Source organism: Streptococcus oralis (assembly GCF_001075875.1).
Lineage (GTDB): Bacteria > Bacillota > Bacilli > Lactobacillales > Streptococcaceae > Streptococcus > Streptococcus oralis_I.
Map to the genome: position 1 here is coordinate 1 of NZ_JUOS01000173.1, position 57,671 is coordinate 57,671.

Sequence of the window (57,671 nt, forward strand, 5' to 3'; positions counted from 1 at the left end):
TAAGTGGTACTATCTGGCTTCATCTGGTAATATGCTTAGCAATACACGCACACCAGATGGATATTATGTAGATGCCAGTGGTGTTTGGAAATAATCATGAAACAGAGAAAATCTATTCGGGAGGTAGATTTTCTTTTTTTCATTTTCACAATTATGAAAATCTGGAAAAAGGACATTATTTTTGGTAAGATAAGGGTATGGATTTTGAAAAAATTGAACAAGCATATACCTATTTACTAGAAAATGTCCAAATCATTCAAAATGATTTGACAACAAATTTTTACGATGCCTTAATTGAGCAAAATGGAATCTATCTGGATGGTCAGACAAATCTGGAAGATGTCAAGAAAAACAATCAAGCTTTAAAACGATTGGCTCTTCGAAAAGAAGAGTGGTTACGAACCTACCAATTCTTATTAATGAAGGCAGCGCAAACGGAACCTCTTCAGGCCAACCACCAGTTTACACCAGATGCGATTGGTCACTTGATGATTTTTTTGATGGAGCAATTGTGGCCTGCTAAAGATCTAAGTCTACTAGAATTGGGCTCTGGGATGGGAATTCTGGGTGCTAGCTTTTTAACGTCCATGAACAAAAAGGTAGATTACCTAGGGATTGAGCTTGATGATCTCTTGATTGATCTGGCTGCAAGCATGGCGGAAGTTATGGATCTTCAAATGGGCTTTGTCCAAGGAGATGCAGTACGTCCACAAGTATTAAAAGAAAGTGATATTATCGTGAGCGACCTCCCGATTGGCTACTACCCAGACGATCAGATTGCCTCACGTTACCAAGTGGCAGCAAAGGATGAACATACTTATGCTCATCATCTATTAATGGAGCAATCTCTCAAGTATCTTAAGACGGGAGGCTATGCTATTTTCCTTGCTCCAACAGATCTTTTGATGAGTCCTCAGAGTGACCTCTTGAAATCCTGGCTGACTGATCAGGCTCAACTAGTAGCTATCGTAGCTTTACCAGAGGATCTCTTCGCTCAAGGAGCCCAGTCTAAGACCATTTTTGTTGTACAAAAGAAAGTGATAGAAGGCTTTGAGCCCTTCGTTTATCCACTTGCTAGTCTTCGTGATCCTGAAATTTTGTTGGAATTTAAGGAAAATTTTCAAAATTGGTGTCAAGAACATGAAATCTAGTATAAATTTTGATATAATAGTTGAAAACGCTTAAAAAAGGGGAAACATTATGACAAAAACCATTGCAATTAACGCTGGAAGCTCTAGCTTGAAATGGCAACTTTACCAAATGCCAGAAGAAAAAGTGCTTGCAAAAGGGTTGATTGAGCGAATTGGATTGAAAGATTCTATTTCTACAGTTAAGTTCGATGGTCGCTCAGAACAACAAGTCCTTGACATTGACAACCATACTTTGGCAGTTAAGATTTTGCTTGATGACTTGATTCGTTTTGATATTATTAAATCTTATGATGAAATTACTGGTGTTGGACACCGTGTCGTTGCAGGTGGAGAGTACTTCAAAGAGTCTACAGTCGTGGAAGGTGATGTAATTGAAAAAGTTGAAGAGTTAGGTCTTCTTGCTCCATTGCACAATCCTGCGAATGCTGCGGGTATTCGTGCCTTCAAAGAATTATTGCCAGATATTACGAGTGTCGTTGTTTTTGATACTTCCTTCCATACAACAATGCCAGAGAAAGCTTATCGCTATCCTCTACCAACAAAATATTACACAGAAAACAAGGTTCGTAAGTACGGAGCCCATGGAACTAGCCATCAGTACGTTGCTCAAGAAGCAGCAAAACTCTTGGGCCGTCCACTTGAAGAGTTGAAGTTAATCACTTGTCACATCGGTAATGGTGCCTCTATTACAGCTGTTAAGGGTGGGAAATCTGCTGATACCTCAATGGGATTCACTCCACTTGGTGGTGTAATGATGGGAACTCGTACAGGGGATATTGACCCAGCCATCATTCCTTATTTAATGCAATATACAGAGGACTTTAACAAGCCTGAGGACATCAGTCGTATCCTCAATCGTGAGTCAGGGTTGATGGGTGTTTCAGGTAAGTCTAGTGATATGCGTGATGTAATTGCTGCTATGGATGCAGGAGATCACGATGCTACTTTGGCTTATGAAATGTATGTTGACCGTATCCAAAAACATATTGGTCAATACCTTGCAGTCCTAAATGGAGCAGATGCTATTATTTTCACAGCAGGTATCGGTGAAAATTCTACTAATGTACGTGAAGATGTTATTTCAGGGATTTCTTGGTTCGGTTGTGATGTAGATCCAGAGAAAAATGTCTTTGGTGCAACCGGAGATATTTCGACAGATGCAGCAAGTGTACGTGTACTGGTAATTCCAACGGATGAAGAATTGGTCATTGCGCGTGACGTTGAACGTTTGAAAAAATAACAGATCAAAAATCGACCTTCAATAATAAAGGTCGATTTTTTTGATCTAGGAAAACTACCATTTAGTCAGTGAAACTTCGCCACTATTGAGCCAAATCTTTTCACCGTTTGCTAATTCTATCTGCAGTTGACCTTGGTCAGAGATGTCACAGGCTTTTCCTGTGATTATTTCCTGATCCTTCTTGAAGGAAATTTCTTTTCCTAAAACGATTGAGCGTTTTTTATAGAGATAGAGGAGTTCATCGGCTTCTGTTTCATAGAAACATTTCCAGATTTCAGCAATTAATTCATTGCGAGTAATGGGAGTATGTTGAGAAAATAAGCTTCCAGCTTTAGTTTGTAGATTCTTTGGAAATTCAGCGATAGAAAAGTTGATCCCGACCCCAATGATAACATCTGTAACGAGTCCAGTTTCGACAGAGGTAATGGCTTCTGTTAGAATACCAGCAATTTTTTTCTGGTTCAGATAAATGTCATTGACCCACTTGATATCCACGTCGATTAAACTAAGGTTTTTGATAGCCTTGTAGATAGCTCCAGCTGTTAGAAGTGTATAGGCTGGAAGATTCTGATAAGGGAGATTGGGTTGTAGGTGAAGGGACATGTAAATCCCCCCCTTATCTGGAGAATAATAAGGACGTTGAAAACGGCCACGTCCCATAGTTTGGCTAGTGGAAAGGTAGAGCCTATCCCCTTTGGCACCAGCTTCCATAGCCTCTTTAGCATCAGTTTGGGTAGATTTTGTTGAGGGTTTAAACTGGACAGTAATGGGACTATTCGCTTCGATTTCCTCAGGCAAGATAAGGTCTCCGTCCAGAAGTTTATACCCACGGTTTTTGATACTGTCAATCTCCAGTCCCTCTTGCTGGAGACGTTGGATAGCTTTCCATACGGAAGTTCGAGATAGATTTAATCTCTCAGCTATTTTTTCTCCGCTTAGATAATCAGTCTCAGTAACTAGTATTTTATAGACTTCTTGGTAGGATTTCATGCTAGACCCTTTCTGGAATAATTAGATTTATTGTACCATATTTTTAAAAAAGGGATAGCGATTTTCAAGTAATCTTAGCTAACTATAAAATTTTACCCAGTTTTAGTTAGGAGTATAGAGGTAAAGAGGTTTTCAAATCGCTTGAAAAATGGTAAAATGTTTTAATAGCTTATTTATCTGAATGTAATATTCAGAAGGAAAGGATCTGTTGTGAAATCAATAGGTGTCATTGAAAAGTTAAAAAGTTTATCGAAACAAGAAGGACTTCTTTTAGGAGTTATTCTGAGTATTTTTCTCCCTTTTTATCTTTTTGTTATTATTTTTATCTCTTACTTACTTTGGTTAGTATATACTGGGGAGATGAAGGGGATCTTGAAACGTTTGTCTCAACACCCTGTTTTGCTCTTTTTTATTGCCTATAGCACTGCAATTTCTCTTCTAGCACAAAATGTGATGGGAGTAGTTGCCTCAGTTGCAATGTTTCTGTTTGAAATCTTCTTTTACTATTATCAAGCTCAATTGACTCCTAAATTTTTCAGGTTGACGATTGAAGGGATTTTAGCCTCAAGTGTCTTGGCAGCAGTCTTTGCAGCCTTGGAACATTTCCAAATTGTAAAGAAATTTGATTATACCTTTCTCTCACCACGAATGCAGGTTTGGCATCAAAATCGAGCAGAAGTTGCCTTCTTTAATCCCAATTACTATGGAATTATCTGTTGTTTCTGTATCATGATTGGTTTTTATCTGATTAGCACAACTAAGTTAAGATGGTTACGAATCTTTTCTATGATTGCCATCTTTGCTAATTTATTTGGTTTAAACTTTACACAGAATCGTACAGCTTTTCCAGCCATTATTTTTGGAGCGATTATTTATCTCTTCACAACCATTAAGAACTGGCGTGCTTTCTGGCTTAGTATTGGAGTTTTTGGGGTTGGTTTAGCCTTTCTATTTTCAAGTGATTTGGGTGTTCGAATGGGAACCTTAGATTCATCTATGGAAGAGCGTGTTTCTATCTGGAATGCTGGAATGGCCTTGTTTAAGCAAAATCCATTCTGGGGTGAAGGACCACTAACCTACATGCACTCTTTCCCTCGTATTGGAGCACCTTATCATGAACATGCTCATAGTATTTATATAGATACGATTTTGAGTTATGGAGTTGTTGGTACAGTTCTCTTGGGGATTGCTTCTGCCACTCCGGTACGAATGTTGATTGATATGAGTCAAGTACCTAGTAAGCGTCCTATCCTTGGACTTTACCTCTCTTTCTTGACAGTAGTAGCTGTGCACGGAATTTTTGATTTGGCTCTCTTTTGGCTTCAATCATCCTTTATTTTCCTTTTAGTGATGTGTAGTTTACCACTAAAACATAGTATGATTGATGAATTAGTTGATTAAGAAAAAGATAGTAGAAACTAACATTTTCTACTATCTTTTTTTCATTCAATTATTGAATAGCTTGAACCAAGTCTTCAGCTTGTTGTTTTAGTGAAGTAGCAACACTGTCTTCAAGGACTAATTTGCCATCTACCCAAGCAGAATCATTGACACGAGCTGCAGTGAATTCACCTACAACTTGTGTACGGATGAATGGCAAGAGGTCTTTGTAGATTGCAAAGAGTTGTTCATGACCTGCATTGGCTACAGATGATACTGTTACAATCTTATCTTGAAGAGCAGATGCTCCGCGTGTATCAGACAAGTCAATTGCGCGTGAAAGCCAGTCAAGCAAGTTTTTCACTGTTCCAGGAATTGAGAAGTTGTAAACTGGAGAGAAAATCCAGATAGCATCAGCAGCTAGAACAGCTTCACGAGCTGCTGCTACAGCTGGAAGAGTTGGAACTTCAAGTTCTTGATTAAAAAGTGGGATTGCTGAGTAGTCAAGGTAGCTAACCTCAGCTTTACCTGCAAGAGCTTTTTCAGCTTCTAGAGCCATTTGGTGGTTGAAAGAACCTTCACGAAGTGAACCAACGATAAATAATACTTTTTTAGACATAGGGAGTCTCCTTTAGATTTTAATCAGAGTTATCTCTGTTGTTATAAACAATGTTACAACAAAACAAAATCATTTGCAAGAAATCTGCTCAGAAAATAAAAATCGATGATAGTCAAGATTATTTTGAGGAGTAGAGATTATGAAAAGTCTGTGAAATCAATGATTCAAGCTTCATATACTCCTGTCATAAGAAAAGTTCCGAGCTAAATACTCCTCCTTTATTCACTTGTAATTCACTTGGATAGATGGTAAAATAGACGAGTGAAAATGAGACAGAAAAAAGAAAAAAATTCCTTATTATTTCAGTACAGCATTGGCTTGACCCTGTTGGCTCTAGTTGTGACTTCTTCCTTTCTCTATTTGGTGTGGCTTAGCATGAAGCCTTATCAGACAGCAAAGGTAGAAGGGGAAAAACTGGCTAAGCAGTATGCGAATCTAGAAACGGTCAGCCAGGTTGATATCTTTAATGGCTTAGAAAGCTATTATAGTGTTCTTGGTCAAGATAAGAATCAGAAACCAGTTGCTGTTTTAATAGAGAAAAGTAATAACAATATTTACGTATATCAACTAGAAAATGGTACTTCACAAGAAAAAGCAGAAGCAGTTGTTAGAGAAAAAGGAGCAACTGAAATTGATACGGTTACCTTTGGACGGTATGCTGAAAAGCCTGTTTGGGAAATCAAGTCTGGAGGAGACTACTATCTAGTGGATTTTGAAACTGGTGCCCTAATCGAAAAGGAGAAACTATGAAATTATCTAAACGTGTCTTAGAAATGGAAGAAAGTGTCACTCTGGCTAGCGATGCAAGAGCTAAGAAATTAAAGGCTGAAGGAAAAGATGTCCTTTTCTTAACTTTAGGTCAGCCCGATTTTCATACTCCTGAAAATATTCAGGATGCTGCTGTTGAGGCTATTCGAGATGGACGTGCTTCTTTCTATACGGTAGCTTCAGGTTTACCTGAATTAAAAGCAGCGGTCAATACCTATTTTGAACGTTATTATGGTTATTCTGTAGCGGCTAATGAGGTCACTTTTGCTACAGGTGCCAAGTTTTCCCTTTATACTTTCTTTATGGCTGTGGTCAATCCAGGCGATGAGGTCATTATTCCAACACCATATTGGGTCAGCTATGGAGACCAGGTTAAGATGGCTGGTGGTGTTCCAGTATTTGTCCAAGCTAAGGAAGACAATCACTTTAAAGTAACCGTGGAGCAATTAGAAGCAGCTCGAACAGATAAGACCAAGGTCTTGGTTCTGAACTCACCATCTAATCCTACCGGTATGATCTATTCTCGTGAGGAACTCTTGGCTATCGGAAATTGGGCTGTTGAACATGATATTCTCATCCTAGCAGATGATATTTATGGTCGTTTGGTCTATAATGGAAATGAATTTGTCCCAATCTCTAGTCTGTCAGAAGCCATTCGCAAGCAAACCATTGTCATCAATGGTGTGTCTAAGGCCTACGCTATGACTGGTTGGCGTGTTGGTTATGCAGTAGGTGATCCAGAAATCATTGCTGCTATGAGCAAATTGACTGGTCAAACGACTTCAAATCTGACAGCAGTATCTCAATATGCAACGATTGAAGCGCTAACTGGATCGCAAGATTCTGTGGAAGTTATGCGTCAAGCATTTGAAGAACGTTTGAATACCATCTATCCACTCTTGTGTGAAGTCCCTGGTTTTGAGGTTGTCAAACCACAAGGAGCCTTCTATCTCTTCCCAAATGTCAAAAAAGCTATGGAGATGAAAGGTTATAGCGATGTAACAGCATTTACAACAGCTATTCTTGAAGAAGTTGGTCTAGCATTGATTACAGGAGCCGGATTTGGAGCACCAGAGAATGTTCGTCTCAGTTATGCGACAGACTTGGAAACTCTTAAAGAAGCTATTCGTCGTTTGCACCGATTTATGGAAAAATAAGAAGTTAAACCTCCGTCCTTTTGGCGGAGGTTTTTGTAGCTAAAAACTTATGAATTTCTGTTAAACTAGCTAGCTATCAGGCATTATTTGTGGTACAATAATGAGTAATAATGTCTTTGGACAAGTTAAACGAAAAAAGGAAGATAAATGATGACAAAACGTGTAACAATTATCGAAGTAAAAGATTACGTTGGTCAAGAAGTCACTATCGGTGCTTGGGTTGCCAACAAATCAGGAAAAGGGAAAATTGCCTTCTTACAATTGCGTGATGGAACAGCCTTTTTCCAAGGTGTAGCTTTTAAACCAAACTTTATCGAAAAATTTGGAGAAGAAGTGGGGCTTGAAAAATTTGATATCATCAAACGTCTAAGCCAAGAAACATCTGTTTTCGTGACAGGTATTGTTAAAGAAGACGAGCGTTCTAAATTTGGTTACGAGTTGGATATTACAGACATCGAAGTGATCGGTGAATCTCAAGATTACCCAATCACTCCAAAAGAACATGGAACAGACTTCTTGATGGACAACCGTCACTTGTGGCTTCGTTCTCGTAAGCAAGTTGCTGTCATGCAAATCCGTAATGCTATCATCTATGCAACTTATGAGTTCTTTGATAAAAATGGCTTCATGAAGTTTGATAGCCCAATTCTTTCAGGAAATGCTGCAGAAGATTCTACAGAACTTTTCGAAACAGACTACTTTGGGACACCAGCCTACTTGAGCCAATCTGGTCAACTTTATCTTGAAGCCGGTGCTATGGCTCTTGGTCGTGTCTTTGACTTTGGTCCAGTATTCCGTGCTGAAAAATCAAAGACTCGCCGTCACTTGACAGAGTTCTGGATGATGGATGCGGAGTATTCATACTTGACACATGATGAGTCACTAGACTTGCAAGAAGCATATGTAAAAGCTTTGCTTCAAGGTGTTCTTGACCGTGCTCCACAAGCCTTGGAAACATTGGAGCGTGATACAGAACTCTTGAAACGCTATATTGCAGAGCCATTCAAACGCATCACTTACGATCAAGCCATTGACCTCTTGCAAGAGCATGAAAATGATGAAGATGCAGACTACGAACATCTCGAGCATGGTGATGACTTTGGTTCACCACACGAAACATGGATTTCAAACCACTTTGGTGTACCAACCTTCGTGATTAACTACCCAGCAGACATCAAGGCCTTCTACATGAAACCAGTTCCTGGTAACCCAGATCGCGTACTTTGTGCAGACTTGCTCGCACCAGAAGGTTACGGAGAAATCATCGGTGGTTCAATGCGTGAGGAAGACTACGATGCCCTTGTAGCGAAGATGGAATCTCTTGGTATGGATCGTACAGAATATGAATTCTACCTTGACCTACGTAAATACGGTACAGTCCCGCACGGTGGATTTGGTATTGGTATCGAGCGTATGGTAACCTTCGCAGCTGGTACAAAACACATCCGTGAAGCCATTCCATTCCCACGTATGTTGCACCGTATTAAACCTTAATAACTATAAACGCCGTCTGGCGTTTTTACTTTAAATGAAAGAGGTGGAGAAAATGTAGGCAACTCTAAGTAAGTCTTTTAGAAAAACTCATATTATATATTGAAAGAGAGAAAACGATGTTTAAAAGAACTTACAAACGCAATATTCCACTCCTAGCAGGTCTGGAATTCACTTCTTATTTTGGAATCACCAGTTTTTGGATTTTATTTTTCATTCAAAATGGTCTTTCCTTACTTCAAATCGGTCTATTAGAGAGTATCTTTCATGGGACAAGTCTCTTATGTGAAATCCCATCTGGTATGTTGGCCGATCGATTTAGCTACAAGACCAATCTCTATTTGGCTCGCTTGGCCAGTATTGTGTCCTCTATCTTGATTTTGTTTGGTCAGGGGAATTTTTGGATTTATGCTTTTGCTATGATGGTCAACGCTTGGTCCTATAATTTTGATTCGGGGACCAGTACCGCTTTCTTATATGATTCAACAGTTGAAGCAGGTCAAAAGGACCGCTATCTTCAGATTTCTAGTTTTTTGTCTGGTGTGGCAGAAGTCACCCGAACCTTAGGTACAGTTGTGGCAGGCTTCTTTATTCACGGAGCCTTAGCTTGGACCTATCTGATTGCTATTGGATTTTCATTTCTGTCTATAATCTTGATTTATTTGATGAAAGAACCAATGGCTAAGAGAGAGAAAAATGAAGCCTTAACTTTTAAAACGATTGTCCTGCAAGTTCGAAAAGAATGGCAGGAAAAACCAGTACTCTTTTACTGGATGATGACTTATCAGCTAGTCGGGACACTCATGTGCATGTTTTACTTTTACTATCAGCAGAAAATAAGTGACTTAGCAGGATGGCAGGTTTCGCTGGTCATGCTGATTGGTAGTGGCTTAAATCTTATAGCGGTTTATATAGCTAGTCAAATTGGTAAAAAATGGAATAGCAATCGAGTTTTTCCGACTCTTGTTGCACTAACGGGCTTGGCCTTGTTGTTGGTGTTTTCAGGGACCCCCTTTGCTTTTCTTCTTGTATATCTTTTAACTGATACACTTTATGCAGTTTATCAGCCGATCTATTTTAATGACTTACAAGGTTATTTACCTTCCAGTGTAAGAGCAACTATGCTTAGTATCAATTCCATGCTCTTTAGTCTTTCCATGATTGTCATATTTCCACTGACAGGTTGGTTGATCGATCGTTGGGGTCTTGTAGCGGTCTTTTTAGTTCTAGGTCTTATCTTGATTTTAACCTGTCCTATCTTAATAATCAGTCTGACAAGGATGGGAAAGCTATTAGATAAGGACTTAAAAACTGAGTAAAGCACGAAAACCTATTTGCCCAAAGGATCATCCTGTGGTACAATAGCAAGAGGAAAAGGAGAAGAGTATGATCGATGTAGAAGAAATTCTAAGTAAGATGAATCCCAATCAAAAGATCAACTATGACCGTGTCATGCAAAAGATGGTTCAAGTTTGGGAAAAAAATGAAGAAAGACCAACCATTCTCATGCACGTCTGTTGTGCTCCCTGTAGCACCTATACTTTAGAGTATTTGACCAAGTATGCAGATGTGACTATCTATTTTGCTAATTCAAATATCCATCCTAAAGCTGAGTATCACAAGCGTGCTTATGTGACCAAAAAATTTGTCAGTGATTTCAATGAGCGAACAGGAAATCATGTCCAATACCTAGAAGCACCTTATGAACCCAACGAATACCGTCAACTGGTCCGAGGTTTGGAAGAAGAACCTGAAGGTGGCGATCGTTGCAAGGTTTGTTTTGACTATCGTCTGGATAAAACAGCGCAGGTAGCTATGGACTTGGGATTTGACTACTTTGGTTCGGCCCTGACTATCAGTCCTCACAAAAATTCACAAACCATCAATAGTATCGGGATTGATGTGCAGAAAATCTACACAACTCATTATCTTCCGAGCGACTTTAAGAAAAATCAAGGCTACAAACGTTCTGTAGAAATGTGTGAAGAGTACGACATTTATCGCCAATGTTATTGTGGCTGTGTCTATGCTGCTCAAGCTCAAAATATTGACTTGGTACAGGTCAAGAAGGATGCAACAGCCTTTATGGTAGATAAGGATATCGAAAAAGACTATTCGCATATCAAGTTCACTGTTACGAAGTTAGATATTTAAAGGGAAACCTGCCTAATGTGGCAGGTTTTTTGCTAGGAAAAGGTGATGGAGAGAAATCGATGGACCAATCTTTGAATTCCTAGTCCATGACTCGCAAGCCTTCAATAAACTAGTTGAGACTTAAAACTGGTGGATGAAAAATGAAGTTTAGGTTAAAAGTATTTTTTGGAGTCTAGAAGTCCAATAAAGAGTTCAATACTGTGGAAAATTTATTTCTTTTTGCATTTATACAACTTATTTAACACTGTGTTTATTCTTGTGATATAATGTCAAATTATAGAGTGGAGGTCATTTTAAATGATTGATGAAGTAATTGAACAATATAAAAGTCATGATAATCTTGATATTCGAGTAGAATTGCATAAGAAGTATTCAAAAAATAAATTGGGATTTAACAATTGGATATTTTCTAACTACGAAATCACTGATGAAGTAAAGGTTCTAGAATTGGGATGTGGTACAGGAGAACTGTGGAAAAGTAATCTTGATTCTATAGACAAGATGAAGCAGTTGGTTATAACAGATTTTTCTAATGAAATGCTAGAAACTACGAAGTCAGTGATTGGAAATAGAGACAGTGTCAACTATGAAATAATGGATATTCAAAAGATTTCTTTTGGGAATGAAACGTTTGATATTGTTATTGCTAATATGCTTCTACATCATGTAAATGATATTCCTAAAGCGCTCTCTGAGGTGAATAGAGTCTTAAAAACAGGAGGTGTTTTTTACTGTGCTACATTTGGTGAAAATGGAGTTGTAGATTATTTGGCAAGTTTATTTAAAGATGAGGTTGATCAAGATTTAGAAAATAAAACGTTTACATTACAAAATGGTAAAAGGTACCTGAGTAGGTATTTTAACTCTGTCGATACATTACTCTATGATGATGAGTTACAGGTAACTAGTATAGATGACCTAGTTAAATACATCCAATCGTTTAAAGGAATTTCAGAAATAGGTTCGCTAGAAGAGGAAATAATACGTAAAAGATTGGAAAGTGAGTTTAATAATGGTATGTTGATTATTCCTAAAGAATATGGTATGTTTATCGCTCGAAAAGAAAGCTAAGGGAACGAAATTGTGAAAAATTATGGAGAAGCTTTTCGATATTTTAGAAAATTAAACGGATACTCTTTAGAGTATGCTGCATCTGATTTTATATCAAAATCTCAACTTTCTAGATTTGAAAGGGGGGAAAATGAAATTTCTCTTTCAACGTTCTTTAAATTATTATCAAATATCAATGTTTCGATAGAGAATTTTTGTAACTACCTAGAACATTATAAAAGATCTGAGCTTGATGATTTTTTGGTTAATTTATCTCCAAATTTTTATAGTTTGAATACTAAAGGGTTGGAGGAAATAAAAAATGAGCAACAAAAACTTTTTGAGAAGAGTGGGGAAAAAACTCATAAAATAAATACAATTATGGTTCAGGGATTATTAAATCAAATAGATTGTAATCATGTAGTTAGTAGAGATGATCTAAATTTAGTATATGACTATTTATTCCAGAAGGAACGATGGGAGTCCTATGAGATAACGCTGATTGGTAATTTATATCATCTTTTTGAAATAGATTATATTTACAGGGTCGGAAAAGAAATACTAGAGCGTACACATTATTACGAAAAAATCGGCAAGAATAGGAATTTAGTTGTGTCAGCTTGTTTAAATTTTTGGTTTTGTTGCCTTGAAAATTCACATCTAATATATGCAGACTACTTTGAAATGAAATTAAAAAAATTATTAAAAGATGACACAAAAGTTTTTGAAAAATCTACATTCAAATTTGTAGAAGGATATAAAATATACCTGACAGAATCTAAAGAATCTGGAATTAAACAAATGAACAATGTCATTAAATATTTTGAGTTTATTGAGTTTAAAAATATTGCTTTATATTTTCAAAAACGATTAAATCAGTTAGTAGATTAAATAACATTTTCTTTGTTAAGTCATTTTTTCCAAGGATTGTACTAAAGGATAAGGATTGGTGCTATGTAGAAAGACAAAGCTAACTATTTTGATACGAAAGTGATTTGTATTTTTTCAAATAAAAACAAGGTCAGGATTTTGTTCCTGACCTTTGACAACTTTACCGATTCTTTAGTTCTACGTAGCGTTTGTACCAAATATTGACATAGGCTTCTGAGAAGGGGCCTCGTTCATTGTTGATCCAATCAACAAGAATCTTAACATGCTCTTTCAAAATATAGTCTAAGTCAGAAGAATACTTCATTTTTCGCTTATGTCGTTCATACTCCTCAACGTCCAAGAGGCGTTTTTCACCATCTGTAAAAACTTTAACATCCAAATCATAGTCAATGTACTTTAAAGCTTCTTCGTCTAGATAGTAAGGACTTGCCATATTGCAGTAGTAGGAGATACCATTATCCCGAATCATAGCGATAATATTAAACCAATATTTCTTGTGAAAGTAAACAATAGCCGGTTCTCGAGTTACCCAACGACGACCGTCACTTTCGGTAACAAGTGTGTGGTCGTTGACGCCGATAATAGCGTTCTCTGTTGTTTTTAGTACCATGGTGTCTCTCCAAGTACGGTGAAGACTCCCATCATGCTTATAACTTTGAATTGTAATAAAGTCGCCTTCTTTTGGAAGTTTCATAACTAACCAACTTTCTACAATTTATAAGTTTATCGTTTACTATTGTATCACATTTTTGTTTAAAGTTCTTAGTTTTTCATGAAAAAATTATAGATATTCTCTGAGAGCGCTGGCTATATCCGAAAAATCGTAGCCTTTTCGTGCTAAAACTTGGGTTAAGCGTTGTTTGAGTTCGTATCCTTCATACTTTCGTGAGTATTTTCGATATTGTTTATCCAACTCTTTAAAAATTAGTTCCTGAACGGTTTCCTCCTCTACCTTGCTATCCAGTTGATCAAAGGCTGTTTTAGCTTCCGAGTAGGAAAAACCTTTGTTGGTAAGATTTTGGATAATCTTGTCTTGCAAGGCACGGGCAGGGAGTTTACTATCATATTTTTTCAGTAGTTTTTCAGCTGTACGCTGAGCGACTTCCATCATGTCAAATTCTTGTAAAACTTCTTGGACGATGGATTTGGCAACGCCTTTTTGAGAGATTTTCTTTATCAACATATAGCTTCCCTTGTCACCAGATAGCTGATTGGAGTTGATAACAGCGTAAGCATACTGACGGTCGTTGATCCAGTTGTCATCCTTTAGAGACTGGATGACGTGGGGGATGATTTTCTCATCCATATCATGTTTAACAAGATAATCTCTGACTTCTTTTTCAGTGCGAGCCTTGAAGGATAAGTGGTAGAGGGCTAGATTCTTTCCGTAGGAGAATTGTGCAAAAGCCTGAATCTCTGAAAACTCTTGGGGACTAATTTCCTTATCCTTGGTCAACATAAAGCGAACAATAGTATCCTCTGTAATATAACAGGTTTGATTGCTATCAAGTTCGAGCAGATAGAGTCGTTTTTTCTTTTCAAGTTTTGTGATTTTCATGGTTTTCCTTTTATCCAAACGCTTCAAAGGCAGCAACGAGTCGAAGTTTGTTTTTATCAACCAGTTCCCTTCCGTAATAGTCGAGAAATAGTTCAGCATATTTGGGATCTTTTAAGTTGTAATTGAGGGACCAAATAGCCCAAAAAAGATCGATATGTCGGTCACTAAAATTAGCCAAACCCAAATCAATAAAGCAAGAGAAATGGCCAGCATCTTTGAGAATAAAATTTGGGAGACAGGCATCCCCGTGAATAAAGGCATCTGTCTTTAAAAGGTGCCCTTGTTCTCGAATGAGTTGGAAGGCTTCTTCGCGACTGTTGATTTGGAATTGGGGTAGGAGCGCCTTGGCATAGAACTCGCCTTTTTCATAGTTTTTAAAGGCTCTGTCTTTATAGGTTTGTAAATGATTTTCTGATGGAAAATTTTTCGGATGTAAGCTGTGAAGCTTTTTGAGAGCCTCTGCCATGATTTGGCAGATTTTTTCTGGCTGATCTAAAAAAGCGAGAGCATCTTGACCAATAACCTCTTTAGTCAGGAGGTAGTCTTTATCCGTAGATAGATAGAGGATGACTGGAGTTCCCATTCCCTCTTGTTCAAACCAAGTTGCAATGCGAGCTTCTCGCTCTAATCTTCCCTTTTGATCTATTTTCAAATAGTAACCTGAGTCAAGATAGAGAACTCTTGCCCCTGAATGAGAAGAGCTGTCAGAAAGGCTTGTCCCCTCTATATAAGTTCGTAATTGCTCAGGAAAATCCAATGAGGAAAAAGATATCTTTGTATTCATGGTTTTATTGTAACATATTCTTAACCATTGAGAAACTACGTGGTATAATAGACTTATGAATCTAAAAGTCAAACAAAAAATTCCATTAAAAATCAAGCGCATGGGGATTAACGGAGAAGGAATTGGTTTTTTCCAGAAAACCCTCGTTTTTGTTCCAGGTGCCCTCAAGGGAGAAGATATCTATTGTCAGGTGACTTCGGTTAAGCGTAACTACGTTGAGGCTAAACTGCTTGAGGTCAATAAAAAATCTAAGTTTCGAGTGGTTCCAGACTGTACCATTTATAATGAGTGTGGAGGTTGTCAGATCATGCACCTACATTATGATAAGCAGCTAGAATTCAAGACAGATCTTCTTCATCAAGCTCTAAAAAAATTTGCCCCTGCTGGCTATGAAAACTTTGAAATCAGACCAACCATTGGCATGCAGAAACCAAAGTATTATAGGGCTAAACTGCAATTTCAAACACGAAAGTTTAAAGGTCAAGTCAAGGCAGGTTTGTATGCTCAGAATTCCCATTATTTGGTCGAGTTAAAGGACTGTCTTGTTCAAGACAAGGAAACGCAATCTATTGCCAATCGCATTGCTGAACTCTTGACCTATCATCAAATTCCGATTACAGATGAACGGAAAATTCTTGGAGTTCGGACCATCATGGTTCGTCGAGCACGGAAAACTGGGCAAGTTCAGATTATCATTGTCACCAATCGCCAATTGAATTTGACTCAATTTGTGAAAGACCTAGTCAAGGATTATCCTGAAGTAGTGACTGTCGCAGTCAATACCAATACTGCCAAAACTTCTGAGATTTATGGGGACAAGACAGAGATTATTTGGGGTCAAGATAGTATACGCGAAGGTGTTCTAGATTATGAATTCTCTCTTTCACCTCGAGCTTTCTATCAGCTTAATCCTGAACAGACTGAAATTCTCTATAGTGAAGCGGTTAAGGCCTTGGATGTGACTGAGAATGACCATCTGATTGATGCCTATTGTGGTGTTGGGACCATTGGTTTTGCTTTTGCTAAAAAAGTCAAAAGTTTGAGAGGGATGGATATTATCCCAGAAGCTATTGAGGATGCCAAAGAAAATGCTAAGCGTATGGGTTATACCAATACTCACTATGAAGCAGGGACTGCAGAAGAAATTATTCCTCGTTGGTACAAGGAAGGCTATCGTGCAGATGCTTTGATAGTAGACCCGCCGCGTACAGGTTTAGATGATAAGCTCTTGGATACCATTGTCAAATACGCTCCTGAAAAGATGGTTTATGTATCCTGTAATGTGTCTACCTTGGCGCGTGATTTAGTCCGATTGCTAGAGGTTTATGACCTGCATTATATCCAGTCCGTTGACATGTTTCCACACACGGCTAGAACAGAAGCAGTGGTCAAATTAACGAGGCGCAAGCCAGCTTTCAAATAGAAATGGCGACTGGAAAGTTTTTGAAAAGAAGACTTCTAGTTACAGAGTAAGATTTGCAAGCTATCTATAAATATGATAAAATAAGTAGAAAATAAAATGAAAAAAGAGGTATGTGAAATGTCACGTAAACCATTTATCGCTGGTAACTGGAAAATGAACAAAAACCCAGAAGAAGCAAAAGCATTCGTTGAAGCTGTAGCATCAAAACTTCCTTCATCAGACCTTGTTGAAGCAGGTATCGCAGCTCCTGCTCTTGACTTGACAACTGTTCTTGCTGCTGCTAAAGGTTCAAACCTTAAAGTTGCTGCTCAAAACTGCTACTTTGAAAATGCAGGTGCTTTCACAGGTGAAACTAGCCCACAAGTTTTGAAAGAAATCGGTACTGACTACGTTGTGATCGGTCACTCAGAACGTCGTGACTACTTCCACGAAACAGACGAAGACATCAACAAAAAAGCAAAAGCAATCTTTGCTAATGGTATGCTTCCAATCATCTGTTGTGGTGAGTCACTTGAAACTTACGAAGCTGGTAAAGCAGCAGAATTCGTAGGTGCTCAAGTTTCAGCTGCTCTTGCTGGATTGACTGCAGAACAAGTCGCTTCAACAGTTATCGCATACGAGCCAATCTGGGCTATCGGTACTGGTAAATCAGCTTCACAAGACGACGCACAAAAAATGTGTAAAGTTGTTCGTGACGTTGTAGCTGCTGACTTCGGTCAAGAAGTAGCTGACAAAGTACGTGTTCAATACGGTGGTTCAGTTAAACCTGAAAACGTTGCTGAATACATGGCTTGTCCAGACGTTGACGGAGCTCTTGTAGGTGGTGCATCACTTGACCCAGAAAGCTTCTTGGCATTGCTTGACTTTGTAAAATAAGCCTCAAATATCTGAGACAGACAGTTCCCTCTCTCGAGGTTAAGACTGCCTGTCTTCTTTTTAGTAAAAAGGCGTGCGTAAGCACGCTCTTTTCTACGTTTTAGAAGAAAAAGAAAGGAGAATTATGCTTTATATTTGGTCTTATCTCAAGCGCTATCCCAAATGGCTAGTTTTAGACTTCTTCGGAGCTATTTTCTTTGTTATTGTCAATCTTGGGCTACCGACTGTACTGGCTCGTATGATTGATCAGGGAATCAACCAAGGAGACAAGGATAAGCTCTATTTTTGGGCTATCGTCATGTTGGTCATAATCGTCTTGGGAACATTTGGACGGGTTGTTCTGGCTTATGCTGCTAGTAAACTGACCACGAATATGGTTAAGGACATGCGGGATGATGTCTATGCTAAGCTGCAAGAGTACTCTCATCATGAGTACGAGCAAATTGGTGTGTCTTCACTAGTCACTCGTATTACTAGTGATGCCTTTGTCCTCATGCAGTTTGCGGAACAAACGCTTAAGTTGGGTGTTATCACTCCTATGATGATGTTATCAAGTATTCTCATGATTTTCTTGACGAGTCCTTCACTGGCCTGGATTGTCGCTTTTTCCGTTCCTTTTCTAGCTGTAGTAGTCATTTATGTGGCGGTCAAAACCCGTCCTTTATCTGAAAAACAACAGAAAACACTGGATAAGATTAACCAGTATGTCCGTGAAAATTTGATGGGACTACGAGTGATTCGTGCCTTTGCTCGTGAAGACTTCCAAGAAAACCGTTTTGAAGAGAAAAATGCAATCTATGCAGACAATTCCAATCGCTTGTTCAAATTGACTGGTTTGACGGAACCACTTTTTGTGCAGATCATTATTGCCATGATTGTGGCTATCGTTTGGTTTGCTTTGGATCCTCTCAAACAGGGAAGTTTGCAGATTGGGGATTTGGTGGCCTTTATCGAGTATAGTTTCCACGCTCTTTTGTCCTTCCTCTTCTTGTCAAACCTCTTTACCATGTATCCACGTACTGCCGTATCTAGTGAACGCTTGAAGGAAATCATGGACATGCCCATTTCCATTGATCCAAATGAGGACGGAATTCAAGAGACAGAAACTCATGGATATCTAGAATTTGATAATGTGACCTTTGCCTATCCTGGGGAAACAGAAAGCCCTGTCTTACACAACATCTCCTTTACTGCTAAACCGGGAGAAACTATTGCATTTATCGGCTCAACTGGTTCAGGTAAGTCTACTCTGGTTCAATTGATTCCTCGTTTCTACGATGTTACGTTAGGGAAAATCAAGGTCGATGGTGTTGATGTACGGGATTACCGTCTCAAATCACTCCGTCAGAAGATTGGATTTATTCCACAAAAGGCCTTGCTCTTTACTGGGACTATCGCAGACAATCTCCGTTACGGGAAAGAGGATGCCAGTCATGAGGACTTGCACCAAGCAGCTGATGTAGCCCAAGCCAAAGACTTTATCGAAAGTCGAGAAGAAGGTTTTGCAACGCATCTGGCCGAAGGAGGAAGCAACCTATCAGGTGGTCAGAAACAACGCTTGTCGATTGCCCGCGCAGTCATCAAGGGTCCAGACATCTACATCTTTGACGATTCCTTCTCAGCCTTAGACTATCGTACAGATGCTATTTTACGCCGTCGTCTCAAGGAAGTGACGCAAGATGCTACGGTATTGATTGTTGCACAGCGTGTTGGAACTATCATGGATGCTGACCAGATTATCGTCCTTGATAAGGGTGAAATCGTTGGTCGTGGCCGTCATGAAGAATTGATGGAGACCAATGACATCTATCGAGAAATTGCTGAGTCGCAGCTGAAAAATGCGTCTCTGACAGAAGAATAGGAGGTAAAGGATGAAACAACAATCTAGTCTAGCTCGTCTATGGAGCTATTTAAAAGCCTATCGATTCTCTGTTTTCTTTGCAGTCTTCTTGAAAATAGTTAGCGTCATTATGAGTGTTATCGAGCCTTTCGTATTAGGGCTTGCTATCACAGAATTAACCAGCAATCTTCTTGCTATGGCAAATGGTGTTGCAGGAGCGGCTATCAATACCAGCTATATCGCAGTAATTCTAGTGATCTATCTCTTGCGTGGTCTTCTCTATGAGTTGGGTTCTTACTACTCAAACTACTTTATGACCAATGCGGTGCAGTCCATGATACAGGATTTGCGAAATGAAATGAGTGAAAAAATCAATCGCATTCCTGTGTCCTACTTTGACAAGCACCAGTTTGGAGATTTGCTCGGTCGTTTTACAAGTGACGTTGAAACTGTTTCAAACGCTCTACAACAATCTTTCTTACAGATTGTCAATGCAGCCTTTACCATTCTTTTTGTTATGGGAATGGTGCTCTATCTAAATATTCAGTTGGCTGTCATTGTTATCTTGTCAATTCCGATAACTTATTTTGGAGCTAAAACGATTCTAAATCGTTCGCAACCATACTTTAAACAGCAGGCAGCTATATTGGGACGTATGAATGGATTTGTACAGGAAAACTTGACAGGTTTCAATGTTCTAAAACTTTTCGGACGCGAAGAAAACTCTCAAGAGAGATTTGAAAAGATTACGGATGAATTGCAACAGGTTGGATTCAAGGCAAGTTTTATTTCAGGTTTGATGATGCCAGCCCTTCATATCGTGTCTGATTTAACTTACCTGATTGTTGCAGTATTGGGTGGATTGCAGGTTATTGCAGGGCGCTTGACGATTGGTAATATGCAAGCTTTCGTTCAGTATGTGTGGCAAGTCAGCCAACCGATCCAAAATATCACTCAGTTAGCTGGGCAAATGCAAAGTGCTAAGTCTTCGCTTGATCGTGTCTTCGAAGTTTTAGATGAACAGGAAGAAGTTCAAACTGCTGAAGTAAAAGAACTGGCACCATTGACAGGTCAGGTTAGCTTCAAAAATGTCGATTTCCAATATGTGGAAAACAAACCATTGATTCGCAATTTTAACTTAGATGTTGAACCTGGAGAGATGGTAGCTATCGTTGGACCTACTGGAGCAGGGAAAACAACCTTGATTAACCTTCTCATGCGTTTTTACGATGTGACAGCTGGAGCCATTTTAGTGGATGACCAAGATATTCGTGACCTGTCTCGTCAGGACTATCGTCGACAGTTTGGGATGGTCCTACAGGATGCCTGGCTCTATGAAGGCAGTATCAAGGAAAATCTTCGCTTTGGAAATCTGGATGCAACAGATGAAGAAATCGTCGAGGCTGCTAAGGCGGCCAATGTTGACCACTTTATCCGCACCCTTCCTGGTGGCTATAACATGGAAATGAACCAAGAGTCAAGTAATATTTCTCTTGGGCAAAAACAGTTGTTAACTATCGCGCGTGCTCTCTTGGCAGATCCTAAAATCTTAATTTTGGACGAAGCGACCTCATCAGTCGATACGCGCTTAGAGCTTTTGATTCAAAAAGCTATGAAGCGTTTGATGAAGGGAAGAACAAGCTTTGTCATTGCTCACCGTCTTTCGACAATTCAGGAAGCTGACAAAATTTTGGTGCTGAAAGGTGGACAGATAATCGAACAGGGAAATCATGAGAGTCTTTTAGCTGCAAAAGGTTTCTATTATGACCTTTATCAAAGTCAATTTTCGAATAAAAACAGAGAAAATAGCTAGAATAAATAGCTATTCGTTTTCTTAAATTATCAGTCAATTAGAACTTTTTTAATATGAGTTAATTCCCTTGCTTTTGTCTACTGGGAGTAGTATACTAAAATAGTAATCAATAAAGATGGTTACAAAAAATAATCATGAGGTGAGAAAAATGGTAGAATTGAAAAAAGAAGCAGTAAAAGATGTAGCAACATTAACTAAACCAGCGGCAGAAGCGCTAGTAAATACAAAGGAAGTTTTGAATCAATCAGTAGCAGACTTGTATGTGGCCCATATCGCTCTTCATCAAGTACACTGGTACATGCGTGGACGTGGTTTCATGGTATGGCATCCTAAGATGGATGAATACATGGATAGCCTTGATGGTTACCTTGACGAAATCAGCGAACGCTTGATTACACTTGGTGGCAAACCATATTCTACTTTGACAGAATTCCTTCAACACAGTGAAATCGAAGAAGAAGTTGGAGAATTCCGCAACGTAGAAGAAAGTTTGGAACGTGTTCTTGAAATTTATCGTTACCTCATCACTCTTTTCCAAAAAGCTTTGGATGTAACAGATGAAGAAGGTGATGATGTAACCAATGATATTTTCGTTGGTGCTAAGGCAGACCTTGAAAAAACAGTCTGGATGCTTGCGGCAGAATTAGGACAAGCACCTGGTTTGTAAAAAGCATTAGGTAAATAAAAAATCCGTAGATCATTTGCTACGGATTTTTTCTCTCTCTGAAGGCATTCCAAAACAGTCTTTTTTAGAGATTTTTGATAAAATAGAACTATCAATGAAAAGGATGAAAGCATGACAAAGAAAATCGTAGCCATCTGGGCTCAAGATGAAAAGGGTGTGATCGGAAAAGAGGATCGCTTGCCATGGCATTTGCCAGCAGAGTTAAAACATTTCAAAGAAACAACCTTGAATCATGCCATTTTAATGGGACGTGTCACCTTTGATGGAATTGGGCGACGATTGCTTCCAGGACGTGAGACCCTAATTTTGACGCGCAATCCTGAAGAGTCAATTGAGGGGGCTCTGGTTTTCCAAAATGTTGAGCAGGTTTTAGACTGGTATCATCATCAGGATAAGAATCTCTATATCCTTGGTGGCAAGCAGATTTTTCAGCTTTTTGAACCTTATCTCGATGAGATTATTGTGACACAAATTCATGCTCAAGTTGAAGGGGATACCTATTTCCCGGAAGATTTTGATTTGACTGTTTTTGAGACTCTTGCAAGCAAATCTTATTCCAAAGATGAGAAAAATGTCTATGATTTTACCATCGAATATAGAAAGAGAAAGGAAGTCTAATGGAGCGCAGTATTTTTGGATTTTTTACAGCTCTTTTGTGTGCTGTCTGTCTTGTAGCTGGAACACACGCTTTTCGTAAAAAGCGCTTTGGACTTGCTACTCTACTTTGGCTTAATGCTTTTACAAACTTGGTAAATAGCATTCATGCTTTTTATATGACCTTATTTTAGATAGAAAAATCATTTAGAACGGAAGGGAATCATGCCTACAAATAGGAAAAATGATATGATGGTTTATTGCTCATTTTGTGGCAAAAGCCAAGAAGAAGTTAAAAAAATAATCGCTGGGAACAACGCCTTTATCTGTAATGAATGTGTGGAGTTGGCTCAGGAGATTATTCGTGAGGAGTTGGCAGAGGAAGTCCTAGCAGACTTGTCTGAGGTACCAAAACCAATCGAACTCCTAAACATCTTGAACCACTATGTGATTGGTCAAGATCGTGCCAAACGTGCTCTGGCAGTTGCTGTATATAACCACTACAAACGCATCAATTTCCATGACACTCGTGAAGAGTCAGAAGATGTGGATTTGCAAAAGTCAAACATTTTGATGATTGGCCCAACTGGTTCAGGGAAGACTTTCCTTGCTCAAACTCTTGCTAGAAGTTTGAATGTACCGTTTGCTATTGCAGATGCAACAGCTCTTACTGAGGCTGGTTATGTCGGTGAGGACGTGGAAAATATTCTCCTCAAACTCTTGCAAGCAGCTGACTTTAACATCGAACGTGCAGAACGTGGAATTATTTACGTAGACGAAATCGATAAGATTGCTAAGAAGAGCGAGAATGTGTCTATCACACGTGATGTTTCTGGTGAAGGGGTGCAACAAGCCCTCCTCAAGATTATCGAAGGAACTGTAGCTAGTGTGCCACCTCAAGGCGGACGCAAACATCCACAACAAGAGATGATTCAAGTGGATACTAAGAATATCCTCTTTATCGTGGGTGGTGCCTTCGATGGCATCGAAGAAATTGTCAAACAGCGTCTTGGTGAAAAAGTTATCGGCTTTGGACAAAACAACAAGGCTATTGACGAAAACAGCTCTTACATGCAAGAAATCATCGCAGAGGATATTCAAAAATTCGGAATTATTCCTGAGTTGATTGGACGCTTGCCTGTCTTTGCAGCCTTGGAGCAGTTGACAGTAGATGACTTGGTTCGCATTTTGAAAGAGCCAAGAAATGCCTTGGTTAAACAATACCAGACCTTGCTTTCATATGACGATGTTGAGCTTGAATTTGACGATGAGGCTCTCCAAGAGATTGCTAACAAAGCTATTGAACGCAAAACTGGTGCGCGTGGTCTTCGCTCAATCATCGAAGAAACCATGCTAGATGTTATGTTTGAAGTTCCAAGTCAAGAAAATGTGAAAACAGTTCGTATCACAAAAGAAGCAGTTGATGGAACAGCTAAGCCAATCCTAGAGACAGCCTAGAGGTGACTATGGAAATCAATACACACAATGCTGAGATTTTATTGAGTGCTGCCAATAAGTCCCACTATCCGCAGGATGAACTCCCTGAAATTGCTCTTGCAGGACGCTCAAATGTTGGTAAATCGAGCTTTATCAATACCATGCTCAATCGTAAAAATCTAGCTCGTACCTCTGGAAAACCAGGGAAAACACAACTACTTAATTTCTTTAATATTGATGATAAGATGCGTTTTGTAGATGTGCCTGGTTACGGTTATGCCCGTGTGTCCAAAAAGGAACGCGAAAAATGGGGACGCATGATTGAGGAGTACTTAACCACTCGAGAAAATCTTCGAGCAGTGGTTAGTCTCGTTGACCTTCGTCATGATCCGTCAGCAGATGATGTACAGATGTACGAATTTCTTAAATATTATGAGATTCCTGTCATCATTGTGGCGACCAAGGCAGACAAGATTCCGCGAGGTAAATGGAACAAGCACGAATCAGCCATTAAAAAGAAATTAAACTTTGATCCAAGTGATGATTTTGTCCTCTTTTCATCCGTAACAAAAGCAGGAATGGATCAAGCTTGGGATGCTATTTTAGAAAAATTGTGAGGAATACATATGGCAAAAACAATTCATACAGATAAAGCTCCAAAGGCAATTGGGCCTTACGTTCAAGGAAAGATCGTTGGGAACCTTTTGTTTGCTAGCGGTCAAGTTCCTTTATCTCCTGAAACTGGAGAAATCGTAGGAGAAACGATTCAAGAACAGACTGAACAAGTTTTGAAAAACATTGGAGCTATTTTAGCAGAAGCAGGTACAGATTTTGACCATGTTGTTAAAACAACTTGTTTCTTGAGTGATATGAACGACTTTGTACCTTTCAATGAGGTATACCAAACAGCCTTTAATAAGGAATTTCCAGCTCGTTCAGCTGTGGAAGTAGCTCGTCTTCCTCGCGATGTAAAAGTCGAAATTGAAGTCATCGCTGAGATTGGATAAGCGAGTTGAAGTTTGGTTCTTCCAAACTTCTTTTGATATAAGGAGACTATGATGACAATGAAACAACTTCACCTGGTGATTGTAACAGGGATGAGTGGTGCAGGGAAAACTGTAGCCATTCAATCCTTTGAAGATTTAGGATATTTTACTATTGATAATATGCCACCAGCTCTATTGCCAAAGTTTTTGCAGTTGGTAGAGACCAAGGATGACGACCACAAGTTAGCCCTAGTGGTGGATATGCGAAGCCGCTCTTTCTTCTCAGAGATTCAGGCTGTCTTGGATGAATTGGAAAATCAAGATGATTTGGACTTCAAAATTCTCTTTTTGGATGCTGCTGATAAGGAATTGGTGGCACGTTATAAGGAAACTAGAAGAAGTCACCCTCTTGCAGCAGATGGTCGTATCTTGGACGGTATCAAGCTGGAACGTGAACTCTTAGCTCCATTAAAAAATATGAGCCAAAATGTGGTTGACACAACAGAGTTAACTCCTCGTGAACTTCGCAAGACTATTGCAGAGCAATTTTCGGACCAGGAACAAACGCAGTCTTTCCGTATCGAGGTCATGTCATTTGGGTTTAAATACGGCATTCCAATTGATGCCGATTTGGTATTTGATGTTCGCTTTTTACCAAACCCTTACTATCTGTCAGAACTTCGCAATCAGACAGGTGAAGATCAGGCAGTTTATGACTATGTCATGAACCATGAGGAATCTGAAGATTTCTACCGTCATTTGTTAGCCTTGATTGAACCAATCCTACCAGGCTATAAAAAAGAAGGCAAATCAGTCTTAACTATTGCGATTGGTTGTACTGGTGGTCAACACCGAAGTGTTGCTTTTGCGAAACGATTAGCCAATGATTTAGCTAAAAAGTGGCCTGTAAACGAAAGTCATCGTGATAAAGATCGAAGAAAGGAAACGGTAAACCGTTCATGAGAAAACCAAAAATTACGGTGATTGGTGGGGGAACTGGTATTCCTGTTATTCTGAAAAGTTTACGGGAAAAAGATGTTGAGATTGCTGCTATTGTAACAGTAGCAGATGATGGAGGCTCTTCAGGAGAACTTAGAAAAAATATCCAACAATTGACACCTCCTGGGGATCTTCGCAATGTCCTCGTAGCCATGTCTGATATGCCTAAGTTTTATGAGAAGGTTTTTCAATACCGCTTTTCGGAGGATGCAGGTGCTTTTGCTGGACATCCTCTGGGGAATATTCTCATAGCAGGGCTTTCTGAAATGCAGGGTTCAACCTATAATGCCATGCAATTACTGAGTAAATTTTTCCATACGACAGGTAAGATTTATCCCTCTAGTGATCATCCCTTAACCTTGCACGCAGTCTTTAAAGATGGTTCAGAAGTGGCTGGGGAAAGTCACATTGCAGACCATCCAGGCATGATTGATCATGTTTACGTCACCAATACCCTAGATGATGAAAAACCACAAGCAAGTCGTCGAGTTGTGAATACCATTCTTGAGAGTGATATGATTGTCTTAGGGCCTGGTTCACTCTTTACCTCTATTTTGCCGAATATCGTCATTGAAGAGATTGGAAAAGCCCTTCTTGAAACCAAAGCAGAGGTGGCTTATGTTTGCAATATCATGACCCAACGTGGTGAGACTGAGCATTTTACAGATAGTGATCATGTGGAAGTCTTGCAACGTCATTTGGGTAGACCATTTATTGATACTGTGCTTGTCAATATTGAAAAGGTACCTAGAGATTATATGGATACCAACCGTTTTGATGAATATCTAGTTCAGGTTGAGCATGATTTCGACGGTTTGCGTCAACAAGTTCCACGTGTCATTTCATCTAATTTCCTTCGTTTGGAAAATGGTGGCGCCTTCCACGATGGGGATTTAATCGTTGATGAATTGATGCGCATCATACAGGTGAGAAAATGAGTTTCACAGTAGCAGTAAAAGAAGAAATCCTAGGTCAGCACCATCTGAGTCGCTATGAGTTATCAGCCATTATCAAAATGTCTGGAAGCGTAGGTTTGTCGAGTTCTGGCTTGACCTTGTCCGTTGTTACAGAGAGTGCCAAGCTTGCCCGCCATCTCTATGAATCTTTCTTACACTTCTATGGTATCAAGTCGGAGATTCGTCATCATCAGAGAAGTAATCTTCGTAAAAATCGCGTCTATACTGTATTTACTGATGAGCGAGTCCAAGAACTTTTAGCGGATTTACGTTTGGCTGATTCTTTCTTCGGCCTGGAGACAGGGATTGATCCGGATATTTTAGGAGATGAAGAAGCAGGACGTGCCTATCTCTGTGGAGCCTTTTTAGCGAATGGCAGCATTCGTGATCCCGAGTCAGGCAAGTATCAGCTGGAAATTAGTTCAGTTTATCTAGATCATGCTCAAGGGATTGCTTCGCTTTTGCAGCAGTTTTTGTTAGATGCCAAGGTGATTGAACGAAAAAAAGGTGCAGTGACCTATCTCCAGCGAGCAGAAGATATTATGGATTTTCTGATTTTGGTGGGAGCCATGCAGGCGCGAGATACTTTTGAAGGTGTCAAGATTCTCCGAGAAACTCGTAATGATCTCAATCGTGCCAATAATGCAGAGACGGCTAATATTGCTCGTACGGTTTCAGCGAGTATGAAAACCATTAACAATATCAGTAAAATCAAAGATAGAATTGGCTTGGATAATCTTCCAGCAGACTTGCAGGAAGTTGCCCGTCTGCGTATCCAGCATCCAGACTATTCTATTCAACAATTGGCAGATAGTCTGACAAATTCCCTAACCAAAAGTGGTGTCAATCATCGCCTGAGAAAGATTAACAAAATTGCAGAGGAATTGTAAAAACCACGAATCGTATGATTCGTGGTTCTTTTCTTATAGACTTGTAGAGTGTTTTGGTTGTACTTTTTGTTCGGGGTCGATATAGTTGATAGCATTATTAACGGCAGTTGGTGCTTCACCTAGACCTGTCGCAATCAAGTCAATCTTACCTTCGTAGTAGCAGCAGTCACCGATAGCGTAAATTCCAGCTTGGCTTGACTCCTGCTTACTATTGACGATAATCTTGTGACGGTTAAGGTCAAGTCCCCAGTTTTTAAGATTACCAACTGATGATTTGAAGCCATAGTTGACGAAGAGGTGGTCGAGTTCAATAGTTTCGGTCTCATCGGATTTAACTTTTGTTATTTCAAGCTTGTCTAAAGTTTTTCCATCTCCAAGAAGCTGACTTGGCACAAAAGGTGTTTTGATAGTCACAGAAGACTCTTGCAAGGCTTGGACGCTATGCTCAAGTGCACGGAAGTTATCGCGACGGTGAACAAGTGTAGTTGGAGCAATCTTTTCAAAAGCTAAAGCCCAGTCAACGGCTGAGTCACCACCACCCAGGATGGTTACCTTCTGACCAGCGTATTGTTGAATATTAGAAACGTGGTAGTGGATATTGTCATAGCCTTCAACACCTTCTAATTCGAGTGGACGTGGTTTAAAGGCACCACCACCCATAGCAATAATAACGGTTTTAGAAGTATGATTTCCCTTATTAGTTGTAATCTTAAAAACATCATCCTCTTTTTCAATCTCAAGAACAGTTTCATTGAGGTGAACAGGTGTCTCAAACCCTTCAAGTTGTTCCAAAAGGCGGTTAGTCAATTCTTCCCCTGTGAGGTTTGGAAAACCTGGAACATCGAGAATTTGTTTTTCAGGATATAGGATGGCAGGTTGACCACCTAGTTGAGGAAGAGAATCGATGATTTGTACTTTGGCTTGACGAAGGTGAGCATAAAAGGCTGCGAAAAGACCGACAGGTCCACCTCCTACAATGGTAATATCATATAGTTCAGACATGGTTTCTCCTTAATTCATTTCTATCATTTTATTCTATCATATTTTCTACCAATTTAAAATGAAGTAGGGGGAAGAAAATTTTCATATAAAATGATATAATGAAGAGTAGCTTTTTTATGGAGAGGAGGCCTAGAATGAATTTTCAACAATTATCTAATCTTCAATACTGGTCTAGTTTATTTTCCAGTCCTTGGAGTATTCTGATAAATGTGATTGATATTCTTATTGTTGCCTATATCTTATACCAATTTACAAAATCAATTGCAGGAACCAAGATTATGATCCTGGTTCGAGGTGTTTTAGTGTTTATCTTAGCTCAGATAGCAGCAAATACCCTAGGCTTAACAACTATTTCCTGGTTGATCAATCAATTGATTACTTACGGTGTTATCGCAGCGGTTGTTATTTTCTCTCCAGAAATTCGGACAGGTTTAGAGCGATTAGGACGTGCGACTGATTTCTTTTCAAGTACACCAATGAGTTCAGAAGAACAGATGATTCAGGCCTTTGTTAAAGCGGTAGAATATATGAGCCCGCGAAAAATTGGAGCACTTGTATCAGTTCAGCGTGTCAGAACTTTGCAGGAATATATTTCCACGGGGATTCCTTTAGATGCTAAGATTTCTGCAGAACTCTTAATCAATATCTTCATTCCAAACACACCTTTACATGATGGTGCAGTCATTATAAAAGGTGAACGAATAGCTGTAACATCTGCTTATCTTCCACTTACTGAAGACACTGGTATTTCTAAGGAGTTTGGAACGCGGCACCGTGCAGCCATTGGTTTATCTGAGGTTTCTGATGCTCTCACTTTTGTGGTATCAGAGGAAACTGGAGGTATTTCCATTACCTATAATGGTGTCTTTAAGCATGATTTAACGATGGAAGAATTTGAGGAAGAGCTACGTCGTATACTGATTCCGGAAAATTCACAAGAGCCAAGCTTAACAGAGCGTATATTAGGAGGCTGGAAGAATGAAAAAAAATAGTTTATATATCATCTCCTCACTCCTCTTTGCTTGCGTTTTATTTATTTACGCTACCTCTATTAATTATCAAAATAATAATAATGCAAGACCGGCTCGAACAGAAACCTATACCAATACGGTCGTAAATGTACCAATTGATATTCAGTATGATAGTGAGCAGTATTTTATTAGTGGTTTTAGTTCAGAAGTAACGGTATTTTTAACTGGATCCAATCGAGTGACCTTGGCTAGTGAGATGCAAGAAAGCACTCGTAAATTTAAGGTTACTGCAGATTTAACACAGGCGACAGAAGGAACCGTTGAAGTTCCCTTGACCATTGAGAATCTACCAAGTGGTTTAACAGCCCTAGCAACACCGCAGAAAATCACCGTTAAAATTGGGAAGAAAGCAACACGGGATAATTTACCAGTCACTCCACAGATTGACTCTGGTAAGGTTGATGAACGAATTCTTATCGATAGTGTGACTGTTTCAGATGAACGCGTTTCGGTTACTAGTGATGTTGATACCTTGTCTAAGATTGATAAGATTGTGGCTGTTTTACCAACTAGTGAAAAAATTACAGGAAATTATACGGGTTCAGTTCCTCTACAAGCTATTGATAAGAATGGAACAGTTTTACCAACGGTGATTACACCGTATGAAACAAGCATGAAGATAACAACGAAACAAGCTAGATCAGCAAGTAGTTCTAGCTCATCAACGACAAGCTCATCTTCGGGCAGTTCGTCTTCAACTGGTTCTGAAACCAAGCCAGACTCTTCAAAAAAAGATTAATAAAACAATAGAAAAGGATAAAAAAATGGGTAAATATTTTGGAACGGACGGAGTCCGTGGAGAAGCAAACGTAGAACTTACGCCAGAATTAGCTTTTAAATTGGGACGTTTTGGAGGTTATGTTCTTAGTCAACATACGACTGAAGCTCCGAAAGTGTTTGTAGGACGTGACACTCGTATCTCAGGTCAAATGCTGGAAGCAGCTTTGATTGCTGGCCTCCTTTCAGTCGGAATTCACGTTTACAAACTAGGCGTTCTTGCAACACCAGCAGTAGCTTATCTTGTTAAAACAGAAGGTGCGAGCGCAGGTGTCATGATTTCAGCTAGTCACAACCCAGCCCTTGATAACGGAATTAAATTCTTTGGTGGTGACGGCTTTAAACTTGACGATGACAAGGAAGCAGAAATCGAAGCCTTGCTAGATGCCAGTGAAGATACTCTTCCACGTCCAAGTGCTGAAGGTTTAGGTACTGTTGTTGATTATCCAGAAGGCTTGCGTAAGTATGAAGGCTACCTTGTTTCAACTGGAACTCCTCTTGAAGGGATGAAGGTTGCCTTGGACACAGCAAATGGTGCAGCAGCAACAAGTGCTCGTCAAATTTTTGCTGATCTAGGTGCTCAATTAACAGTTATCGGTGAAACACCAGATGGCCTTAACATCAACTTGAACGTTGGTTCAACTCATCCAGAAGCCTTGCAAGAACTTGTAAAAGAAAGCGGGTCAGCTATCGGTTTGGCCTTTGATGGTGATAGCGACCGTTTGATTGCTGTTGATGAAAATGGAGAAATCGTTGATGGTGACAAGATTATGTACATCATTGGGAAATACCTCTCTGAAAAAGGTCAATTGGCTCAAAACACGATCGTAACAACCGTTATGTCTAACCTTGGTTTCCATAAAGCCTTGGACCGTGAAGGAATCAATAAAGCAGTCACTGCTGTTGGAGACCGCTATGTAGTTGAAGAAATGAGAAAGTCTGGCTATAACCTTGGAGGTGAGCAGTCTGGTCACGTTATCTTGATGGACTACAATACAACTGGTGATGGTCAGTTATCAGCTGTGCAATTGACGAAGATCATGCAAGAAACAGGTAAGAGCTTGTCTCAGTTGGCAGCAGAAGTGACTATTTACCCACAAAAATTAGTCAATATTCGAGTTGAGAATAGCATGAAAGAAAAGGCAATGGAAGTTCCTGCTATCAAAGCCATTATCGAGAAGATGGAAGAAGAAATGGCAGGGAATGGCCGCATCCTCGTTCGTCCAAGTGGAACGGAGCCACTCTTGCGTGTCATGGCTGAAGCCCCAACCACTGAGGAAGTTGACTACTATGTAGATACTATTGCCCAAGTTGTTAAAACTGAGATTGGTATTTAGTAAATCTAGCAGAAAATAAAAAAATATGGTACAATGGCAACTATATTGTAATTGTACAAATGGAGATGAAAATGAATTTAAAACGTGAACAAGAATTTGTCAGCCAGTATCACTTTGATGCGCGTAACTTTGAATGGGAAAATGAAAATGGAGCACCTGAAACTAAGGTTGATGTAAACTTCCAGTTGCTTCAGCATGATCAAGATAATCAAGTTACTTCTTTGGTAGTTGTTTTGAGCTTTATGATTGTCTTTGATAGATTTGTCATTAGTGGAACGATTTCTCAAGTCAATCATGTTGAAGGTCGTATTGTCGACCAACCAAGTGATTTCAACCAAGAAGAAGTTGAGACACTAGCTCGTCCATGTTTGGATATGCTTAATCGTTTGACTTACGAAGTAACAGAAATTGCCCTTGATTTACCGGGAATTAATTTGGAGTTTTAAGAAATGAAATTAGCGGTCATAACAGACTCATCTGCTTTTCTACAAGCGGAAACCTTGCGGAAAGAAGATTTATTTGTGCTAGACATTCCTGTGAATATCGATGGACAGGAGTATGTTGAAGGTGTAAATCTAACCGCTCAAGAATTTTATGAAAAAATGGCTCGTTCATCTGAGCTACCTAAAACAAGTCAGCCAAGTATTGCTAAGTTGGATGAAATTTTGTCATCATTGAAAGAAAAAGGATATACTCATGTTCTGGGTCTCTTCCTTTCTTCTGGAATCTCAGGATTTCACCAAAATATCCAGTATATGACGGATGAGTTCGAAGGATTAACCATTGCCTTTCCTGATACTCGTATTACAAGTGCTCCTCTAGGCTATATGGTTGAAAGTGTCTTTAGATGGGCAGAGCAAGGCGAAGAGTTTACTACCATTTTAGATCAGTTGGAAAATCAAATCCAGAAAACTTCAGCCTTTATCATGGTGGATGATCTTGACCATCTAGTTAAGGGGGGCCGACTCTCTAATGGTGCAGCCATTTTGGGGAATCTCCTCAGTATCAAGCCAATCCTATATTTCAATGACCAAGGTGTGATAGAAGTATATGAAAAGGTTCGTACAGAGAAAAAGGCTACAAAACGCTTAGTTGAAATTGTTAAAGAATCAACAGCTAATGGGAATTACCAGATTACTGTCATTCACGGGAATGCTCCTCAAAAAGCAGCAGATTTGCGCCAGCTTTTGATAGATGGTGGAGTGGCTACAGATGTTTCAATTGCAACCTTCGGTAGTGTTATTGGGACTCACCTGGGAGAAGGAAGTATTGCTCTGGGCTATACACCCATAATCTAGACTATTTTTCATGGACAGTTAAGGTCCTTTGTATCTTAGAAACTGAACACGGACTACCTACCTCTTGAAAAAAGATGCCTGTCTTTCCTTTCGTGGAAAGTCAGCGCCATTCCCTATTTTTCATGGGCAGCTAAGGTCCTTTGTATCTTAAACAGGAGTAGAGATTGAGATGAGTATTCGAGTAATTATTGCTGGTTTTAAGGGGAGAATGGGCCAAGCTGCTTGTCAGATGGTTTTGTCTGATCCTGAACTTGAACTAGTAGCAGTTTTAGATCCTTTTGAGTCTGCATCTGACTGGCAGGGAATTCCAGTATTCAATGATAAGAATGACTTGGCAGGCTTTGAGGCAGATGTATGGGTGGACTTTACAACACCAGCTGTTGCCTATGAGAATACCCGTTTTGCGCTTGAAAATGGCTTTGCACCTGTCGTTGGAACAACAGGTTTCACTAGTCAAGAGATTGAAGAACTAAAAGAATTTTCTCGTTCTAAAAACTTGGGTGGCTTGATTGCTCCTAACTTTGCTTTGGGTGCTGTCTTGCTCATGCAATTTGCGGCACAAGCTGCAAAATACTTCCCAAATGTAGAGATTATTGAGCTTCACCATGACAAGAAAAAAGATGCCCCTAGCGGAACAGCTATCAAAACAGCGGAATTGATGGCAGAGGTTCGTGAGTCTATCCAACAAGGTGCTAGCGATGAGGAAGAACTCATTGCAGGTGCACGTGGAGCTAATTTTGATGGCATGCGAATCCATTCGGTTCGTTTACCAGGTTTGGTAGCTCATCAGGAAGTTATATTTGGAAATCAGGGAGAAGGATTGACCCTACGTCATGACTCCTATGATCGTAGCTCCTTCATGACAGGGGTGAATTTGGGAATCAAAGAAGTTGTCAAGCGTCATGAGCTTGTCTATGGATTAGAACACTTATTATGAGATTAACACAAATGCCTTCTGAATTTCAGAAGGCTTTACCAGTATTAGAAAAAATTAAAGAAGCAGGCTTTGAAGCCTATTTTGTTGGAGGCTCTGTTAGGGATGCCCTACTCAATCGTCCCATTCATGATGTGGATATTGCGACGTCATCTTATCCAGAAGAGACCAAGCAGATTTTCCCTCGTACAGCTGATATCGGGATTGAGCATGGAACCGTCTTGGTTTTAGACGGAGATGAAGAGTACGAAGTGACCACTTTTAGAACTGAAGATGTCTATGTAGACTACCGTAGACCAAGTTCAGTTTCTTTTGTTCGTTCGTTAGAAGAGGACCTCAAACGCCGAGATTTCACAGTCAATGCCTTTGCCTTGGATGAAGAAGGGGAAATCGTTGATTTATTTGATGGTTTACAAGATCTAGAAAATCAAGTTTTACGAGCAGTTGGTGTAGCTAGTGAACGTTTCAACGAAGACGCGCTACGCATTATGCGCGGATTTCGTTTTCAAGCCAGTCTTGGTTTTGAACTCGAGCAAGAAACCTTTGAAGCTATGAAGACCTTAACGCCACTCTTAGAGAAAATTTCTGTGGAACGTACTTTTGTTGAATTTGATAAACTTTTACTGGCTCCCTATTGGCGAGTAGGTTTATCTTCTATGATTGCAAGTAAAGCTTATGATTATCTTCCAGATATGGCTGGTAGTCAGGACAAACTCCAATCTTTGTTTGACTTAGAGGCTGATTTTACCTTTGAATCTTCTGAGCAAGCCTGGGCTGCACTCTTATGGGTTTTAGAAGTGGAAGATGCTCAACAATTTTTGAAACATTGGAAAACTTCTCGTCAATTTGCCAAGCAAGTTCAAGATTTACTTACGATCTTAGAACTTCGTGAAGAAGGAGAACTAAGCAAGCGCGATTGTTACCGCTTTGATCTAGATTTACTTTTACAGGCTGAAAATCTTCGTCAGGCTCAAGGAAAAGAAGTCAATCCACAGGCCATCACAGAGACTTATCACAGCCTAACTATCCATGATAAGAAAGAAATTCAAATCAATGGTGGGATTTTGATCAAAGAATATGGCTATCAACCAGGACCAGAAATGGGAGAAATTTTAGCAGAGATTGAGTATGCTATTGTGGATGGAGATTTGGAAAATAACTTGGAAGCTATTCATGCCTACTTGAGGGAGAAAAAATGAGTGATTTTATTGTTGAAAAACTAAGTAAATCCGTTGGAGACAAGACTGTCTTTAAGGATATTTCCTTTATCATTCATGACTTGGACAGAATCGGTCTTATCGGCGTCAATGGAACTGGGAAAACAACCCTTTTAGATGTACTTTCAGGAGTTTCTGGTTTTGATGGTGATGTGAGCCCTTTTTCGGCAAAAAATGATTACAAGATTGGCTATTTGACTCAGGACCCAGATTTTGATGATAACAAGACTGTCTTGGATACTGTTCTATCGAGTGATTTGAAAGAAATCCAGTTGATCCGTGAGTATGAATTGCTCATGCTCAACTACAGTGAGGATAAGCAGGCACGTTTGGAAAGGGTTATGTCAGAGATGGATTCCCTCCAAGCTTGGGAAATTGAGAGTCAGGTCAAGACCGTTCTCAGCAAGTTGGGTATTCAGGATTTATCAACTCCCGTTGGAGCCCTATCAGGTGGTTTGCGAAGACGGGTTCAGTTGGCGCAAGTCCTTCTGGGCAACCATGATCTTCTGCTTCTTGATGAGCCTACCAACCACTTGGATATTGCCACCATTGAGTGGCTAACCCTCTTCTTGAAAAATTCCAAGAAAACAGTGTTATTTATCACCCACGACCGTTACTTCCTAGATGCGCTCTCAACGCGAATCTTTGAGTTAGACCGAGCTGGTTTGACCGAATATCAAGGAAATTACCAAGACTATGTTCGTCTCAAGGCTGAACAGGATGAGCGCGACGCAGCTCTTCTTCACAAAAAGGAACAACTCTATAAACAGGAATTAGCCTGGATGAGAAGACAACCACAAGCTCGTGCAACCAAGCAACAGGCGCGTATTAATCGTTTCCATGACTTGAAGAAGGAAGTTTCAGATAATAGTGTTGAGACAGACTTAAGCATGAATTTTGAAACTAGCCGTATCGGTAAAAAGGTCATCGAGTTTAAGGATGTTTCCTTTGCCTATGACGACAAACAGATTCTGCAACATTTTAACCTTTTGGTTCAAGCCAAAGACCGTATCGGAATCGTTGGTGACAATGGTGTTGGGAAGTCAACCCTTCTTAACCTAATTGCAGGAAGTCTTGAACCAACTGATGGACAAGTTATCATCGGCGAAACGGTTCGCATCGCCTATTTCTCTCAACAAATCGAAGGCTTGGATGAGAGTAAGCGGGTTATCAATTATCTGCAGGAAGTGGCAGAAGAGGTTAAAACTAGCGGTGGCTCTACGACCTCTATCGCTGAGTTACTAGAACAATTTCTCTTCCCGCGTTCAACACACGGTACTTTGATTGAGAAGTTGTCTGGTGGTGAGAAAAAACGACTTTACCTCCTTAAACTACTCCTCGAAAAACCCAATGTGCTCCTCTTGGATGAGCCAACTAATGACCTAGACATTGCAACCTTAACTGTTCTAGAAAATTTCTTACAAGGTTTTGCAGGTCCAGTCTTAACAGTTAGTCACGACCGCTATTTCCTTGATAAAGTTGCGACTAAGATTCTTGCTTTTGAGAATGGTAGCATTCGTCCTTTCTTTGGGCATTATACCGACTACCTAGATGAAAAAGCCTTCGAAGCAGAAGCGACAAGTCAAGTTCAAAAGGCTGAGAAGGAAAAAGTCGTCAAAGTCCGTGAAGAAAAGAAACGCATGACCTACCAAGAAAAGCAAGAGTGGGCAAGTATTGAAAGTGACATCGAAGCCTTGGAAAATCGTATCTCTGTCATTGAAGAGGAAATGCAGGCCAATGGCTCGGACTTTGGGAAGTTAGCTACTCTTCAAAAAGAGTTAGATGAGAAGAATGAAGCCTTGCTTGAAAAATATGAACGCTATGAATATTTAAGTGAGTTAGCTTAATGGAAGAAAAAATTATCAAATGGAGCAGTAAGAAAATCATTTGGACTATTCTTCTCTGCTTCCTTGAGTTAGCTTTTCTTCTTTGGATCCTATCTTTTATGATGACCTATCCCAAGGAGGCACCTGTGGGATTGGTGGCATTAAGACTCTTTGTCTTATTCTTAATCATCATTGTTGGATGGATTTTGTATGAACGTTTGCGACTTCTTTTTTCAGATAAAGAGTATTTGAAATGTACGGCCCAAGGTTTTTCCTATAAGCCACATCCTAAAAAAGATTGGCAGTTTTATTCCTGGGGGCAAGTAGAAACATTTTCTCTAATGAGAATCAAGGGTGGTAGAAGTTCAAGGGATTTTTATACTATTGAAGTTCATTTTAATGATAAAGATCTTTTGAAAACCAACTCTTTATGGAATCGTCTACGAAGTAGATTTTCGACTGCAAAGCAATCAAATGTTTTGAAAATCCCAATCTATTTGCTGGACGTCGGTTTACCGCGAAGAGTATTTGAAACCATGTCCTACTTTGAGCGAGAGTGGCGAATCCAACAAAATCGTCAACGCAATCAAAAATCTAAAAGCAAAAAGAAGGAAAGATTTCATTAAACGAGCAATAGTTATAGATCTGATTAGAAGCCTTGGGCTCAGTTTCCAGGGTTTCTTTCTATTTCTCTTTTCTAAGATTTATGGTATAATAGGGAGTAAAAACTTAAAAAGAAAGAAATGCTATGAACTTAAAAGATTACATTGCAAGTATTGAAAATTATCCACAAGAAGGAATTACATTCCGTGATATCAGCCCATTGATGGCAGATGGAAATGCCTACAGTTATGCTGTTCGTGAAATTGTTCAATATGCTACTGACAAAAAAATTGATATGATCGTAGGACCAGAAGCACGTGGATTTATCGTTGGATGTCCAGTCGCTTTTGAGTTGGGAATTGGTTTTGCACCTGTGCGTAAACCAGGAAAATTACCACGCGAAGTTATTTCAGCTGACTACGAAAAAGAATATGGAGTTGATACTTTGACTATGCACGCAGATGCTATCAAACCAGGTCAACGTGTTCTGATCGTAGATGACCTTTTGGCAACAGGTGGTACTGTGAAAGCAACCATCGAAATGATTGAAAAACTTGGTGGTATCGTAGCAGGTTGTGCCTTCTTGATCGAACTGGATGAACTCAAAGGTCGTGAAGCTATCGGAGATTACGACTATAAAGTGCTGATGCATTATTAATGAAAAACAGTCCCTAGGGCTGTTTTCTCTTCATTTGATATAAAAATAAGCTATATCTAGTTAGAGAAAAATTATAATTGAAAACTATATCTTCATACAGTATAATAAAGGGAAAGAGAAACGTCAGCATTTTTCCCCGTTGACGATACCATGTTTACTTGAGTCCAATATGATACAGTAAGGAGATTTCTATGCCGATTCGAATTGATAAAAAATTACCAGCAGTTGAGATTTTACGAACGGAAAATATTTTCGTCATGGATGACCAGAGGGCGGCTCATCAGGATATTCGACCACTGAAAATTCTGATTTTAAACTTGATGCCACTGAAAATGGTTACAGAAACTCAGCTTTTACGCCATTTAGCCAATACTCCTTTGCAGTTAGATATTGAATTTTTATATATGGAAAGTCATCAGTCGAAAACAACTCGTTCTGAGCATATGAAGACTTTTTATAAGACCTTCTCAGAAGTTCAAGACCAGTATTTTGATGGCTTGATTATTACAGGTGCTCCAGTTGAACATCTCCCTTTTGAAGAAGTGGACTATTGGGAGGAATTTACTAAGGTTATCGATTGGTCTAAGACTCATGTCTTTTCAACCCTGTATATTTGCTGGGGAGCACAAGCGGGTCTATACTATCGCTATGGCGTAGATAAATACCAGATGGACCAGAAGCTTTCTGGGATTTATTCTCAAGATGTTTTGAAAGAAGGTCATCTTCTACTGAGAGGTTTTGATGATTTATATGTATCCCCTCATTCTCGCCATACAGAAGTCCACAAAGAAGATATTCTAAACAAAACAAATCTAGAGATTTTAGCATCAGGAGAAGAGGTAGGAGTCTCTATCCTTGCGAGTCGAGATTTGAGAGAAGTCTATAGCTTTGGGCATTTAGAGTATGATCGCGATACGCTCGCAAAGGAATATTTTAGAGATCTAGATGCTGGTTTAGATCCACATATACCAGAAAATTATTTCAAAAATGATGACATTCATGAACTTCCTTGTATGAGGTGGAGTTCATCTGCAGCCCTCTTTTTCAGTAACTGGGTAAATTATGCAGTATACCAAGAAACGCCTTTTGAGTGGAAGAGTGTAGAAGATGATGTGTCTCATTTTGGATATTTATAAGAGGAATTATGACATATTTAGATGCTTTCAAATCAGGGAATTTGGTCTTACCAAGTGCTCTGTTCTTAAACTACAATCAACTTTTCTCATCAAGCGATGATTTCTTAGTTTGGCAATTCTTTTACCTACAAAATACAACAGCCTTAGGGGAATTGTCCCCAAGTCAAATCGCAGAGAAAATTGGCAAGCAAGTCTTTGAAGTCAATCAAGCTATTTCGCGCTTGACAGAAAAAGGCTTACTTCAATACCGAACCATTGAACTCAATGGTGAGATAGAAGTGATTTTTGATGCGACTTTAGCTTTAGAGCGCTTAGACCAACTTTTTGAAAAGCAAGAACCTAGCCAAGCGCTACCCGCTAAAAATGATTTGAAAGACTTGGTGGAAACCTTCCAACAAGAGCTAGGTCGTCTCTTAAGTCCTTTTGAAATCGAAGATTTAGAAAAGAGTTTGAAAGAAGACGGGACCAGTGCGGACCTGATTAAAGAAGCCCTACGTGAGGCTGTTTTGAATGGAAAACCAAATTGGAAGTACATCCAGGCTATCCTAAGAAACTGGCGTCATGAAGGTATTAAGAGTGTAGTCCAGGTAGAGGCTAAGCGTCAGGAGAGAGAAGCGACTAATCCTCAAAATGTTCAAGTTTCTGCAGATTTTCAAAATGCTATGGATCTTTGGAAAGACTAATTTTAAGTATTGATAATAGAAAAAATGCCTACAGGCTAGAAAGAAAATCTAGCTTGTGGGCATTTTTTGTGTGTTTTATACTCAATGAAAATCAAAGAGCAAACTAGGAAGGGAGCCGCAGGTTGCTCAAAACACCGTTTTGAGGTTGTGGATAGAACTGACGAAGTCAGTAACACATATACGGCAAGGAGAAGCTGACGTGGTTTGAAGAGATTTTCGAAGAGTATTAATTGATTAGTTAGCCAGTCCCCATACACTAAGAGAGCATTCTGTAACTGGGAAATCTCCATAACCTTCAGCATTGATGGTTACTTGGTCAGGATGGTTACCTAGCAAATCAACAAAGGTTTGGTCAGCCCATTCCTGACCGACGAACATGATTTTGGAGTTTGCTTTGGCATTAGAAATCACGATGGCAAGTGGTGATTGATTGTCAGCTCCTGAACGAATCCAACCGATACAATTAGGGTCATCAAAGTAGTCGGTTTGCTCTCCATAAGCCAACTCTTTTCGGATAGCTAGCAAACGGTCAAGAACATCTTTGAAATCTTGCTGAGCATATTGACCAGAAATACCATAGTAGTCTCCATAAAAGACACATGGGAGCCCCTGCTCACGCAAAAGAATGAGGGCATAGGCTGCTGGTTTAAACCATTCTTCAACAGTGGATTCAAGTGCTTGGCCACGTTGAGTATCATGGTTATCGACAAAGGTTACAGCTCGGTCTGGATTGAGTTGTACTAGACTATCCTCAAAGATGGTTGTCAAATCATAGTTTTCTCCAGCTTTGCTTGCTTCAAAGAGATTTTGGTGAAGGCGAACATCGACAAGATCAAAGCGTTCTTCAATTTTTTCAAGGTAGTCCAGATTTGCTTCCTTGTCTGGATTCCAGAATTCTCCAAAGACATAGAAATCTTGGCCATATTTTTCTTTGATATCGCGAATGAAATTGCGCATAAAGAAAGAGTCAATGTGTTTGACTGCATCCAAACGGAAACCAGTTACACCAGTCGTTTCCATAAACCAATCTGCCCAATCGTAGATATTTTTTATCACTTCAGGATGTTTGAAATCTAGATCGGCATACATGAGATAGTCGTAATTGCCATTCTCATTGTCGACTAATTCCTCATGAGCCCAGCCTTTGTTGTCTCCCTGTATCAGATAGATTCCAGATTTACGGCGTTTAGCATCGTAGTCAGTTCCAGTAAAGTGGTACCAGTGCCAGTGGAAGTCATTGTAGGTATTTTGTCGTCCATCAAAAGAAAAACCAGTCCAGCCATTGATGGTAAAAGGTTCTCCTAGTTCCACAGTTCGATCTTCTGGATCCACTTCGATAACTTGAAAAGATTCTAAATGGTCAGCGGCTGCCTTATGATTTAAGACGATATCAGCCATTGGTTGAATCCCATGAGATTTTAAAGTTTGGATGGCATGAAGATAGTCTTCCTTAAAGCCATACTTAGTACGTACAGTACCCTTCTGATTAAATTCTCCAAGGTCAAACAAGTCATAGACGCCGTAACCAACATCTTTTTCATTTGTTGCTTTAAAAGCAGGTGGCATCCAAATGTGACTAATGCCTAAATTAGCTAGGTGTTCAGCGTCGTCAGCTAGGCGCATCCAGTGTTTTCCATCGTGGGGGAGATACCATTCAAAATATTGCATTAGGGTTTGATTTTTCATAGTTTATCCTCTTACTTACAGTGATGAGAATTATTGTAGCATAAAGTCAGTTTCTGCGCAAACGTTTGCGCTTAAATTAAACTCTTTAAATTTTATGTCTATTTTTCAACTAGAAGTGTTGAAATATATAAAATAAAAATAGTAGGACTAATGGGAGGAAAAATTCTCTCAGATAGGGCAAGATGATGGATGAATCAATAGTTTCTATTTTGTGAATTGTTATAAAATTTGTTATAATAGTGTTTATGAATAAAGTATTCGTCAGTAGACGTGTTGAAAAAAAACTAAACCAAGGTCTAGTACTTTTGGAGGAAATTGATTTTCCAGAACTATCTGAAACTGATCAAGAAGTCGAGTTATTGAGTCAAAACAAGCAGTTTTTGGGCAAGGCCTATTTATCTCGTCAAAATAAGGGAATTGGTTGGTTTGTAACGAACCAGAAGCTTTCTTTTAACCAAAAATTCTTTGAAAGTTTGTTTGAAAAAGCCAAACAAAAACGTTCTGCTTACTATCAAGATGGGTTGACAACTGCCTTTCGTTTGTTTAATCAAGAAGGCGATGGTTTTGGTGGAATGACTTTGGATCTTTATGGAGATTATGTTGTTTTTTCATGGTATAACTCCTATATCTATGGGCTTCGCCAACAGATCTTAGCAGCTTTTGCTCAGGTTTTCCCTGAAGTCTTAGGTGCCTATGAAAAGATTCGTTTTAAAGGTCTAGACTATGAGTCTGCCCATATCTATGGTCAAGAAGCACCAGAAAATTTTACAGTTCTTGAGAATGGTGTCCTCTATCAAGTCTTTATGAACGACGGTCTTATGACAGGCATCTTCTTGGACCAACATGAAGTGCGTGGTAGCTTGGTTGATGGTTTAGCCATGGGTAAGTCCTTGCTAAACATGTTTTCCTACACAGCAGCTTTCTCAGTTGCTGCAGCTATGGGGGGAGCTAGTGAAACAACCTCTGTAGACCTAGCCAAACGTTCAAGAGAACTGTCAGAAGCTCATTTTCATGCCAATGGACTCAGTCTTGACAGTCATCGTTTCATCGTCATGGATGTCTTTGAATACTTTAAATACGCTAAACGTAAGGGCTTGTCTTATGATGTGATCGTTCTGGATCCACCTAGCTTTGCCCGTAATAAAAAGCAAACTTTCTCTGTAGCTAAGGACTATCACAAGTTGATTTCCCAGAGTTTAGAGATTTTAAATCCGGGAGGTATGATCATTGCTAGCACCAATGCTGCCAATGTTTCCCGTCAAAAATTTATAGAACAAATCGACAAAGGATTTGCAGGAAGAAAGTACCAGGTTCTTAATAAATATGGACTTCCAGCAGACTTTGTCTACAATGAAAAAGATGAAAGTAGTAATTACCTTAAGGTGATTAGCATGAAGGTAACTAAATGAAATTAGTCGTTTCAGTAATGCCAAAGAGTTTAGAAGAGGCGCAAGGAATCGATGCCATGCGGTATATCGATGCTGATATCATTGAGTGGCGTGCCGACTTCCTACCAAAGGAAGTCATTTTACAGGTAGCTCCAGCTATTTTTGAAAAATTTGCAGGCCGCGAACTCCTCTTTACCCTGCGAACTCGTGCTGAGGGAGGCGAGATCGATTTGGATTCGGCGGAGTATGTACAAATTATCAAAGATGTAGCTCAACTCTATCAACCTGAATATATCGATTTTGAGTATTTTTCTCACAAGGATGTTTTCGAAGAAATGCTTGATTTTCCAAATCTAGTTTTGAGTTATCATAATTTCCAAGAAACTCCAGAGAATATGATGGAAATCTTATCCGAGCTAACCAGTCTAACGCCAAAAGTGGTTAAAGTATCGGTTATGGCTCATACAGAACAAGATGTATTGGACCTTATGAACTTTACGCGTGGCTTTAAAACACTGAACCCAGAACAAGAATATGTGACGATTTCTATGGGGAAAATGGGTAAGGTTTCTCGTATCACTTCAGATGTGACGGGTTCTAGCTGGTCTTTTGCAAGTCTGGACGAAGCCAGTGCTCCAGGACAGATTTCTCTATCTAGCATGAAAAAAATTAGGGAGATACTAAATGAAGATTGATGGCTACACACGTTTAGCAGCTGTAGTCGCCAATCCTATCAAACACTCCATTTCACCCTTCATTCACAATCAAGCTTTTGAGGCAACCAATACCAATGGGGTTTATCTTGCTTGGGAGGTAGAAGGAACTGACTTGGCAGAAACAGCTGCCAACATTCGTCGTTACCAGATGTTTGGAATCAATCTTTCTATGCCCTACAAGGAACAGGTGATTCCTTATTTGGATCAATTGAGTGAAGAAGCTCGTTTGATTGGTGCTGTCAATACAGTGGTGAATCGAGAGGGAACTTTAATTGGATATAACACAGATGGCAAGGGATTCTTTAAGAGCTTGCCTTCTTTTAAAATATCAGGGAAAAGAATGGTCTTGTTAGGAGCAGGTGGCGCAGCCAAGGCAATTTTGGCACAGGCAATCTTGGATGGAGTCAGTCAAGTTTCTGTCTTTGTACGCTCGGCTTCAATGGAAAAAACAAAACCTTACTTAGAAAAGCTACAGTATGAAACAGGTTTTAGAGTAGATTTGTTTGCCTTAGAGGATGCTCAAGAGCTCCAAGAGAACATTCGAAAAGCTGAACTCTTGGTCAATGCGACCAGTGTGGGGATGGATGGAGCATCTCAGCCAATCCCAATAAGTATCGTTTTACCAGAGAGGCTCTTGGTAGCAGATGTGATTTATCAACCCTTTGAAACACCATTTCTAAAGTGGGCAAGAAACCAGGGCAATCAAGCTATCAATGGCCTAGGCATGTTGCTTTACCAAGCGGCGGAAGCTTTTCAGTTATGGACAGGCAAGGAAATGCCAACAGATCAAATCTGGGAATTACTAAAACAAAAGTATCAAAAATGAAAAAAGGAGAACTGCTATGAAAATCAAAATAGACCTTCCCCACCATCCTTATGATATTCAGATTGAAAAAGGATGCCTGTCTCAAGCAGGAAAATGGTTGCGCGAACTTTGGCAACCACAAAAAATTGTTATCATAACGGATAACCGTGTGGCTTCACTCTATGCAGAAAAGGTTAAATTGAGTTTGGAGGATGCTGGCTTTCAAGTGGGAGTTTTTGACTTTTTAGAGGGCGAAGAACGAAAAAATCTGACTACAGTTCAAAAAGTCTATGAATTTTTAGTCAAACAGGATATGACTCGTAGTGATGGAATCGTAGCCCTCGGCGGTGGTGTAGTTGGCGATTTGGCTGGTTTTGTGGCTTCAACCTACATGCGAGGAGTTCATTTCGTTCAAATTCCAACTAGTTTGACAGCCCAGGTGGATTCTTCAATCGGTGGTAAGACAGGAGTGAATACTCCTTTTGCTAAGAATATGGTAGGAACTTTTGCCCAGCCGGATGGTGTTTTGATTGACCCAACTGTTCTTGAGACCTTGGGTAAGAGAGAGTTGATTGAAGGAATGGGTGAAGTCATCAAGTATGGCCTCATCGAAGATCCTGAGCTTTGGGACTTATTATCTAAAATGGATGGTTCTGTGGAAAGCATTTTGGAACATTCCGAGAGTTTGATTGAGCATTCTTGCCAGGTCAAGCGCAAGATGGTGGTTGAGGATGAGTTGGATAATGGCATTCGTTTATATCTCAACTTTGGTCACACAATTGGCCATGCCATCGAAGCAACTGCTGGTTACGGAAAAGTCATGCACGGTGAGGCAGTAGCTATGGGAATGGTTCAGGTCTCTAAGGTAGCAGAAGAAAAAGGCCTCATGCCAGCTGGAATAACCCAGTCTATCCGAGAGATGTGTCAGAAATTTGGTCTTCCTGTTGATTATGAAAACTGGGACCTTGACAAGCTCTATCAGGCTTTGACTCATGACAAAAAAGCGCGTGGAAATACCATGAAGTTAGTTTTGGTACCAGAACTTGGTTCAGCGACCATTCACCCAGTTTCCCTTGAAGAAATGAAAGAATACTTGATAAAATAAGGAGAATGTATGAGATATTTAACAGCAGGAGAATCACATGGTCCTCGTCTGACAGCAATTATTGAAGGAATTCCTGCAGGACTGCCTTTGACTGCAGAAGATATCAATGAGGATCTCAAACGTCGCCAAGGCGGTTACGGTCGTGGTGGACGTATGAAAATCGAGAGCGATCAGGTTGTCTTTACTTCTGGAGTTCGTCACGGAAAGACGACAGGGGCTCCTATCACCATGGATGTCATTAACAAGGATCATCAAAAATGGCTAGATATCATGTCTGCCGAGGATATTGAGGACAAACTCAAAAGTAAACGAAAAATCACACATCCTCGTCCAGGTCACGCTGACTTGGTTGGGGGCATCAAATACCGTTTTGATGATTTGCGAAATTCTTTGGAACGTTCATCTGCCCGTGAAACAACTATGCGGGTTGCAGTTGGAGCAGTTGCTAAGCGTTTATTAGCTGAGCTTGATATCGAAATTGCTAACCATGTTGTTGTCTTTGGTGGTAAGGAAATCGATGTTCCAGATAACTTAACAGTCGCAGAGATTAAGAAACTGGCAGCCCAGTCTGAAGTTTCTATCGTTAACCAAGAACGTGAGCAGGAGATCAAGGATTATATTGACCAAGTCAAGAGAGATGGGGATACCATCGGAGGTGTTGTAGAAACAGTTGTCGGAGGTGTTCCGGTTGGTCTTGGTTCTTATGTCCAATGGGATCGTAAACTAGATGCAAGACTAGCTCAAGCTGTTGTTTCTATCAATGCCTTTAAGGGTGTGGAGTTTGGTCTTGGTTTTAAAGCAGGCCATCTTAAGGGTAGCCAAGTCATGGATGAAATCATCTGGTCATCAGAGGATGGCTATACTCGTCGGACTAATAACCTTGGAGGTTTCGAAGGTGGTATGACCAATGGTCAGCCCATTATCGTTCGTGGAGTTATGAAGCCAATTCCGACTCTCTACAAGCCGTTGATGAGTGTCGATATTGAAACTCATGAGCCTTATAAAGCAACGGTAGAGAGAAGTGATCCTACCGCACTTCCAGCAGCAGGTGTCGTTATGGAAGCAGTCGTAGCAACAGTCTTGGCTCAGGAAATTCTAGAGAAATTCTCCTCTGATAATCTGGAAGAATTAAAAGAAGCTGTTGCGAAACATCGGGAGTATACAAAGAATTATTAAGGAGTTCTTATGGCAAAAACCATCTATATCGCAGGACTAGGTTTGATTGGTGCTTCCATGGCACTCGGAATCAAGCGGGATCATCCTGATTATGAAATTTTAGGATACAATCGTAGTCAAGCGTCCAGAGAGATTGCCTTGGATAGAGGAATGATTGATCGTGCGACGGATGCTTTTGCCAGTTTTGCTCCACTTGCAGACGTCATCATTCTTACACTGCCAATCAAGCAAACCATTGCCTTTATTAAGGAATTGGCCAACTTGGACTTGAAAGAAGGTGTCATTATTTCCGATGCTGGATCGACCAAGTCAGCTATCGTGGCTACAGCTGAGAAGTGTTTTGCTGATAAGTCTGTTCGCTTTGTTGGAGCTCATCCTATGGCAGGGAGTCATAAGACAGGAGCGGCTTCTGCCGATGTTAATCTTTTTGAAAATGCCTACTATATCTTTACACCTTCGAGCCTAACGACTCCAGATACGCTTGAAGAAATGAAAGACCTACTTTCAGGACTCCATGCTCGTTTCATCGAAATCGATGCTGAGGAACATGACCGAGTGACTTCTCAGATTAGTCATTTTCCTCATATCTTGGCATCAGGTTTGATGGAACAAACTGCCAACTATGCTGAAGAGCATGAGATGGCACGACGATTTGCAGCAGGTGGTTTTCGAGATATGACTCGGATTGCCGAAAGTGAGCCAGGTATGTGGACTTCTATCCTCTTATCCAATCGGGAGACCATTATTGAACGCATCGAGGACTTCAAAGGCCGTTTGGAAGAGATTGGACAAGCTATCAGTAAGGGTGATGAAAACCAAATCTGGAATTTTTTCAACCAAGCGCGTGAGCAACGCCAAGCTATGGAAATCCATAAACGTGGTGGTGTTGATAGTTCTTATGACCTCTATGTAGACGTTCCCGATGAGGAAGATGTTATCTTGCGCATCTTGGAATTACTACGAGGAACTTCCTTGGTCAATATCCATATCAATGAGGAAAATCGTGAAGATATTCACGGGATTCTGCAGATTTCCTTTAAGAATGCTCAGGATTTAAAACGTGCTGAGCAAGTCATTACAGAAAATACGAATTATACAGTCGTTATTAAATAAGGAGGACAATTATGTCAAATATTTATGATAGTGCAAACGAACTTAGTCGTGGACTACGCGAATTGCCAGAATACAAGGCGGTTAAGGAAGCTAGAGATGCTATCCAAACCGATGCAGAAGCTAGCAAGATTTTTGCAGATTATATTGCTTTTCAGCATGAAATCCAAGTGATGGCACAAACTGGACAAATGCCAGACGCTTCTTTCCAAGAAAAAATGGAAGGCTTTGGTAAACAGATTCAAGGCAACTCTCTCTTGTCAGAATTCTTTGCCAAACAGCAACAACTTTCTATCTACCTTTCTGATATTGAAAAAATTGTATTTGAACCAATTTCAGAACTTTTAAAATAAGGATTTACCTCATAAAGTCAGGAATTTTTAAGAAATTTCTGACTTTTTATGATAAAATAAGAAAAAGTATTGTCAGTATGAGGTCTAGCATGAAGTTAAAAACAAACATTAACCATTTGAATGGTAGTATTCGAGTGCCAGGAGATAAGTCTATCAGTCATCGCTCTATCATTTTTGGGAGTTTGGCTGAAGGTGAGACTAAGGTTTATGATATTTTACGTGGTGAAGATGTCCTATCAACCATGCAAGTATTTCGTGACCTAGGCGTTGAGATAGAGGACAAAGACGGTGTCGTTACCATACAAGGTGTTGGCATGGATGGATTGAAAGCCCCTAAGAACGCTCTCGATATGGGAAATTCTGGGACCTCTATTCGTTTGATTTCAGGCGTCCTTGCTGGTGCAGATTTTGAAGTGGAGATGTTTGGAGATGACAGTCTTTCCAAACGTCCTATGGACCGTGTGACCCTTCCTTTGAAAAAAATGGGAGTTAGCATTTCTGGTCAGACAGAGCGAGACTTGCCACCTTTGCACTTAAAAGGAACGAAAAATTTAACACCTATTCATTATGAATTGCCAATTGCCTCTGCTCAAGTCAAGTCAGCCTTGATTTTTGCAGCTTTGCAGGCTCAGGGTCAGTCTGTCATCATTGAGAAGGAGTGCACTCGTAATCATACAGAAGATATGTTGCGTCAATTTGGTGGAGACTTGAGTGTCGATGGTAAGAAAATCACAGTTCAGGGACCACAGAAACTAAATGGACAAACGGTTGTCGTACCTGGAGATATTTCTAGTGCAGCCTTTTGGTTGGTGGCAGGTTTGATTGTTCCTAATTCTCGTGTGGTACTTAAGAATGTCGGTATTAATGAAACTCGTACAGGGATTATTGATGTTATCCGTGCTATGGGTGGCAAATTAGAGATTACTGATATTGATCCAATTGCTAAGTCTGCAACCTTGACTGTTGAAACTTCAGATTTGAAGGGAACAGAAATTGGTGGAGCTTTGATTCCACGTTTAATTGATGAATTACCAATTATTGCTCTCCTAGCTACCCAAGCTCAAGGGCAAACGGTCATCAAAGATGCAGAAGAACTCAAGGTTAAAGAAACTGACCGTATTCAAGTTGTTGCAGATGCTTTAAATAGCATGGGAGCAGCTATTACTCCTACAGCAGATGGCATGATTATCAAAGGGAAATCTGCCCTCCATGGAGCCAGAGTCAACACCTTTGGAGACCACCGTATCGGTATGATGACAGCCATTGCAGCGCTTTTAGTGGCAGATGGAGAAGTTGAATTGGATCGTGCAGAAGCTATTAATACTAGCTACCCAAGCTTCTTTAATGATTTGGAGACTTTGATTCATGGCTAAGGTTTTACTTGGATTTATGGGGGCAGGAAAATCTACTATTGCTAGAGGATTAGATCCTGACTTTGTAGACATGGATGCCTTGCTTGAAGACCGACTGGGGATGCCGATTGCTCGTTTCTTTGAAGAAAAAGGAGAAGCAGCCTTCCGTCAGGTAGAAGAAGAAGTCCTAGCTGACCTGTTAAAGACAGATCAAGTTATCTCCACAGGAGGAGGAATCGTTATTTCTCCTCGAAATCGTGCCTTACTCAAGCAAAATCCAGACAACATCTATCTTAAAGCAGATTTTGAGACCCTTTACCAGCGAATTTCAGATGATAAGGAAAATAAACGCCCGCTATTTCTAAAAAATAGTAAGGAAGATTTGGCAGGGATTTTTAATGAAAGACAGGCTTGGTATGAGGAAGTGGCTAGTAAAGTTATCGATGTGTCCAAGCTAAGCCCAGAGGAAATTATAGAGGAATTGACATGAAAATTGCCTATCTAGGTCCCAAAGGATCTTTTTCGCACCATGTTGTGCAGACGGCTTTTCCTCATGAGGAACTGGAGCCATTTTCAAATATTACAGACGTTATGAAGGCCTATGAACAGGGATTGGTAGACTATTCAGTAGTGCCAGTTGAAAATTCCATTGAAGGTAGTGTTCATGAGACACTGGACTATCTTTTCCATCAAGCTCGCATTCAAGCTGTGGCAGAGATTGTTCAGCCTATCCACCAACAATTGATGGCAGTACTAGGACAGTATAAAATAGAGAAAATCTTTTCTCACCCACAAGCATTGGCACAAGGGAAGAAATTTATTGACGAGCATTATCCAGATGCGCAACTAGAAGTCACTGCCAGTACAGCCTACGCTGCGCGCTATGTTTCTGAGCATCCTGATCAACCATTTGCGGCGATTGCCCCAAGAAGTTCTGCAGAGGAATATGGTTTAAAGCTGGTCGCTCAAGATATTCAAGAAATGGAAGCCAATTTTACTCGTTTTTGGGTTTTGGGACCTAAATTACCACAAATCCCCTTGAGTCCAGGTTCTGAAAAGATGAGTCTAGCTTTGACCTTGCCAGATAATCTTCCAGGCGCATTATACAAAGCACTCTCGACCTTTGCATGGCGTGGGATTGACTTGACTAAAATTGAGAGTCGTCCCCTAAAAACAGCCTTGGGCGAATACTTTTTTATTATTGATGTCGCTTATACTGATAAAGAACTGGTCCACTTTGCTCAAAAAGAATTAGAAACGATTGGAATCCAGTATAAAGTACTAGGTGCTTATCCTATCTATACCATACAGGATAAAGGAAAGGAGAAGGAATGACTAGAGAGAATCCTTTGACACACCATGAAAAACTGAGATATGACTATCTTTTGAAAAATATTCATTATTTGAATGAAAAAGAAAAGAGAGAATTTGACTTTTTACATGCTAAGTTAGAAGGTCAAAAAGGTTCAGCGGAAGTTTTCAATCCAGAAGCCAAGGAACAACTTCTTTCAGACTCTGGTATCGACCTGCCAACCTATGCTAATCGTAGTCGCTCTAGCCGCCGTAGTGGTGGGGCTCAACTGGAAACGAAGGTTCCAAAAGCTAAGAAGCAAAAGAAAAAAAGAGGTTTTCGTTTTAAACGCTTATTTGCTTGGTTAGGGATGTTATTCCTTTGTGTAGCAGTTGGAATGATCGTCATGTTCTTAAAGGGATTCCAATCGGCGAATCCTAATAGCTCAAATGGGTCCAAAGATGCCAAAGCTGCTCAGGTTGAAGTCTTCAATGGACAAGATACGCGTGATGGGGTTAATATTCTTATTTTGGGTACGGATGGACGTATCGGACAGAATAGTGCAGAAACACGGACAGATTCCATTATGGTTCTGAATGTAAGTGGCAAAGATAAAAAATTGAAGCTTGTTAGCTTTATGCGTGATAACTTGGTTTATATTGATGGATATAGTCAAGTCATCAATGGTCAAAAACAGACTGACCATAAATTAAACTTAGCCTACGAATTAGGGGAACAAGAAGGTAAACAAGGAGCCGAAATGGTCCGCAAGGTCCTCAAGGATAATTTTGATCTAGACATCAAATATTATGCCCTTGTCGATTTTCAAGCCTTTGCGACAGCCATTGATACGCTTTTCCCTGATGGTGTGACCATTGATGCTCAGTTTTCAACTCTAAACGGGGTCCCAGTTACAGAAGCGACTGTAGGAGATGACTTGCACGCAACGGAAACTGAGTCACCGACTCAAACCATTCGAGCTGGGAAACAACAGATGAATGGTTCGACTCTTCTCAACTATGCACGTTTCCGTGATGATGATGAAGGGGACTATGGACGTACTCGTAGACAGCAACAAGTCATGACTGCTGTTTTACAACAAATTAAAGATCCGACAAAACTTTTCACTGGTTCAGAAGCACTAGGAAAAGTATTCGCCATGACCTCTACAAACCTTCCATATACTTTCTTATTGACCAATGGCTTATCAGTCCTTGAAGGTGCGCAGAATGGTATTGAAAGATTGACAGTTCCAGAACTTGGAGACTGGGTAGATGACTTTGACGTATACGGCGGTCAATCCCTTCGAGTGGACCAAAAAGCTTATCAAAATAAACTGACCCAGATGGGATTTAGATAAAATGTAAAATGAATCAGAGCTTGAGGCACCTATGAAAATGGGTATCTTGGACTTTGATTTTTCACATGGTCAGATGGATTTATAAACTATTTTTATGGTATAATAGAATGATGTATTCTATAGAAGAGGAAGATAATAAGATGAGTGATTTAAAGGCAATTCAAGCTCGTAGCCTAGAGATGGCTGAATATTTTGTCGCCTTTTGTAAAGAACACGATTTACTCTGTTATTTGTGTGGTGGAGGAGCTATTGGAGCTCTACGAAATAAAGGTTTTATCCCTTGGGATGATGATTTAGACTTCTTTATGCCCCGCAAGGATTATGAAAAACTAGCAGAGCTATGGCCTCGTTATGCGGACGAGCGTTACTTCCTATCAAAAAGTGATAGAGACTTTGTTGACCGCAACCTCTTTATCACTATTCGAGACAAGGAGACGACTTGTATCAAGCCTTATCAACAAGATTTGGATCTACCACACGGCTTGGCCTTGGATGTTCTTCCCTTGGATTACTACCCTAAAAACCCAGCTGAACGTAAGAAACAGGTACGTTGGGCTTTGATTTATTCTCTCTTTTGTGCACAAACCATTCCAGAAAAACACGGAGCTCTCATGAAGTGGGGTAGTACCATTTTGCTAGGATTAACTCCTAAAGCCCTTCGTTATCGTATCTGGAAAAAGGCTGAGAAAGAAATGACCAAGTATGGTCCATCAGAAAGTGATGGCATCACAGAATTATGCTCAGGTCCAGGCTACATGAAGAAGAAGTATCCAATTCAAGCATTTGAAGACAACATTTTCCTGCCATTCGAAGGAACAGAAATGCCTATTCCAGTTGGTTATGATGCCTATCTAAGCACAGCTTTTGGTGACTACATGACACCACCACCAGCTGACAAGCAAGTGCCTCACCACGATGCCCTTATAGCAGATATGGATAAGAGTTACACTGAATATAAGGGAGAATATGGTGGATAAGAAGAAAATTTTATTTTTTATGTGGTCCTTCTCTCTAGGCGGAGGTGCAGAAAAAATCCTTTCTACGATTGTTTCAAACTTGGATCCGGAAAAGTATGATATTGATATCCTTGAAATGGAACATTTTGATAAAGGATACGAACCTGTGCCTGAAAATGTGAGAATTTTAAAAGCTTTTCAAGACTACCGTCAACCAAGATGGTTAAGAGCGCTTTTATGGAGATTGAGAATTTATTTCCCAAGACTCACCAGACGTTTACTTGTAAAAGATCAATATGATGTAGAGGTTTCCTTTACCATTATGAATCCTCCTCTTTTATTTTCTAAACGAAAAGAAGTGAAGAAGATTTCTTGGATTCATGGAAGTATTGAAGAATTTTTAACAGATAGTTCGAAGCGTGATTCTCATAGACGACAATTGGATGATGCTGATAGGATAGTAGGAATTTCAAAAAAAACCAGCAATTCTATCAAAGAAGTTTATCCAGATTACTCACAGAAATTAGTAACAGTCTATAATGGTTATGATTTTGCAAGCATTTTGGAAAAATCAAAAGAGAAGGTGGCTATTGAGATAGCTCCTCAGAGCATCTGTACCATTGGACGTATTGAAGAAAATAAAGGTTCTGACCGAGTAGTAGAAGTTATACGACTGTTGCACCAGCAAGGCAATAAATATCACCTCTACTTTATAGGTGCTGGTGACATGGAAGAGGAGCTGAAAAAACGAGTCAAAGAGTATCAACTTGAGGATTACGTTCATTTCCTTGGTTATCAAAAGAATCCGTATCAGTATCTTTCTAAGATGCAAGTTCTTTTATCCATGTCCAAACAGGAAGGTTTTCCTGGAGTCTATGTTGAAGCCTTGAGTCTGGGAGTTCCCTTTGTATCTACTGAAGTAGGCGGTGCAGAGGAATTATCTCAAGAAGGACGATTTGGTAAAATCATTGAAAGCAATCAAGAAGCAGCTCAAGCAATTGAGAACTACATGACAGTTGCATCAAGCTTTAATGTCGATGAAGCCAGTCAATTTATTCAGCAATTTACGATTGCTAAACAAATTGAACAAGTAGAAAAACTAATAGAGGAGTAGCATGGAAACTGCATTAATTAGTGTCATTGTTCCAGTCTATAATGTGGCGCAATACCTTGAAAAATCAATAGCATCCATTCAGCAACAAACCTATCAAAACCTCGAAATCATTCTCGTTGATGATGGGGCGACAGATGAAAGTGGTCGCTTGTGTGAACAAATTGCTGAACAAGATGAACGAGTTTTGGTTTATCACAAGGAAAATGAAGGCTTGTCTCAAGCTCGAAATGATGGATTGAAGCAAGCCCACGGAGACTATGTTATTTTTATAGATTCGGATGATTATATACATCCTGAAATGATTGCTAGCTTATACCAACAATTAGTCAATGAAGATGCGGATGTTTCCAGCTGTGGGGTTATGAATGTCTATGCCAATAGTGAGAGTCCGCAAACTGAAAACCAGGATGATTATTTTGTATGTGATACTGAAACATTCCTCAGAGAATATTTAATTGGTGAGAAAATACCTGGTACTATTTGTAACAAACTCATCAAGAAGGAAATTGCAGCACAGTTAACTTTTCCAAAAGGTTTGATTTATGAAGATGCCTATTATCATTTTGATCTCATTAAAGTAGCTAAAAAGTATGTTGTGAATACCAAACCGTACTATTATTATTTCCACCGAGGAGATAGTATTACTACCAAACCATATGCGGAAAAAGACTTAGCTTACATTGATATTTATCAAAAATTTTATACTGAAGTCGTTAAGGAATATCCAAACTTAACAGAAGTAGCTTTCTTTAGACTGGCATATGCACATTTCTTTATCTTGGATAAAATGCTTCTAGATGATAAATTCAAAGAGTTTAAAGACTATCCAAGGATTTATGGCTACTTGAAAAAACATGTCTTTGCTATTTTCAAAAATACCATTTTTAGAAAAGGAAGACGTATTAGTGCTTTAGCCTTATTTGTAAATGTAAGATTGTATAGAATATTATTGTTTAAAAATATTGAGCAATCGAAAAAAATTAATTAGAAAAGGAGGGCTGAGATGGTTGATGGCAAACGAATGTTGCTAACGGTTACGATTCTAAGCTATATCGTAACCATAATAAGCGGAATCACTTATTTGTTTACCAGTAACAACGTAGGACTTCTGACAACTTTGCTTTTGCTCTTAATTAGCAGTCTGCTACTTTGCTGGAATAATATCAAATACTATTTGATTCACTTTATATTCTTTATCACAATTTTTATATTTTTGGTATCCAGACCCACCATTGATTATTTTAGAGATGGAGCGCTAGACACCTACCAACCAATTGCCTATCGATTTGCTTTCCTAGTTGTCATTGTTTCTATTTTAGGACTGACAATAGGAGGTTTTATAGCGAATTATTATCTTGTTCGAAAAAGCAAAGCTCCTGTAAAAGTGGAAAAAACAGTGAATGTCAATTATATAAAAAAATTACGTTTTGTGTCATTGAGTGTATTTCTACTCACCTATCCATTTTATTTCCTTAGACTATTTGAGCGCCTGCTATACCGTTTGCAAACTTCTTATTACAATTATTATGCAAATTTTGAAAGTCAATTGCCCTACTTTACCTATATCTTATCGACTTTCACGGTTTATGCCATGTGTGTTTACTTAGCAACCAAACCTAAAAAGTCACATGCGACAATGGTTTTAGTTGCCTATATCGCGGCTAACTTGATTCACTTAGTAATTGGTACCAGAAATCCCTTTATTCTGAGTTTGATTTTCGCCTTTGTTTACTACTTTATGCGTGAACAAACGGAGAAAGGGAAATGGATTGGTTTCAAAGAAAAATTGGCTATTTATCTTGGAACACCTGTTCTCATGCTTGCGATGGGAGCACTAAACTATGTTCGTGATAACGCTCAAGTATCCCATAGTGGAGTTTTTGATTTATTACTCGATTTCATTTATAAACAAGGAACTAGTTTTGGAGTTTTAGCGAGAGGATTCTTGTACAATAGTAGTCTTCCGTATAGAGACTTCCGAAATTTCACTTTTGGTCCGGTTGTTGACTATTTTGCGAGAGGTAGTATCGGAATCATATTTGGTGCCAAACCATTTGAACATACGACAAATAGTATCGAACTAGCGATCGATAGTAATAGTTATGCCCACAATCTGTCCTATCTCGTTCTAAACAAAGAATATTTAAGAGGCCATGGTATTGGAAGTAGTTATATCATGGAATTGTATACTGATTATGGTATGTTGGGACTATTTCTACTAAGTATCTTACTTGGTATGCTATTTATAGCCATGCTGCAAGTAGCTTATCGCTCAAGAACAATCTTATTTGCATTATCTTTGCTAATCTTAAATAATTTATTCTTTATGCCTAGAAGTAGCTTCTCAGAAAGTTTCTTTAATCTTTTTACAATGCAATTCTGGGGAATTGTTCTTATTATCATTTTCGTGGCAAAAATGCTCACAAAAGAAAATCATCACTTAATCAAAAAAGGGGAAATACATGTTTGAACAATATTCTGTAGCTGATTTGTTCGCAAATCTTTATAAAAAACGTAAAGTAAATTTGCTAGCTTTACTAGCCTTATTTGCTCTCATAGCTGTACCATTTACTTTAAAAGCTGTTAAAAATAAAAATACAGTCAAAGATTCTACTAGTTATTCTACTTATATCACCTATAAGATAACTGCTCCAGAAACATCATCAAAAACAATTTTGAATCATCAGGTTGGTGGCTATAGTGACTTCTATGCAAAACTAATTGATGGTAATCTCAATGGTGCCTTTCTTTTCAATGATGTTGATTCTGATAAGATGAAGGAAATCGCTAAAGATTTAGATACCACAGAAACAGCATTGAAGAATTCTGCAAGTGACTATTGGACAAAAAAATTAACGATTAACCCATTGATTGATGATGCAGGTGTAACTGTTAAAATTTTAACTCCAAGTAAGGAAGTAAATGATTTCTTTGAAAGCAAGTTTGATTCATTGATTGACAAGTTCAAGTCTACCTATACAGATGTTAAGATTGAAAAACTTGAAACAGTGAACTCTAAAGAATT

59 protein-coding genes (1 of these 59 running past the window's edge) are annotated in these 57,671 nt (G+C 39.5%); 52 read left to right on the plus strand and 7 right to left on the minus strand.

Annotation, left to right across the window (positions count from 1 at the left end; translation table 11 throughout):
* The 3 genes from ADM33_RS09155 to ADM33_RS09165 form a co-directional block, all read left to right on the plus strand.
* A partial coding sequence (locus ADM33_RS09155; protein WP_049504693.1) for a choline-binding protein A occupies positions 1–94 on the plus strand: 94 nt, incomplete at its 5' end.
* Between the two features lie 103 nt (positions 95–197).
* A complete protein-coding gene (locus ADM33_RS09160) occupies positions 198–1,151 on the plus strand; it encodes a class I SAM-dependent methyltransferase (RefSeq protein ID WP_049504695.1) in 954 nt (317 codons plus the stop codon).
* A 49-nt stretch (positions 1,152–1,200) separates the two neighbouring features.
* Positions 1,201–2,391, plus strand: a complete 1,191-nt coding sequence (locus tag ADM33_RS09165; RefSeq protein WP_049504696.1) for an acetate kinase — start codon at positions 1,201–1,203, stop codon at positions 2,389–2,391.
* A gap of 54 nt (positions 2,392–2,445) precedes the next feature.
* Here ADM33_RS09165 and birA read toward each other — a convergent pair whose 3' ends face one another.
* A complete protein-coding gene (gene birA / locus ADM33_RS09170) occupies positions 2,446–3,381 on the minus strand; it encodes a bifunctional biotin--[acetyl-CoA-carboxylase] ligase/biotin operon repressor BirA (protein WP_049504698.1) in 936 nt (311 codons plus the stop codon).
* Between the two features lie 210 nt (positions 3,382–3,591).
* On the opposite strand from birA, the gene ADM33_RS09175 reads away from it, so the two are divergent.
* The gene (locus tag ADM33_RS09175; RefSeq protein ID WP_049504700.1) at positions 3,592–4,782 is read left to right on the plus strand and encodes an O-antigen ligase family protein; all 1,191 of its coding nucleotides are present in this window, start codon (positions 3,592–3,594) and stop codon (positions 4,780–4,782) included.
* 49 nt (positions 4,783–4,831) lie between these two features.
* Here the strand turns inward: ADM33_RS09175 and ADM33_RS09180 are convergent, their stop codons facing one another.
* Positions 4,832–5,380 (minus strand): NAD(P)H-dependent oxidoreductase, encoded by a 549-nt coding sequence (locus ADM33_RS09180; RefSeq protein ID WP_049504703.1) that lies wholly within the window; start codon positions 5,378–5,380, stop codon positions 4,832–4,834.
* Between the two features lie 261 nt (positions 5,381–5,641).
* Between ADM33_RS09180 and ADM33_RS09185 the strand changes: the two genes are divergently transcribed.
* From ADM33_RS09185 to ADM33_RS11000, 7 genes are all read left to right on the plus strand, one after another.
* Positions 5,642–6,130 (plus strand): DUF5590 domain-containing protein, encoded by a 489-nt coding sequence (locus ADM33_RS09185; protein WP_025171282.1) that lies wholly within the window; start codon positions 5,642–5,644, stop codon positions 6,128–6,130.
* On the plus strand, positions 6,127–7,305 hold the full coding sequence (locus ADM33_RS09190) for a pyridoxal phosphate-dependent aminotransferase (RefSeq protein WP_049504705.1): 1,179 nt from the start codon (positions 6,127–6,129) through the stop codon (positions 7,303–7,305). The genes ADM33_RS09185 and ADM33_RS09190 overlap by 4 nt, the downstream gene beginning before the upstream one ends.
* Before the next feature lie 150 nt (positions 7,306–7,455).
* On the plus strand, positions 7,456–8,799 hold the full coding sequence (gene asnS, locus ADM33_RS09195) for an asparagine--tRNA ligase (RefSeq protein WP_414716796.1): 1,344 nt from the start codon (positions 7,456–7,458) through the stop codon (positions 8,797–8,799).
* Positions 8,800–8,915: 116 nt separating this feature from the next.
* The gene (locus tag ADM33_RS09200) at positions 8,916–10,115 is read left to right on the plus strand and encodes an MFS transporter (protein ID WP_049504709.1); all 1,200 of its coding nucleotides are present in this window, start codon (positions 8,916–8,918) and stop codon (positions 10,113–10,115) included.
* Positions 10,116–10,182: 67 nt separating this feature from the next.
* The gene (locus tag ADM33_RS09205; protein ID WP_049504710.1) at positions 10,183–10,950 is read left to right on the plus strand and encodes an epoxyqueuosine reductase QueH; all 768 of its coding nucleotides are present in this window, start codon (positions 10,183–10,185) and stop codon (positions 10,948–10,950) included.
* A gap of 297 nt (positions 10,951–11,247) precedes the next feature.
* On the plus strand, positions 11,248–12,021 hold the full coding sequence (locus tag ADM33_RS09210; protein ID WP_049504711.1) for a class I SAM-dependent methyltransferase: 774 nt from the start codon (positions 11,248–11,250) through the stop codon (positions 12,019–12,021).
* 12 nt (positions 12,022–12,033) lie between these two features.
* Positions 12,034–12,891 carry an Rgg/GadR/MutR family transcriptional regulator gene (locus ADM33_RS11000; RefSeq protein WP_080982723.1) on the plus strand — a complete coding sequence of 286 codons (858 nt, stop codon included), beginning with the start codon at positions 12,034–12,036 and terminating at the stop codon, positions 12,889–12,891.
* A 160-nt stretch (positions 12,892–13,051) separates the two neighbouring features.
* Here the strand turns inward: ADM33_RS11000 and ADM33_RS09225 are convergent, their stop codons facing one another.
* The 3 genes from ADM33_RS09225 to ADM33_RS09235 form a co-directional block, all read right to left on the minus strand.
* Positions 13,052–13,585 (minus strand): nucleoside tri-diphosphate phosphatase, encoded by a 534-nt coding sequence (locus tag ADM33_RS09225; RefSeq protein ID WP_049504712.1) that lies wholly within the window; start codon positions 13,583–13,585, stop codon positions 13,052–13,054.
* Between the two features lie 87 nt (positions 13,586–13,672).
* The gene (recX, locus tag ADM33_RS09230) at positions 13,673–14,449 is read right to left on the minus strand and encodes a recombination regulator RecX (RefSeq protein ID WP_049504715.1); all 777 of its coding nucleotides are present in this window, start codon (positions 14,447–14,449) and stop codon (positions 13,673–13,675) included.
* A gap of 10 nt (positions 14,450–14,459) precedes the next feature.
* The gene (locus tag ADM33_RS09235) at positions 14,460–15,233 is read right to left on the minus strand and encodes an aminoglycoside 3'-phosphotransferase (RefSeq protein WP_049504717.1); all 774 of its coding nucleotides are present in this window, start codon (positions 15,231–15,233) and stop codon (positions 14,460–14,462) included.
* A gap of 55 nt (positions 15,234–15,288) precedes the next feature.
* Here ADM33_RS09235 and rlmD point away from each other — a divergent pair, with 55 nt between their 5' ends.
* The 13 genes from rlmD to whiA all read left to right on the plus strand — a co-directional run bounded on the left by rlmD (position 15,289) and on the right by whiA (position 27,732).
* Positions 15,289–16,656 (plus strand): 23S rRNA (uracil(1939)-C(5))-methyltransferase RlmD, encoded by a 1,368-nt coding sequence (gene rlmD / locus ADM33_RS09240; protein ID WP_049504718.1) that lies wholly within the window; start codon positions 15,289–15,291, stop codon positions 16,654–16,656.
* Between the two features lie 117 nt (positions 16,657–16,773).
* The gene (gene tpiA, locus ADM33_RS09245; protein ID WP_045763546.1) at positions 16,774–17,532 is read left to right on the plus strand and encodes a triose-phosphate isomerase; all 759 of its coding nucleotides are present in this window, start codon (positions 16,774–16,776) and stop codon (positions 17,530–17,532) included.
* 124 nt (positions 17,533–17,656) lie between these two features.
* Positions 17,657–19,393 carry an ABC transporter ATP-binding protein gene (locus ADM33_RS09250; RefSeq protein ID WP_049504720.1) on the plus strand — a complete coding sequence of 579 codons (1,737 nt, stop codon included), beginning with the start codon at positions 17,657–17,659 and terminating at the stop codon, positions 19,391–19,393.
* Positions 19,394–19,403: 10 nt separating this feature from the next.
* On the plus strand, positions 19,404–21,185 hold the full coding sequence (locus tag ADM33_RS09255) for an ABC transporter ATP-binding protein (RefSeq protein WP_049504721.1): 1,782 nt from the start codon (positions 19,404–19,406) through the stop codon (positions 21,183–21,185).
* 148 nt (positions 21,186–21,333) lie between these two features.
* Positions 21,334–21,852 (plus strand): Dps family protein, encoded by a 519-nt coding sequence (locus ADM33_RS09260; RefSeq protein WP_049504723.1) that lies wholly within the window; start codon positions 21,334–21,336, stop codon positions 21,850–21,852.
* 129 nt (positions 21,853–21,981) lie between these two features.
* Positions 21,982–22,488, plus strand: coding sequence for a dihydrofolate reductase (locus tag ADM33_RS09265; protein ID WP_049504725.1), 507 nt, complete (start codon positions 21,982–21,984; stop codon positions 22,486–22,488).
* The gene (locus ADM33_RS11605; RefSeq protein WP_000442255.1) at positions 22,488–22,658 is read left to right on the plus strand and encodes a hypothetical protein; all 171 of its coding nucleotides are present in this window, start codon (positions 22,488–22,490) and stop codon (positions 22,656–22,658) included. Before ADM33_RS09265 ends, ADM33_RS11605 begins: the two co-directional genes overlap by 1 nt.
* 31 nt (positions 22,659–22,689) lie before the next feature.
* Entirely contained in the window at positions 22,690–23,922 is a 1,233-nt protein-coding gene (gene clpX, locus ADM33_RS09275; protein ID WP_006145154.1) for an ATP-dependent Clp protease ATP-binding subunit ClpX, read from the plus strand.
* An 8-nt stretch (positions 23,923–23,930) separates the two neighbouring features.
* A complete protein-coding gene (gene yihA / locus ADM33_RS09280; RefSeq protein WP_049504729.1) occupies positions 23,931–24,518 on the plus strand; it encodes a ribosome biogenesis GTP-binding protein YihA/YsxC in 588 nt (195 codons plus the stop codon).
* 9 nt (positions 24,519–24,527) lie between these two features.
* Entirely contained in the window at positions 24,528–24,908 is a 381-nt protein-coding gene (locus ADM33_RS09285; RefSeq protein WP_001140424.1) for a RidA family protein, read from the plus strand.
* Between the two features lie 51 nt (positions 24,909–24,959).
* Positions 24,960–25,850, plus strand: a complete 891-nt coding sequence (gene rapZ, locus ADM33_RS09290; RefSeq protein ID WP_049504730.1) for an RNase adapter RapZ — start codon at positions 24,960–24,962, stop codon at positions 25,848–25,850.
* A complete protein-coding gene (locus ADM33_RS09295; RefSeq protein WP_049504733.1) occupies positions 25,847–26,824 on the plus strand; it encodes a YvcK family protein in 978 nt (325 codons plus the stop codon). Before rapZ ends, ADM33_RS09295 begins: the two co-directional genes overlap by 4 nt.
* Positions 26,821–27,732 carry a DNA-binding protein WhiA gene (gene whiA / locus ADM33_RS09300; RefSeq protein ID WP_049504735.1) on the plus strand — a complete coding sequence of 304 codons (912 nt, stop codon included), beginning with the start codon at positions 26,821–26,823 and terminating at the stop codon, positions 27,730–27,732. Before ADM33_RS09295 ends, whiA begins: the two co-directional genes overlap by 4 nt.
* A 33-nt stretch (positions 27,733–27,765) precedes the next feature.
* Here whiA and ADM33_RS09305 read toward each other — a convergent pair whose 3' ends face one another.
* Positions 27,766–28,734, minus strand: a complete 969-nt coding sequence (locus ADM33_RS09305; protein ID WP_049504737.1) for an NAD(P)/FAD-dependent oxidoreductase — start codon at positions 28,732–28,734, stop codon at positions 27,766–27,768.
* Positions 28,735–28,868: 134 nt separating this feature from the next.
* Between ADM33_RS09305 and cdaA the strand changes: the two genes are divergently transcribed.
* The 12 genes from cdaA to ADM33_RS09365 all read left to right on the plus strand — a co-directional run bounded on the left by cdaA (position 28,869) and on the right by ADM33_RS09365 (position 40,234).
* Entirely contained in the window at positions 28,869–29,726 is an 858-nt protein-coding gene (cdaA, locus tag ADM33_RS09310) for a diadenylate cyclase CdaA (RefSeq protein ID WP_001011056.1), read from the plus strand.
* Positions 29,713–30,504 carry a CdaR family protein gene (locus ADM33_RS09315; RefSeq protein WP_000742292.1) on the plus strand — a complete coding sequence of 264 codons (792 nt, stop codon included), beginning with the start codon at positions 29,713–29,715 and terminating at the stop codon, positions 30,502–30,504. The genes cdaA and ADM33_RS09315 overlap by 14 nt, the downstream gene beginning before the upstream one ends.
* A 25-nt stretch (positions 30,505–30,529) precedes the next feature.
* Positions 30,530–31,879 (plus strand): phosphoglucosamine mutase, encoded by a 1,350-nt coding sequence (gene glmM / locus ADM33_RS09320; protein WP_000521467.1) that lies wholly within the window; start codon positions 30,530–30,532, stop codon positions 31,877–31,879.
* 71 nt (positions 31,880–31,950) lie between these two features.
* The gene (locus ADM33_RS09325) at positions 31,951–32,325 is read left to right on the plus strand and encodes a DUF1149 family protein (protein ID WP_001050083.1); all 375 of its coding nucleotides are present in this window, start codon (positions 31,951–31,953) and stop codon (positions 32,323–32,325) included.
* A gap of 3 nt (positions 32,326–32,328) precedes the next feature.
* Positions 32,329–33,177 (plus strand): DegV family protein, encoded by an 849-nt coding sequence (locus ADM33_RS09330; RefSeq protein ID WP_049504739.1) that lies wholly within the window; start codon positions 32,329–32,331, stop codon positions 33,175–33,177.
* Positions 33,178–33,346: 169 nt separating this feature from the next.
* Positions 33,347–34,114, plus strand: coding sequence for a 4-hydroxy-tetrahydrodipicolinate reductase (gene dapB / locus ADM33_RS09335; protein ID WP_049504741.1), 768 nt, complete (start codon positions 33,347–33,349; stop codon positions 34,112–34,114).
* On the plus strand, positions 34,111–35,310 hold the full coding sequence (locus ADM33_RS09340) for a CCA tRNA nucleotidyltransferase (RefSeq protein WP_080982724.1): 1,200 nt from the start codon (positions 34,111–34,113) through the stop codon (positions 35,308–35,310). The genes dapB and ADM33_RS09340 overlap by 4 nt, the downstream gene beginning before the upstream one ends.
* The gene (locus tag ADM33_RS09345; RefSeq protein ID WP_049504745.1) at positions 35,307–37,175 is read left to right on the plus strand and encodes an ABC-F family ATP-binding cassette domain-containing protein; all 1,869 of its coding nucleotides are present in this window, start codon (positions 35,307–35,309) and stop codon (positions 37,173–37,175) included. The genes ADM33_RS09340 and ADM33_RS09345 overlap by 4 nt, the downstream gene beginning before the upstream one ends.
* On the plus strand, positions 37,175–37,780 hold the full coding sequence (locus tag ADM33_RS09350; protein WP_049504746.1) for a hypothetical protein: 606 nt from the start codon (positions 37,175–37,177) through the stop codon (positions 37,778–37,780). The genes ADM33_RS09345 and ADM33_RS09350 overlap by 1 nt, the downstream gene beginning before the upstream one ends.
* Before the next feature lie 122 nt (positions 37,781–37,902).
* A complete protein-coding gene (locus ADM33_RS09355) occupies positions 37,903–38,415 on the plus strand; it encodes an adenine phosphoribosyltransferase (protein ID WP_049504747.1) in 513 nt (170 codons plus the stop codon).
* Between the two features lie 191 nt (positions 38,416–38,606).
* Positions 38,607–39,551: a homoserine O-acetyltransferase MetA gene (gene metA / locus ADM33_RS09360; protein WP_016466652.1), complete on the plus strand. Its 945-nt coding sequence runs from the start codon at positions 38,607–38,609 to the stop codon at positions 39,549–39,551.
* A gap of 8 nt (positions 39,552–39,559) precedes the next feature.
* Positions 39,560–40,234 carry a DnaD domain-containing protein gene (locus ADM33_RS09365; RefSeq protein WP_049504750.1) on the plus strand — a complete coding sequence of 225 codons (675 nt, stop codon included), beginning with the start codon at positions 39,560–39,562 and terminating at the stop codon, positions 40,232–40,234.
* Positions 40,235–40,468: 234 nt separating this feature from the next.
* Here the strand turns inward: ADM33_RS09365 and ADM33_RS09375 are convergent, their stop codons facing one another.
* Positions 40,469–41,920 (minus strand): alpha-amylase, encoded by a 1,452-nt coding sequence (locus tag ADM33_RS09375; RefSeq protein WP_049504753.1) that lies wholly within the window; start codon positions 41,918–41,920, stop codon positions 40,469–40,471.
* A 245-nt stretch (positions 41,921–42,165) separates the two neighbouring features.
* On the opposite strand from ADM33_RS09375, the gene ADM33_RS09380 reads away from it, so the two are divergent.
* From ADM33_RS09380 to ADM33_RS09455, 16 genes are all read left to right on the plus strand, one after another.
* Positions 42,166–43,329 carry a class I SAM-dependent rRNA methyltransferase gene (locus ADM33_RS09380; RefSeq protein WP_049504755.1) on the plus strand — a complete coding sequence of 388 codons (1,164 nt, stop codon included), beginning with the start codon at positions 42,166–42,168 and terminating at the stop codon, positions 43,327–43,329.
* Complete coding sequence (aroD, locus tag ADM33_RS09385; RefSeq protein WP_000780371.1) at positions 43,326–44,003, plus strand: type I 3-dehydroquinate dehydratase; 678 nt, start codon at positions 43,326–43,328, stop codon at positions 44,001–44,003. Before ADM33_RS09380 ends, aroD begins: the two co-directional genes overlap by 4 nt.
* The gene (locus ADM33_RS09390) at positions 43,993–44,850 is read left to right on the plus strand and encodes a shikimate dehydrogenase (protein ID WP_049504756.1); all 858 of its coding nucleotides are present in this window, start codon (positions 43,993–43,995) and stop codon (positions 44,848–44,850) included. The genes aroD and ADM33_RS09390 overlap by 11 nt, the downstream gene beginning before the upstream one ends.
* A 16-nt stretch (positions 44,851–44,866) precedes the next feature.
* Positions 44,867–45,934 (plus strand): 3-dehydroquinate synthase, encoded by a 1,068-nt coding sequence (aroB, locus tag ADM33_RS09395; RefSeq protein WP_049504758.1) that lies wholly within the window; start codon positions 44,867–44,869, stop codon positions 45,932–45,934.
* 9 nt (positions 45,935–45,943) lie between these two features.
* On the plus strand, positions 45,944–47,110 hold the full coding sequence (aroC, locus tag ADM33_RS09400; RefSeq protein ID WP_049504760.1) for a chorismate synthase: 1,167 nt from the start codon (positions 45,944–45,946) through the stop codon (positions 47,108–47,110).
* Between the two features lie 9 nt (positions 47,111–47,119).
* Positions 47,120–48,223: a prephenate dehydrogenase gene (locus ADM33_RS09405; RefSeq protein ID WP_049504762.1), complete on the plus strand. Its 1,104-nt coding sequence runs from the start codon at positions 47,120–47,122 to the stop codon at positions 48,221–48,223.
* Positions 48,224–48,234: 11 nt separating this feature from the next.
* Positions 48,235–48,573, plus strand: coding sequence for a YlbF/YmcA family competence regulator (locus tag ADM33_RS09410; protein WP_049504764.1), 339 nt, complete (start codon positions 48,235–48,237; stop codon positions 48,571–48,573).
* Between the two features lie 89 nt (positions 48,574–48,662).
* Positions 48,663–49,946 carry a 3-phosphoshikimate 1-carboxyvinyltransferase gene (aroA, locus tag ADM33_RS09415; RefSeq protein ID WP_049504765.1) on the plus strand — a complete coding sequence of 428 codons (1,284 nt, stop codon included), beginning with the start codon at positions 48,663–48,665 and terminating at the stop codon, positions 49,944–49,946.
* Positions 49,939–50,415 carry a shikimate kinase gene (locus ADM33_RS09420; protein ID WP_049504767.1) on the plus strand — a complete coding sequence of 159 codons (477 nt, stop codon included), beginning with the start codon at positions 49,939–49,941 and terminating at the stop codon, positions 50,413–50,415. Before aroA ends, ADM33_RS09420 begins: the two co-directional genes overlap by 8 nt.
* Positions 50,412–51,260 (plus strand): prephenate dehydratase, encoded by an 849-nt coding sequence (gene pheA, locus ADM33_RS09425; protein ID WP_049504770.1) that lies wholly within the window; start codon positions 50,412–50,414, stop codon positions 51,258–51,260. Before ADM33_RS09420 ends, pheA begins: the two co-directional genes overlap by 4 nt.
* Positions 51,257–52,576, plus strand: coding sequence for an LCP family protein (locus ADM33_RS09430; protein ID WP_049504774.1), 1,320 nt, complete (start codon positions 51,257–51,259; stop codon positions 52,574–52,576). The genes pheA and ADM33_RS09430 overlap by 4 nt, the downstream gene beginning before the upstream one ends.
* 140 nt (positions 52,577–52,716) lie before the next feature.
* On the plus strand, positions 52,717–53,553 hold the full coding sequence (locus ADM33_RS09435; protein ID WP_049504785.1) for a LicD family protein: 837 nt from the start codon (positions 52,717–52,719) through the stop codon (positions 53,551–53,553).
* Positions 53,543–54,646 carry a glycosyltransferase gene (locus ADM33_RS09440; protein WP_152906839.1) on the plus strand — a complete coding sequence of 368 codons (1,104 nt, stop codon included), beginning with the start codon at positions 53,543–53,545 and terminating at the stop codon, positions 54,644–54,646. The genes ADM33_RS09435 and ADM33_RS09440 overlap by 11 nt, the downstream gene beginning before the upstream one ends.
* 1 nt (position 54,647) lies before the next feature.
* On the plus strand, positions 54,648–55,634 hold the full coding sequence (locus ADM33_RS09445) for a glycosyltransferase family 2 protein (RefSeq protein ID WP_049504776.1): 987 nt from the start codon (positions 54,648–54,650) through the stop codon (positions 55,632–55,634).
* 15 nt (positions 55,635–55,649) lie between these two features.
* A complete protein-coding gene (locus tag ADM33_RS09450; RefSeq protein WP_049504778.1) occupies positions 55,650–57,116 on the plus strand; it encodes an O-antigen polysaccharide polymerase Wzy family protein in 1,467 nt (488 codons plus the stop codon).
* Positions 57,109–57,671, plus strand: partial view of a hypothetical protein gene (locus tag ADM33_RS09455; protein ID WP_049504781.1) — the 5' portion only. Its footprint extends 475 nt past the window's final position; only the first 563 of its 1,038 coding nucleotides appear in the window; the start codon lies at positions 57,109–57,111; its stop codon lies off the right edge, out of view. The genes ADM33_RS09450 and ADM33_RS09455 overlap by 8 nt, the downstream gene beginning before the upstream one ends.

Bases quoted from the DNA above. Each gene is read 5' to 3' on its own strand.
- ADM33_RS09160 (WP_049504695.1), top strand. From the start codon at position 198: ATGGATTTTGAAAAAATTGAACAAGCATATACCTATTTACTAGAAAAT.
- ADM33_RS09165 (WP_049504696.1), top strand. From the start codon at position 1,201: ATGACAAAAACCATTGCAATTAACGCTGGAAGCTCTAGCTTGAAATGG.
- birA (WP_049504698.1), bottom strand. From the start codon at position 3,381: ATGAAATCCTACCAAGAAGTCTATAAAATACTAGTTACTGAGACTGAT.
- ADM33_RS09180 (WP_049504703.1), bottom strand. From the start codon at position 5,380: ATGTCTAAAAAAGTATTATTTATCGTTGGTTCACTTCGTGAAGGTTCT.
- ADM33_RS09190 (WP_049504705.1), top strand. From the start codon at position 6,127: ATGAAATTATCTAAACGTGTCTTAGAAATGGAAGAAAGTGTCACTCTG.
- asnS (WP_414716796.1), top strand. From the start codon at position 7,456: ATGACAAAACGTGTAACAATTATCGAAGTAAAAGATTACGTTGGTCAA.
- ADM33_RS09200 (WP_049504709.1), top strand. From the start codon at position 8,916: ATGTTTAAAAGAACTTACAAACGCAATATTCCACTCCTAGCAGGTCTG.
- ADM33_RS09205 (WP_049504710.1), top strand. From the start codon at position 10,183: ATGATCGATGTAGAAGAAATTCTAAGTAAGATGAATCCCAATCAAAAG.
- ADM33_RS09210 (WP_049504711.1), top strand. From the start codon at position 11,248: ATGATTGATGAAGTAATTGAACAATATAAAAGTCATGATAATCTTGAT.
- ADM33_RS09225 (WP_049504712.1), bottom strand. From the start codon at position 13,585: ATGAAACTTCCAAAAGAAGGCGACTTTATTACAATTCAAAGTTATAAG.
- recX (WP_049504715.1), bottom strand. From the start codon at position 14,449: ATGAAAATCACAAAACTTGAAAAGAAAAAACGACTCTATCTGCTCGAA.
- ADM33_RS09235 (WP_049504717.1), bottom strand. From the start codon at position 15,233: ATGAATACAAAGATATCTTTTTCCTCATTGGATTTTCCTGAGCAATTA.
- rlmD (WP_049504718.1), top strand. From the start codon at position 15,289: ATGAATCTAAAAGTCAAACAAAAAATTCCATTAAAAATCAAGCGCATG.
- tpiA (WP_045763546.1), top strand. From the start codon at position 16,774: ATGTCACGTAAACCATTTATCGCTGGTAACTGGAAAATGAACAAAAAC.
- ADM33_RS09250 (WP_049504720.1), top strand. From the start codon at position 17,657: ATGCTTTATATTTGGTCTTATCTCAAGCGCTATCCCAAATGGCTAGTT.
- ADM33_RS09255 (WP_049504721.1), top strand. From the start codon at position 19,404: ATGAAACAACAATCTAGTCTAGCTCGTCTATGGAGCTATTTAAAAGCC.
- ADM33_RS09260 (WP_049504723.1), top strand. From the start codon at position 21,334: ATGGTAGAATTGAAAAAAGAAGCAGTAAAAGATGTAGCAACATTAACT.
- ADM33_RS09265 (WP_049504725.1), top strand. From the start codon at position 21,982: ATGACAAAGAAAATCGTAGCCATCTGGGCTCAAGATGAAAAGGGTGTG.
- ADM33_RS11605 (WP_000442255.1), top strand. From the start codon at position 22,488: ATGGAGCGCAGTATTTTTGGATTTTTTACAGCTCTTTTGTGTGCTGTC.
- clpX (WP_006145154.1), top strand. From the start codon at position 22,690: ATGCCTACAAATAGGAAAAATGATATGATGGTTTATTGCTCATTTTGT.
- yihA (WP_049504729.1), top strand. From the start codon at position 23,931: ATGGAAATCAATACACACAATGCTGAGATTTTATTGAGTGCTGCCAAT.
- ADM33_RS09285 (WP_001140424.1), top strand. From the start codon at position 24,528: ATGGCAAAAACAATTCATACAGATAAAGCTCCAAAGGCAATTGGGCCT.
- rapZ (WP_049504730.1), top strand. From the start codon at position 24,960: ATGACAATGAAACAACTTCACCTGGTGATTGTAACAGGGATGAGTGGT.
- ADM33_RS09295 (WP_049504733.1), top strand. From the start codon at position 25,847: ATGAGAAAACCAAAAATTACGGTGATTGGTGGGGGAACTGGTATTCCT.
- whiA (WP_049504735.1), top strand. From the start codon at position 26,821: ATGAGTTTCACAGTAGCAGTAAAAGAAGAAATCCTAGGTCAGCACCAT.
- ADM33_RS09305 (WP_049504737.1), bottom strand. From the start codon at position 28,734: ATGTCTGAACTATATGATATTACCATTGTAGGAGGTGGACCTGTCGGT.
- cdaA (WP_001011056.1), top strand. From the start codon at position 28,869: ATGAATTTTCAACAATTATCTAATCTTCAATACTGGTCTAGTTTATTT.
- ADM33_RS09315 (WP_000742292.1), top strand. From the start codon at position 29,713: ATGAAAAAAAATAGTTTATATATCATCTCCTCACTCCTCTTTGCTTGC.
- glmM (WP_000521467.1), top strand. From the start codon at position 30,530: ATGGGTAAATATTTTGGAACGGACGGAGTCCGTGGAGAAGCAAACGTA.
- ADM33_RS09325 (WP_001050083.1), top strand. From the start codon at position 31,951: ATGAATTTAAAACGTGAACAAGAATTTGTCAGCCAGTATCACTTTGAT.
- ADM33_RS09330 (WP_049504739.1), top strand. From the start codon at position 32,329: ATGAAATTAGCGGTCATAACAGACTCATCTGCTTTTCTACAAGCGGAA.
- dapB (WP_049504741.1), top strand. From the start codon at position 33,347: ATGAGTATTCGAGTAATTATTGCTGGTTTTAAGGGGAGAATGGGCCAA.
- ADM33_RS09340 (WP_080982724.1), top strand. From the start codon at position 34,111: ATGAGATTAACACAAATGCCTTCTGAATTTCAGAAGGCTTTACCAGTA.
- ADM33_RS09345 (WP_049504745.1), top strand. From the start codon at position 35,307: ATGAGTGATTTTATTGTTGAAAAACTAAGTAAATCCGTTGGAGACAAG.
- ADM33_RS09350 (WP_049504746.1), top strand. From the start codon at position 37,175: ATGGAAGAAAAAATTATCAAATGGAGCAGTAAGAAAATCATTTGGACT.
- ADM33_RS09355 (WP_049504747.1), top strand. From the start codon at position 37,903: ATGAACTTAAAAGATTACATTGCAAGTATTGAAAATTATCCACAAGAA.
- metA (WP_016466652.1), top strand. From the start codon at position 38,607: ATGCCGATTCGAATTGATAAAAAATTACCAGCAGTTGAGATTTTACGA.
- ADM33_RS09365 (WP_049504750.1), top strand. From the start codon at position 39,560: ATGACATATTTAGATGCTTTCAAATCAGGGAATTTGGTCTTACCAAGT.
- ADM33_RS09375 (WP_049504753.1), bottom strand. From the start codon at position 41,920: ATGAAAAATCAAACCCTAATGCAATATTTTGAATGGTATCTCCCCCAC.
- ADM33_RS09380 (WP_049504755.1), top strand. From the start codon at position 42,166: ATGAATAAAGTATTCGTCAGTAGACGTGTTGAAAAAAAACTAAACCAA.
- aroD (WP_000780371.1), top strand. From the start codon at position 43,326: ATGAAATTAGTCGTTTCAGTAATGCCAAAGAGTTTAGAAGAGGCGCAA.
- ADM33_RS09390 (WP_049504756.1), top strand. From the start codon at position 43,993: ATGAAGATTGATGGCTACACACGTTTAGCAGCTGTAGTCGCCAATCCT.
- aroB (WP_049504758.1), top strand. From the start codon at position 44,867: ATGAAAATCAAAATAGACCTTCCCCACCATCCTTATGATATTCAGATT.
- aroC (WP_049504760.1), top strand. From the start codon at position 45,944: ATGAGATATTTAACAGCAGGAGAATCACATGGTCCTCGTCTGACAGCA.
- ADM33_RS09405 (WP_049504762.1), top strand. From the start codon at position 47,120: ATGGCAAAAACCATCTATATCGCAGGACTAGGTTTGATTGGTGCTTCC.
- ADM33_RS09410 (WP_049504764.1), top strand. From the start codon at position 48,235: ATGTCAAATATTTATGATAGTGCAAACGAACTTAGTCGTGGACTACGC.
- aroA (WP_049504765.1), top strand. From the start codon at position 48,663: ATGAAGTTAAAAACAAACATTAACCATTTGAATGGTAGTATTCGAGTG.
- ADM33_RS09420 (WP_049504767.1), top strand. From the start codon at position 49,939: ATGGCTAAGGTTTTACTTGGATTTATGGGGGCAGGAAAATCTACTATT.
- pheA (WP_049504770.1), top strand. From the start codon at position 50,412: ATGAAAATTGCCTATCTAGGTCCCAAAGGATCTTTTTCGCACCATGTT.
- ADM33_RS09430 (WP_049504774.1), top strand. From the start codon at position 51,257: ATGACTAGAGAGAATCCTTTGACACACCATGAAAAACTGAGATATGAC.
- ADM33_RS09435 (WP_049504785.1), top strand. From the start codon at position 52,717: ATGAGTGATTTAAAGGCAATTCAAGCTCGTAGCCTAGAGATGGCTGAA.
- ADM33_RS09440 (WP_152906839.1), top strand. From the start codon at position 53,543: ATGGTGGATAAGAAGAAAATTTTATTTTTTATGTGGTCCTTCTCTCTA.
- ADM33_RS09445 (WP_049504776.1), top strand. From the start codon at position 54,648: ATGGAAACTGCATTAATTAGTGTCATTGTTCCAGTCTATAATGTGGCG.
- ADM33_RS09450 (WP_049504778.1), top strand. From the start codon at position 55,650: ATGGTTGATGGCAAACGAATGTTGCTAACGGTTACGATTCTAAGCTAT.